Here is a 54,868-nt window from a genome sequence, read left to right as displayed (position 1 = left end):
CTACCCGGCCGAGGGCGCCGATGCGGTCGCGTATCACAAGACGGCGGCCGCGCTGTCGCCGTTCAGCAAGACGGGCCTCACCGACATCGAGGACGTCGTGCCGTTCATCCGCCATCTCGTCACCGACGGCTGGTGGATCACGGGTCAGACGATCCTGATCAACGGCGGCTATACGACCAAGTAACCGACCCGGCAACGGGCCGCGCAGCGCACCGCAATGGCGCGTTTGCGTGGACAATGGACGGGCGCGCGGCCTCGCGGCTGCGCGCCCATTTTTTCTGTACCGCCGGACCTTGCCGCGACGTGCGACGGCCGGCGGCGACGATCGTCCGAACTTACGTTCCCCGCCGATGGACAAGCTGGATCAGGTCAGAATCTTCCTGCAGGTTGCCGAGATGGGCAGCTTCATCAAGGCCGCGCATGCGCTCGACGTGCCGCGCGCGACCGTGTCGGCGGCCGTCCAGCAGCTCGAGACGGGGCTCGGCACGCGCCTCCTGCATCGCACGACGCGCCAGGTGCAGCTGACTGCCGACGGTGCGCTGCTGCTCGAACGCGGCCGGCGCCTGCTCGCGGAGGCCGACGAACTCGACCGCCTGTTCCGCCGCCGCGACCGCGACGTGATCGGCCGGCTGAACGTCGACGTGCCGAGCCGGATTGCGCGCCGCATGGTGGCGCCCGCGCTGCCGTCGCTGTTTCGCCGCTACCCGAAGCTGCAACTGGCGCTCGGCTCGACGGATCGTTCAATCGATCTGGTCCAGGAGGGCGTCGACTGCGCGATCCGCGTCGGGCGGCTCGCGGACAGCAGCCTCGTCGTGCGGCCGCTCGGACAGTTCACGCTGATCAACTGCGCGAGCCCCGACTACCTGCGCGAATGCGGCGTGCCCGAGCATCCGGATGCGCTCGCGCACGGACACTGGGCGATCGGTTATGCGTCGCCGACGACCGGGCGCGAGCTCGACTGGGAATACTGCGCGGATGGCCAGCGGCACACACTCGCGCTGCCGAGCCGCGTGATCGTCAACAACGCCGAAACCTATATCGCCAGCTGCATCGCGGGGATGGGGCTGATCCAGATTCCGCGCTTCGACGTCGCGCATCTGCTCGACAGCGGCGCACTCGTCGACGTGATGCCCGGCCACCGCGCTGCGCCGATGGATGTGTCGGCCGTATATCCGCACCGGCGCCATCGTTCGCGCCGGCTCAATGCGTTCATCGAGTGGTTCGGAGAACTGATGGCGAGCGCGCTGACGAAGGGCGGGGAGGGCGACTGACCGGCGCGGCCGGTTAGCGTCACGCGCCGTCGCACCTGTTTCAGCCGGGCGGCGCCGCGAACTGCCGGCTGCGCCCGGTTTCCCGCACCACGTCGATCAATGCCGCGCCGGCGCCATCCGGTTTCGCCGCGAACGCGTAGAAGCGTGCGGCCGGTAGTGCCGGCAGACCATCCTGCGGCCCGCATTCGCGCAGGCCTTCGCGCAGCTGGCTGCGCGCCAGCGCGGTGACCGCGAAGCCCGCGAGCGCGGCCGACACGCAGCCGGCCATGCTGCTGCTCTCGAACAGCACGCGGAACGGCCGCAGCGCGGCGGCGAGTGCCGCGACGGCGGCTTCCCGATAGACGCACGGCTGCGGAAACAGCGCGAGCGGCACGTCGCCGCCTGCGTCGAGCGTGCAATCCGACGCGAACGCCCACACGAGGGGTTCTTCCCAAAGCAGTTCACCCGGCGTGTCGACCTGCCGGCACTGCTTGCCGAACACGACGTCGAGCCGGCCAAGCGTCTGCTCGCGCAGCAACGATGCGGTGATGCCGACCTTCAGCTCGATCGACGTGCGCGGGTGGCGGTCGCGAAACGTGCGCAGCACATGCGGCAGCCACGCGCCCGCGAAATCTTCGGACGCGCCGACTCGCAGCGGCCCGTGCGCCGGCGCGCCGCGCAGCCTCGCGCGCACTTCGCGCTCCATGTCGACGATGTTGCGCGCGTATGCGTACAGCGTGTCGCCGGCCGGTGTGAGCGCGATGCGGCGGGTCGTGCGCGCGAGCAGCACCGTGCCGGCCGCCTGCTCGAGCCGCTTGATGTGGCCGCTGACCGCGGACGGCGTCAGCGCGAGGCGCTCCGCGGCCGGCGCGAAGCCGCGGCTGTCGACGACTTCGAGGAAGGTGCGCAACAGCGTGATGTCGAGCGAGGTCGACGCGGGATCGGTCAGCGGTTCCATGGATCAATTCAACGTGATACTCGAAGAATAAACGATGATACTCCGTGAATCGTGATGAAAGAACTGCCTACCATCGTGCACTCGGATCGACCCAACGGAGTACACGATGACGACCTATGCGCATGCGACGACCGCGTCGCTCGACATTGCCTATCTCGAATGGAACCCGCACGGCGAACGCGTGGCCGTGCTGCTGCATGGCTGGCCGGACAGCCCGGTCGGCTGGGACGCGGTGGCGGCGGCGCTCGCCGCGCGCGGCTATCGCGTGCTCGCGCCCGCGCTGCGCGGTTTTGCGCCGACCCGCTTTCGCGACGCATCCGTACCGCGCAGCGGCCAGCTCGCGGCGCTCGGACGCGACCTGCTCGACTTCGTCGATGTGCTTGGCATCGAGCGGCCCGTGCTGGTCGGGCACGACTGGGGCGCGCGGGCGGCCGCGAACGCGTGCGGGCTGCGCGACGCCGCCGCATCGCATCTCGTGATGCTGTCGGTCGGGTACGGCACCAACGATCCGGGACAGCCGCTGTCGCTGCAGCAGGCGCGCAACTACTGGTATCACTGGTTCATGGCGACGCCGCGCGGCGAGCAGGCGTTGCGCGACGATCGCCGCGCGTTTGCCCGCTTGATGTGGGACACCTGGTCGCCGCCGGGCTGGTATCTCGACAACGACTTCGACGCGGCCGCCGCTGCATTCGACGGGCCCGACTGGATCGACGTCGTCCTGCATTCGTACCGGCATCGTTGGGGATTCGCACCGGGCACGCCGGTCTATGCCGACGACGATGCGCGTCTGAATCCCGCGCCGGTGCTGGCGGTGCCGACGCTCGTGCTGCATGGCGGCGCGGACACCTGCAATCATCCGGACAGTTCGGCCGGACGCGAGCGATGCTTTGCGGGGCGCTACGCCCGGCAGGTGCTGGACGGCGTCGGCCACTTTCCGCAGCGTGAGGCGCCGGCGGCGGTCGCCGACGCGATCCTCGGGTTCTGCGAGCAAGCTTGATGCGCGCCGGCGTGTCCGGCGCGCCGCGGATCAGCCGGCGACGCGGGCCGCGAGCAGGTCGGCGAGGCCGATGTTCCTGAACATCTCGCGGCGGATGCGGTCGCCGACGCGGAACACTTCCTCCGCGCCATCCTGCGACGGATCGACGAACACGCGGTACGGGCGCTTGCCGGCTGGCGCGGCGACGATGTCGGCAATCGCCGTCGCGACGGTGCCGGCATCGGCGTCCGCCGGTTCGAGCGCGGCGAGGCCCTGCAGTGCCTGCTCGGCGACGCCCGCGTAGGGGCCGTCGACGTAGGCGGCCTGAACGGCTGCGTCGGCTGGCTTGCCTGCGTGGGCGAAGTGATTCGTGCCCTGGGTGAAGGCGCCCGGCACGACGATCGACGTCTCGATACCCCAGCGGGCGAGTTCGGCCGCATAGGACACCGCGAGCGAATCCATCGCGGCCTTCGCGGCGAAGTAGGGGGCGAGGAACGGCGGCGTACCGCCGCGCGCGGACGACGACGACACCCAGACGAGCAGGCCGCGGCCCTGGCGGCGCAGGTGCGGCAGCGCCGCGCGGTTGACGCGCTGGGTCGACACGACGTTGATGTCGTAGAGCTGGGCGATCTGCTCGGGCGTGAACGCTTCGGCCGGGCCGAACACCATGTGGCCGGCATTGTGGACGATGACGTCGAGGCGGCTGGTGTCCGCGATCACACGATCGATGGCGGCACCGACGGACGCGTCGTCACCGACATCGAGCTCGACGGTGCGCAGGTCGACGCCGTGTTCCTGCGCGTAGGCGGCGACGGCGGCGACGCGTGGCGCGTTGCGGCCGGTGCTTTCGCGCATCGACGCGTACACGGTATGGCCGGCGCGGGCGAGTGCCTGGGCGGTCAGCAGGCCGAAGCCGCTGGACGCGCCCGTGACGAGGATGACTTCCTTCATGATCGATCTCCGGTAAGAGGCAGGCGCGGCAGGCGGCCGGTCAGCACATGCCGCCGTTCGCGCGCAGGATCTGGCCGTTGACCCATGCGCCGTCGGGGCCGGCGAGGAACGCGACGACGCTGGCGATGTCCGCGGGCTGGCCGAGCCGCTCCAGCGGGTTCATCTTCGCCATCCGGTCGACGAGTTCGGCGCTCTTGCCGTGCAGGAACAACTCGGTCGCGACCGGCCCCGGCGCGACCGCGTTCACGCTGATGCCGCGGCCGCGCATCTCCTGTGCGAGCACCTGCGTCATGCCCTCGACGGCCGCCTTGGTCGCGATGTACACGCCGTAGGTCGGCAGGCGCATGCCGATCACGCTCGATGTCAGGTTGACGATGCGGCCGCCGTCGCGCACGCGCTTCGCCGCCTCTCGGCTGACGTTGAACGCCCCCTTCAGGTTGATCGCGACGGTCTGGTCGAACGCTGCGTCGTCGAACTCGGCAAGGGGGGCGAGCTTCATCACGCCCGCGCTGTTGACGACCACGTCGATCCGGCCGAATGCCTGCTCGGCCGCGTCGAACAGGGCGGCCACGGCCGCCGGATCGGCGACGTCCGCCTGCACCGCGACGGCCGTGCCGCCACCGGCGACGATCGCGTCGACCACTTCCTGCGCGGGGCCGGCGCCACCGGCGTAGTTCACGACGACCCTGAAACCGTCGTGGGCGAGACGACGGGCGATTTCCGCACCGATGCCGCGCGACGAGCCCGTGACGAGGGCGACCTGTTCCGATGTGCTCATGTCCTGCTCCTTGGTTCGTGAGTGCCGTGCGATCCGGCGACAGGACTAATGTAGGCGCCCTCATTCAATAAAAATAATGAATAATGATCAGATCAAGAATGACTGAAAGTATGTCTCATGGCATTCGACAGCAGACTTTTGAGCGGCATCGGCGTGCTCTCGGCGGTGATCGAGGCCGGCACCTTCGCGCGCGCCGGCGAGGCGATGGGGTTGACGCAGCCGGCGGTGAGCCGCGCCGTTGCCCGGCTGGAAGAGCGCGTCGGCATCCGGATCTTCAACCGCACGGCGCGCGCGATCACGCTGACCGACGAAGGGCGGCGCTTCTATGAGGCGGTCGCGCCGCTGCTGGCCGGCATCGAGGAGGCGGCGATCGACGCCGGCCAGTCGAAGGCGCGTGTCAGGGGGCGGTTGCGCGTCAATGTCGACGCGACTTTCGGCCACTACGTGCTGGCGCCGAAGATGGCGGAGTTTCTCGACCGCTTTCCCGACCTGTCCGTCGAGATCAGCGTGCGCGACCGGATGGGCGACCTCGTCGCCGACGGGTTCGACGTGGCGGTGCGGTTCGGCATTCCGGAACCGTCCTCATACCGTGCGCGGTTGCTGCTGGAAACGCGCGTGCTCACCTGCGCGTCGGCGGCCTATGTCGCGCGTCATGGCGAGCCGCGGCACCCGCGGGATCTCGCGGATGGGCATCGTTGCGTGCTGATCCGCGATCCGGTGACGGGGCGGCCGTTCGAATGGGAATTCCATCGCGGCGAGGAGGTGGTGCCGTTCGATGCGGCCGGCCGGCTGACGGTCAACGATACGGGGATGCTGCTCGGCGCGTGCCTGGGCGGCGCCGGGATCGCGCAGCTGCTGGAACTCTATGCGCGCGACATCCTTGCCGACGGGCGGCTGGTGCTGCTGTTGCCGGCGTGGGCGGACGAGACGTTTCCGCTCTACGCGTATCACCACGCGTCCAATCTCGTTGCGGCGAAGGTGCGCGTGTTTCTCGACTTCGTGCGGGCGTTGATGGCCTGAGAGAGCGAGCGGGCGAGGCGGCGCGCGGCGTCCCGCGCATTTATTCGGTGCGATGCGGAATGCTGTCCGGGAACGGGTAAGGCGCGTGCGGGCCCGGCCAGTCAGGCACCGGTGGCGCGGTCAGTACGTCGCATCCGGCCAGCATGAGCGACAGCGCCACGGCGAGCACGCGGCGGCAGAGCGGAGATGAAATCGTGCGCATGGACATGGCGTGCCTCCGTGTCGCGCATCCTCATGATGCTTGGACTGCTGCGTGGGGGTACGCGTTGCGCGTGCATGCGGCAAAAACAAAAAACCCGCGAAGCGGCGAGCTTGCGCGGGTTTCGGGAGGCGCAGCGCATCGCGCTGCGAGAATGCTGGTGCCCAGGGCCGGAATCGAACCGGCACGCCTTGCGGCGGGGGATTTTGAGTCCCCTGCGTCTACCAATTTCACCACCTGGGCTTGATCCTGGCCGCGCATGCGATTGTGCGCGGCGAAACGCGGATTATGTCCGAAATCCTGCCGCCGGGCAAGCAGCCCGGTTGCCGGCCGCACACGTCACTGGCTCAGGTAGACGAACCAGCCCTGTTTGACGATCCCCATCACGCTCGCGCGCTGATCGAGCCCCACATGATCCTTGTCGCTCGTGTTGACGACGCCGTTCGGCACGACGAGCTCGTGCGCGCGTTCCAGCTCGCGCCGCAGCGCCGCGCGGAACGCGGGCGTGCCGGGCTGCGCGGCCTTCAGCGCGCGGCCGACCGCGTCGGCGAGGCGCGGATAGACGCCCGCCGCGTCGCCCGCGAACTGCGTGACCGTGCCGGCGCCGTACTTCGCCTCGTACGCGTCGACGAACGCGAGCGCGGCCTTGCGGGCCGGATGATCGGCCGGCAGCGTGCGTGCGACGACCACCGGCTGGGTCGGGAACAGCGTCCCGTCGACGTCCTTGCCGCCAAGCTTGATGAATTCCGGCGTCGCGATCCCGTGCGTCTGATAGATCGGGCCCTTGTAGCCGCGTTCGATCAGCGTGCGCTGCGGCAGCACGGCAGGCGTGCCCGAGCCCGCGATCAGGATCGCATCGGGCTTTGCCGCGATCAGCTTCAGCGCCTGGCCCGTGACGCTCGCGTCGGTGCGGTTGAAGCGCTCGGTCGCGATGACGCGGATCTTGCGCAGGTCCGCGAAACGCGTGAACTCGTTCAGCCAGCTGTCGCCATAGCTGTCCGCGAAGCCGATGAAGCCGACCGTCTTCACGCCGTGGTTCGCCATATAGCGCGTCATCACGTCGGCCATCGCGCTGTCGCTCTGCGCCATCTTGAACGCCCAGGTTCGCGCGCCTTCCTGCGGCTCGACGATCGCGCCGGAGCCGACCAGCGTGATCATCGGCGTCTGCCCGGTGGCTACCGCATCGAGCGCGGCGAGCGCGGCCGGGGTGATGTTCGGGCCGACCACGACGTCGACGTGATCCTCGTCCACCAGCTTGCGGATATTGCGCACCGCGGTGCCGGGATCGGACGCGTCGTCGAGCACCGTCACCTGCACGGGCTGCCCGGCGATCGTCTTCGGCCACATCAGGATCGCGTTCTTGCTCGTGATGCCGATCGCGGCGGCCGGGCCGGTCGACGACAGGTCGACGCCGACCTTCAGGTCGGCCTGCGCGGCCACGCAGGCGAGCGCGAGGGCGACGCCGGCGGCGCGGCGCAGCAGAGCGGGAAGTGGTGGCAGGGCGGGACGCGTCATGCGGAATGCTCCGTCGAACAGCAAAAAGGGGCGCGATGTGCGCCCCCGTGTTTATACACGCCGCTCAGAGTTCGTACGATTCGGATTCGCCCTTGAGCGCCTGTTCGATCAGCTTGCGGTTCAGCGTCGGCGACAGCAGTTCGACCAACGTATACACATAGCTGCGCAGGTAGGCGCCCTGCTTGAGCGCGACGCGCGTCACGTTGCTGCCGAACAGGTGGCCGACCGGGATCAGCCGCAGGTTGCGGTCGCGCTCCGGGTTGAACGCGATGTCGGCCATGATGCCGACGCCGAGGCCGAGTTCGACGTAGGTCTTGATCACGTCGGCGTCGATCGCCTCGAGCACGATGTCCGGCGACAGCCCGCGCAGCGCGAACGCATGGTTGATCTTCTTGCGGCCCGCGAATGCGTCGTCGTACGTGATCAGCGGGTACTGCGCGAGATCGTCGAGCGTGACCGGCTTGCGTTCGAGCAGCGGATGGTCGGCCGGCACGACGGCCGCGTGGTGCCACTGGAAGCAGGGCAGCGACACGAGCTCCTTGTAGTCGGAAATCGCCTCGGTCGCGATCGCGAGATCGGCCTGGTCGTGGATCACCATCTCGGCGACCTGCGTCGGGCTGCCCTGCAGGATCGACAGGTGCACCTTCGGGAAGCGCTTCTTGAATTCGGCGATCGCGGCCGGCAGCGAGTAGCGGGCCTGCGTGTGGGTCGCGGCGATGGTCAGGTTGCCCTGATCCTGCGCGGCATAATCTTTCCCGACCCTTTTAAGGCTTTCAACCTCCTGGAGGATCCGCTCGACCGACGCGAGGATGATCCGGCCCGGCTCGGTGAGCGAGCGCACGCGCTTGCCGTGCCGTGTGAAGATCTCCACGCCCAGCTCGTCCTCGAGCTCGATGATCGCCTTCGATACCCCCGGTTGCGACGTGTAGAGCGCCTTCGCGGCCTCGGTGAGGTTGAAATTCTGCCGGACGGCCTCGCGCACGAAGCGAAATTGGTGCAGGTTCATTTATAACCCTTCCGCATATCAACAGAATTTTTTAGTCGTTTGAAATATAAGGCGAGTTTATTACGATTCACCGGAGTTTTTCAAATATGGATATCTGTTTTCGTCATTAGCAATCCACCCGGCAGCGGATGGCGGTGGTGACGGCGGAACGGAGATTCGGGCGCGACGTGGCTAGGACGTCGCGCGGTCACCACGAAAACCCTGGGGTCCCCGAATGTATCAGTACGACCAATACGACCAGACGATCGTCGACGAGCGTGTCGCGCAGTACCGCGATCAGGTGCGCCGCCGGCTGTCGGGCGAGTTGAGCGAAGACGAATTCCGTCCGCTGCGCCTGCAGAACGGCCTGTACATGCAGCGCCACGCGTACATGCACCGCATCGCGATTCCGTACGGCAACCTGCGCAGCGACCAGCTCCGGATGCTGGCGCGCATCGCCCGCGAACACGACCGCGGCTACGGTCACTTCTCGACCCGCTCGAACATCCAGTTCAACTGGGTCGAGCTGGAAGACACGCCCGAAATCCTCGCGAAGCTCGCGTCGGTGCAGATGCACGCGATCCAGACGTCGGGTAACTGCATCCGCAACATCACGGCCGACCAGTTCGCCGGCGTCGCGCAGGACGAGGAGATCGATCCGCGTCCGTGGTCGGAAATCCTGCGCCAGTGGTCGACGTTCCATCCCGAATTCCTGTGGCTGCCGCGCAAGTTCAAGATCGCGGTGTCGGGCTCGAAGGACGACCGCGCGGCCGTGCAGATCCACGACCTCGGCGTGTACCTGAAGAAGAATGCGCAGGGCGAAGTGGTCGCGAGCATCCTCGCGGGCGGCGGCCTCGGCCGGACGCCGATCATCGGCGCGGTGATCAAGGAAGACCTGCCGTGGCAGCACCTGCTGACCTACTGCGAAGCCGTGCTGCGCGTGTACAACCGCTACGGCCGCCGCGACAACCTGTACAAGGCGCGCATCAAGATCCTCGTGAAGGCGCTGTCGCCCGCGAAGTTCGCGCAGCAGGTCGAGGAAGAGTGGCAGCACCTGAAGGACGGCCCGTCGACGCTCACGCAGGCGGAAGTCGATCGCGTGTCGCAGTACTTCCAGCCGCCGGCCTACGAGAAGCTGGCCGACACCGACGCATCGTTCGAACAGCATCTGCTCGAGAACAAGGCGTTCGCGCGCTGGGTCGAGCGTAACGTCGCGCCGCACAAGGTGGCCGGCTACGCGGCCGTCACGCTGTCGCTGAAGGATCATCGCGCGGCGCCGGGCGACGCGACCGACAAGCAGATGGAACAGGTGGCCGACTGGGCCGACGCGTACTCGTTCGGCGAGCTGCGCGTGTCGCACGAGCAGAACCTGATCCTCGCGAACGTGAAGAAGCGCGACCTGTTCGCGGTGTGGGAAAAGGCGAAGGCCGCCGGTTTCGCGACGCCGAACATCGGCCTCCTGACCGACATCATCGCGTGCCCGGGCGGCGACTTCTGCTCGCTCGCGAACGCGAAGTCGATCCCGATCGCGCTGGGGATCCAGCAGCGCTTCGACGATCTCGACTATGTGTACGACCTCGGCGACCTGTCGCTGAACATTTCCGGTTGCATGAACTCGTGCGGTCACCACCATGTCGGCAACATCGGCATCCTCGGCGTCGACAAGGACGGCGCCGAGTGGTACCAGGTGTCGCTCGGCGGCGAGCAGGGCACGGGCCAGAACGGCGCGCGCCTCGGCCGCGTGATCGGGCCGTCGTTCTCGGCGGAAGAAGTGCCCGACGTGATCGCGAAGCTGATCGACACGTTCGTCGAATCGCGCATCGACGGCGAGCGCTTCGTCGACACGTACGACCGTATCGGCATCGCGCCGTTCAAGGAGCGCGTGTATGCGGCGCGCCAGGCAGTGAACGCGTAACCAACCGGGTAGAAGGAACTAGCAGATGGCTTCGATTATCAAGAACCGCGCAGTGATCGACGATGCATGGCAGGTCGTGCGCGCGGCGGAAGACGGTGCACTGCCCGCGGTCGACGCATTGCCGGCCGGCAAGGTGCTGGTGCCGTTCGCGTTGTGGCAGGCCGAGCGCGCGGCGCTCGTCGCCGCGAAGACGAAGGACGAGCTCGGCGTGTGGCTCGCACCGGACAGCGAGCCGGCCGATCTCGTGGCCGATTTCGGCGCGATTTCGCTGGTCGCGGTCGATTTCCCGCGCTTCGCGGACGGCCGCGGCTACAGCATCGCGCGCCTGCTGCGCGAGCGCCACGGCTGGACGGGCGAGCTGCGCGCGATCGGCGACGTGCTGCGCGACCAGCTGCTGTACATGTCGCGTTGCGGCTTCGACGCATACGCGGTGCGCGCCGACAAGGACATCCACGACGCGCTGAATGCGTTCACGGAATTCACGCAGCGTTACCAGGGTGCGTTCGACCAGCCCGAACCGCTGTTCCGCCGCCGCGCCGCGGCGGCTGACGTAGCGGCGCGCGAAGCGAAGGTGAGCGCATGAGCACCGCTACCGCGCTGACGCCGGAACTCGCCGCGAAGGTCGAGCGCCTCGACGCGCTGCTCGCGCAGATCGGTGCCCGTCACGAGAAGGTGAAGTTCGCGAGCAGCCTCGCGGCGGAAGATATGCTGCTCACGCATGCGATCCTGTCGAAGGGCGTGTCGATCGGCATCTTTTCGCTGAATACGGGCCGCCTGCACGCGGAAACGCTCGGTATGATCGACCGTGTGCGCGAGCGCTACGGCTACGAGATCGAGCAGTTCCATCCGCAGCAGGACGCGGTCGACCAGTACGTTGCCGAGCACGGCCTGAACGCGTTCTACGAGAGCGTCGAGCTGCGCAAGTCGTGCTGCCACATCCGCAAGGTCGAGCCGCTGAACCGCGCGCTGTCGGACGTCGGTGCGTGGGTCACGGGCCAGCGCCGCGAGCAGTCGGTCACGCGCGCGGAGCTGCACGAGGAAGAGCAGGACGATGCACGCGGGATCGCGAAGTACAACCCGCTCGCCGACTGGACGGAAGCCGACGTGTGGGCGTACCTCAAGGCGTTTGACGTGCCGGTGAATCCGCTGCATGCGCGCGGCTACCCGAGCATCGGCTGCGAGCCGTGTACGCGGGCGATCCGTCCCGGCGAGGACAGCCGCGCGGGCCGCTGGTGGTGGGAGTCGCGCGATACGAAGGAATGCGGGCTGCACATCACGACGATCACGCCGATTCCCGCGGAAGCCGTTACCGGCGCCACGCACTGAAAGCCTGACAAGAAACTGAATATTGCGCCGCCCGCGACAGCGGGCGGCACGAACCCAGAAGAGAAGGACTGAAATCATGAGCACGACGCTCGAGCAATCCGCCTTTGCCCCGCCCACCGGTGCCGACAACCGCATGGGCCACCTCGACTGGCTCGAAGCCGAGTCGATCCACATCCTGCGCGAACTGGTCGCCGAATGCAGCAAGCCGGCGCTGTTGTTCTCGGGCGGCAAGGATTCGGTCGTCGTGCTGCATCTGGCGCTGAAAGCATTCGGCCTCGGCGCGAACCGCAAGACGACGCTGCCGTTCCCGCTCGTGCACATCGACACGGGCCACAACTACGAAGAAGTGATCGACTTCCGCGATCGCCGCGCGCAGGAGCTGGGCGCCGAGCTGGTCGTCGGGCACGTCGAGGATTCGATCAAGCGCGGCACGGTCGTGCTGCGCCGCGAAACCGATTCGCGCAATGCCGCGCAGGCCGTCACGCTGCTCGAGACGATCGAGCAGCACGGCTACACGGCGCTGATCGGCGGCGCGCGCCGCGACGAAGAGAAGGCGCGGGCGAAGGAACGCATCTTCTCGTTCCGCGACGAATTCGGCCAGTGGGATCCGAAGGCGCAGCGCCCGGAGCTGTGGAGCCTGTACAACGCCCGTCTGCACAAGGGCGAGCACCTGCGCGTGTTCCCGATCTCGAACTGGACCGAGCTCGACGTGTGGCAGTACATCGCACGCGAGAACCTCGAACTGCCGTCGATCTATTACGCGCACCCGCGCGAGATCGTGCGCCGCAACGGGCTGCTCGTGCCCGTCACGCCGCTCACGCCGATGCGTGACGGCGAGACGAGCGAGCTTGCGCAGGTGCGTTTCCGCACGGTCGGCGACATTTCCTGCACGTGCCCGGTCGAGAGCGACGCGGACGACGTCGAGAAGATCATCGCCGAGACGGCGGTGACCGAGATCACCGAGCGCGGCGCGACCCGGATGGACGACCAGGCATCCGAAGCAGCGATGGAACAGCGCAAGAAGCAAGGTTATTTCTGAAGCACACGAGGACATTCACATCATGAGCATCATCGAGAACAACGAAGACCTCGGCGTGCTGCGCTTCATCACCGCAGGCAGCGTCGACGACGGCAAGAGCACGCTGATCGGCCGCCTGCTGTACGACAGCAAGGCCGTGCTGTCCGACCAGCTGTCCGCGCTGTCGCGTGCGAAGAACAAGCGCACGGTCGGCGACGAGCTCGACCTCGCGCTGCTGACCGACGGTCTGGAAGCCGAGCGCGAGCAGGGCATCACGATCGACGTCGCGTACCGCTACTTCGCGACCGCGAAGCGCAAGTTCATCATCGCCGACACGCCGGGCCACGAGCAGTACACGCGCAACATGGTGACGGGCGCGTCGACCGCGCACGCGGCGATCATCCTGATCGACGCGACGCGCGTGACGATCGAGAACGGTGTGGCTGACCTGCTGCCGCAGACCAAGCGCCACAGCGCGATCGTCAAGCTGCTCGCGCTGCAGCACGTGATCGTCGCGATCAACAAGATGGACCTCGTCGACTACAGCGAAGCGCGCTTCAACGAGATCCGCGACGCCTACGTCACGCTGGCGAAGCAACTCGGCCTGAGCGACGTGCGCTTCGTGCCGGTGTCGGCGCTGAAGGGCGACAACATCGTCGGCGCGAGCGAGCGCATGCCGTGGTACGCGGGCGAACCGCTGCTCGACGTGCTCGAATCGCTGCCGGTCGAGACGCAGGCGCATGACGCGCTGCGCTTCCCGGTGCAGTGGGTCGCGCGCCAGGACGGCAGCTCGGCCGACGATTTCCGCGGCTATATGGGTCGTCTCGAGTCGGGCGAAGTGAAGGTCGGCGACGAGATCGTCGTGCTGCCGTCGAACCGCACGGCCACGATCGCCGAGATCGTCGCGCCGGTGCCGGGCGGCACCGCGTCCGTCCCGCACGCGTTCGCGGGCCAGACCGTGACGATCCGCCTCGCGGAAGACGTCGACGTGTCGCGCGGCGACATGTTCGTCACGTCCGGCGAGCCGGTCGAACCGGCGAAGAAGCTCGAAGCCGATCTGTGCTGGTTCGACGAGACGCCGCTGTCGCCGCAGCGCAAGTACCTGCTGAAGCAGACCACCAGCACGGTGTTCGCGAAGATTGGCGGCGTCAAGCAGGTGCTCGACGTGCACACGCTGTCGCACGCGACCGACCGTCACGAGCTGAAGATGAACGACATCGGCCGCGTCGCGCTGACGCTGCAGAAGCCGATCGTTTGCGACACGTACGACGCGCACCCGGGTACCGGTGCGTTCGTGCTGATCGACGAGGCGACGCACCACACGGTCGCCGCAGGCATGATCCGGGCATTCTCGGCATAACCGGCGAGCCGCGCCGCCTCATGGCGGCGCGGGCCGGACGCCGTCGTCCGCAGGGACCAAGCGAAGCGACAAATATGGGCAAGGTGTATCTGATCGGAGCAGGGCCGGGCGCAGCCGACCTCATCACGGTGCGTGGCGCGCGGCTGCTCGCGCAGGCGGACGTCGTGCTGCACGACGCGCTCGTCGAGCCCGCGATGCTCGACTACGCGCCGAACGCGCGCCGCATTGCGGTCGGCAAGCGCTGTGGGCAGCGCTCGACCGCGCAGCACTTCATCAACAAGCAGATCGTCGATGCGGCACGCGAGCACGCGTGCGTCGTGCGGCTGAAGGGCGGCGACCCGATGCTGTTCGGTCGCGCGGAAGAGGAAATGCGCGCGCTGGAAGCAGCCGGTATCGACTACGAGGTCGTGCCGGGCATCACCGCGGCGCTGGCCGGCGCGGCGACGCTGAAGCGTTCGCTGACGTTGCGCGGCGTGTCGCGCAGCGTGGCATTCGCGACGCACAGCCGCGCACCGGGCAGCGACGAGATTCGCGAAGCCGCACGCGCCGATTCGATCGTCTACTACATGGGCCGCGACAGCGCGCCCGGCATCGCGCAGGAGCTGATCGACGCCGGCCGTGCGCCGGCGACGCCGGTGGCGATCGTGGAGGCGTGCAGCACCGCGCGCGAGCGCACGTTGACGCTGACGCTCGCGCAGATGGCGGCGGGCGACGCGCAGGCGTGGCTCGATCCGGCCGAACCGAGCCTGCTGATGATCGGCGATGCGTTCGCGGAGCGCGCCGCGCAGGCAAAAGAGGGTAGCGCGTTGCGCGATGCCGCCTGAGCGGGAACGGCGCGTGGCGATGCCTCGCACGCCGCCGTTCCGGTGACTGACGCAGTCCGAAAAAAAGCGCTGGCTTCTGCCAGCGCTTTTTTCATTTGAGGCCGCCGATGCTTCGTTCAGGCGTCGTCGCCGACCTGGTCGATGCAGTAGCGCGCGATCGCGTCGAGCACACCGTCGTCTTCGCCGACGGCCGTCGCGCAGCGGATCTCGACGCCGGGGTGCGCGGCGCGGCAGGCGTCGACGAGCTGTGGCAGGTCGCGGCGGACATGGCCGCCCTGGCCGAAGAACACGGGCACCACGGTGATGTGCGTGCAGCCGGCCGCGACCTGCGCGGCGACCGCGTCACCGAGCGACGGCGTCATCAGTTCGAGGAACGCGAGCGACACGTGCGCAGTGGGGGAGGGGGCGCCGCGCAGCCGCGCGGCGAGCCGCTCGAACGGCTCGGCCCAGCGCGGGTCGCGGGCGCCGTGGCCGAACAGGACGATGCCGTGCGAACTCATGTCGAAGCCTCCGTCGCGACGCGGCACTCAGTGCCGGTCGACCCACTTGAGCGAGAACAGCCCGAGCGCGAGATAGATGAGGCCTGGCGTGGCGGCCGTCAGTGGCGCGGGCCAGGTGTTCAGCGTGCCGATGTGCGAGAACAGCGTATTGAGGAGCTGGAAGCTCATGCCGAGCATGATGCCGCCGAACACCTTCACGCCGACCACACCCGCGCGCGTGTGCAGGTACGCGAACGGCAGCGACAGCACGAGCATCACGAACACCGCGAACGGATACAGCAGCTTGCGCCACAGTGCGATGTCGTAGCGCTGCGTGTCCTGCTGGTTCTCGCGCAAGTGCTGGATGTAGCGGAACAGGTTGATGAGCGACATGCGTTCCGGCGACACGAGCAGCACCGACAGGATTTGCGGCGTCAGGTCCGAACGCAGCCGGTATTCGGGCAGCGACACCTGCTGCGACCGGTACACGGGGTTCAGCGCGTCGGTCGGCTGGCCGCTGATCGGCTTGATCGGCGTGAGTTCCGTTTCCGTGACGCCCTTCAGCAGCCAGTGGCCGGGCGGCTCGTAGCGGCCCGTTTGCGCGATCCGCACGTTCCGCAGCTGGAATTTCGAATCGAATTCGTAGATGCGCACGTTGCTGATCGTCGAGTCGGGCGACAGGCTGCCGACGTTGACGAAGCGCGTGACCTGCTCGCCGTTCTCGCGGGCCGCGAGCGTGTCCTTCACCCACACGCCCGACTGGAAGTTCGACGACACCGACGCGCCGAGCGCCTGCAGCCGCACGCGTTCGGACAGCTGGTCGGCGTACGGGCCGACGAATTCGCCGATCAGGTAGGTGAGGATCACGAGCGGGATGCCGATCTTCAGCAGCGAGCGCAACGCCTGATTGGTCGCGAGGCCCGACACGCGGAAGATCGTGAATTCCGAGTTCGCGGCCATCTGCGCGAACACGTAGATCGCGCTGATCAGCGCGGCGACCGGGATGATCTCGTAGAAGCGCGACGGCGTCTGCAGCGCGACGCGCAGCACCGCGTAGCCGAACTTGTAGTTGCCGTGCCCGACCGAATTCAGTTCGCTGATCAGGTCGAAGAAGAAGAACAGGCCCGAGAACGCGAACAGGATGAAGACGAACGTGATGTAGATCTGTCGCGCGAAGTACTTTTCATAGAGCCGCATCGATCATGCTCCCGAGCGGCCGAACAGCGCGCGTGTAAACAGCGGACGATTGCGCACGCGCAACCAGAAGATGAACGCGACGATCACCGCGACGACCAGATGCAGGCCGACCAGGCCGACGCCGAACGACATCTTGCCCTGCTCGATCTGCGCCTGCACGACGTTCAGCAAGTTCGAGTACGTGAGGTAGATCAGCACCGCCATCACGAGGTTGATCGTGCGGCTGCGGCGCGGGTTCTGGTACGACAGCGGAATGCCGAGCACCATCAGGTTGATCGCGATCAGCGGAAGCCCCGCGCGCCACGCGAATTCCGCGAGGTTGTCGTTCGTCGGGTTGCGCAGCAGGTCCGGCGTCGGCGTGCTGTTGGTGCTCGGCACGTTGGTGACCGGGGTGCTCGTGATCTTCACGCCGTAGCGCTCGAACTCCATGATCTTGAAGTTCGGCTGGCCGGGCGTGCCGTCGTAGCGGCGGCCGTCTTCCAGGACGACGAAGCGGCTGCCGTCGCGCGTTTCCGTGTGCCCCGTCTGCGACACGACCACGTTGACCTTGCCGTTCTCGGTCGAGGTCACGAACACGTTCTGCACCTTGCTCTGGTCGGGCGTCATCTTCTCGATGAAGAACACGCGGTGGTTCGCGGCCGACTCGCGGAACTGGCCCGGCGCGAGCAGCGAGATCTCGTCGCGCTGCTGGAAGCGCGCCTTGATCATCTTGCTCTGCTGGTTCGACCACGGCCAGCCGACGAACGCGAAGAAGGCGATCAGCAGCACGATCGGCGTGGCGAACACGCCGATCGGCTTGATGAGGCGCGTGAGGCTCACGCCCGACGCGAGCCACACGACCATTTCGGAGTCCCGGTACCACCGGGTCAGCACGAACAGGATCGACACGAACAGTGTGACGACGAGCATCACGGCGAGGTAGCCGATCACGGTGAGGCCGATCAGCACGAGGACGTCCCGCGGATCGATTTCACCGGACGCGGCGTAGCCGACGATGCGGATCATCATCGTCGTGAGCATGATCGTGAGCAGCACCATGAACACGGCGCCAGCCGTATACGCAAGCTCGCGCTGGAGGGAGCGTTCGAAGATCATTCTTGATGAGAAGAGGGCGGGAGGCTGCGCACGCGTGGTGCGGCGCTCGCGCCGCCACGGGAAAAATAGCGGATAATTGCGGCTTTCATCCTTAGCCCAGATTTTATCCGAGGACAAGCGCGATGGACTTTAGCATAAAAGGCTGTGATTGGAGCAAAGGCGAGGCCAAGGGGTTCCTGACCGGGAAGTCCGACTGCATCGTGCTCGGCATCTTCGAGGCGCAGACCCTTTCGGGCGCGGCGCTCGACATCGACACGGCCACCAAGGGGCTGATTTCGCGCGTGGTGAAGGCCGGCGACATGGACGGCAAGCGCGGCAAGACGCTGTTCCTGCACGAAGTGTCGGGCATCGGCGCGTCGCGCGTGCTGCTCGTCGGCCTCGGCAAGCAGGATGCTTTCAATCAGAAAGCCTATAACGATGCCGTGACGGCCGCATGGCGCGCGCTGCTGGCGACCAAGGTCGTCCAGGTCACGTTCACGCTCGCGCAACTGCCGGTCGACGAGCGCAGCTCCGACTGGGGCGTGCGCGCGGCGATTCTCGCGCTGCGCAACGAGACCTACCGCTTCACGCAGATGAAGAGCAAGCCGGAACCGGCGCCGCACACGCTCAAGCGCGTCGTGTTCAGCGTCGATCCGTCCGACGAAAAGGCTGCGAAGGTCGCGGTCAAGCAGGCCGTCGCGCTCGCGAACGGGATGGATCTCACCCGCGACCTGGGCAACCTGCCGGGCAACGTCTGCACGCCGACCTACCTCGGCAACACCGCGAAGAAGATCGCGAAGGATTGGGGCCTGAAGGCGGAAGTGCTCGGGCTCAAGCAGATCCAGGCGCTGAAGATGGGCTCGTTCCTGTCGGTCGCGCGCGCGTCGGTCGAGCCGCCGCAGTTCATCGTCCTGCACTACCAGGGCGCCGCCGCGAAGGCCGCGCCGGTCGTGCTGGTCGGCAAGGGCATCACGTTCGACACGGGCGGCATCTCGCTGAAGCCGGGCGAGGGCATGGACGAGATGAAGTACGACATGTGCGGTGCGGGCTCCGTGCTCGGCACGATGCGCGCGGTCGCCGAGATGGGCCTGAAGATCAACGTCGTCGCGATCGTGCCGACCTGCGAGAACATGCCGGGCGGCAACGCGACGAAGCCGGGCGACATCGTCACCAGCATGAAGGGCCTGACGATCGAGGTGCTGAACACCGACGCCGAAGGCCGTCTGATCTTGTGCGACGCGCTCACGTACGCCGAGCGCTTCAAGCCGGCTGCGGTGATCGACGTTGCCACGCTGACGGGCGCATGCGTAATCGCGCTGGGCGGCCACAACAGCGGCCTGTTCTCGACCGACGACGCGCTTGCGGGCGAACTGCTCGACGCATCGCGCGAGGCAAACGATCCGGCGTGGCGCATGCCGCTCGACGACGAGTACCAGGATCAGCTGAAGTCGAACTTCGCGGATCTCGCGAACATCGGCGGGCGCCCGGCCGGCGCCGTGACGGCCGCGTGCTTCCTGTCGCGCTTCACCGACAGCTATCCGTGGGCCCACCTCGACATCGCGGGTACCGCCTGGAAGGGTGGTGCAGCGAAGGGCGCGACGGGCCGTCCGGTGCCGCTGCTCGCGCAGTTCCTGATCGACCGCGCCGGCCAGTGATGGCGGTGTTGACGACGCTGCGGGTACGCGGGCAATGACGCGGATCGATTTCCACTCGAACGTCGGCGATTCGCTCGCGTACGCGTGCCGGCTGCTGCGCAAGGCCTACCTGGCCGGGCAGCCGGTCGTCGTGCTCGCCGAGCCCGCGCGCTTGCGCGCGCTCGACGAGCGGCTCTGGACGTTTTCGCCGCTCGATTTCATCCCGCATTGCGGTGTCGACAGCGAGCACGCAGCCGGCACGCCGATCGTGCTGGCCGCGGATCTCGACCGCGCACCGCATCATCACGTGCTGCTGAACCTCGGCGCGGCCGTGCCCGCGCAGTTCGCACGCTTCGAGCGCCTGCTCGAAGTGGTCGGCAATGCGCCGGACGAGCTCGCCGCGGGCCGCGACCGCTACCGGTTCTACCGCGATCGCGGCTACGCGCTGAACAACTACAAGCAGGGCGGCTAGCCGCAACCGTCGACGGAGTGTTCCCGTGACAGAAGCCGATTCATCCTCGATCCCGACGCTGACCGACGTGTTGGTGCCGGGCAAGCCGGTGCCGGCGCGCTCGCCCGCGCTCGACCCATCTCAGCCGCATGCCGGTGCGGCGATGCCGGTGCTCACCGACGTGGTCGCACCGCACACCGCGGGTGCGGCGCCGGCCGATTCCATGCAAAGTGCACTTGACCCCGATTCCGTCGTGGTCGAACCCGTGCCGACGCCGCACGTGCCGGCGGTCGAACTGCCGGGCGGCGTGGCGATGGCTGCTGCGGCGGCGATGGGCGAGACCGATGCGCCGGCCGAACCTGGCGCCGCGGAGCACGTGGTCGCCGAAGACTCGGCGGCAATGAGTGCGCCGCTGCGCTCGTCGCTGGCCGACGATGCGCCGCAACACGCGTTCGCCGCGGTGGCGCACGACGCGATCGGGCACGCGCGTGAAGCGCACCTGCCGGAGGCCGTCGTACCGGCCGCCGCGCCGCAGCCCGACGCGCAGGCAGCCGCCGGGCTGACGGCGGAAGATGCGCAGCACATCGCCGAGCGCCTGCGCAATCGCCTGACGAACTATCTGACCGGGGAAGGGCGCGATGCCATCGAAGCCCGCTGTCGCGACGCGCTGCATGAGCATTCGGCCTGGCTGGTCGGCCAGATCACGCGCGAAGTGGCGTTGGCGCTGGAAAGCGAGGTGATGGACTGGGTTCGTGACGCTGTCGACGAAGAGATCGCGCGCCGTCGTACCGGCCATGCCGGTTGAGCGCGCGGCCATTCCGGCCAAAAACGGAGTGCGGTTCCAGTAAGAGCCGGTAACGCTGCCGGCGAGACGCCGGTCAGCCAGGGCAGGCCCGCCTGTCGGCGGAACCCGGCGCAGCGGCTATTCCCGCCCGGGGCGTCCGGTTCAGTGTACCGACAGCACCCATTGCGCGAGCGTGTGGGCTTCGGTGTTCGTCAGTTGCGTATTGGCGGGCATCGGCACGCTGCCCCATACGCCGACGCTGCCTTTCACGATCGATTGGGCAAGGTAGTCGACGGCGTCGCTGCGCGCCGCATACTTGCTGGCGATGTCGCGGAACGAGGGGCCCATCAGCGGCTTGCCGATCGCGTGGCAGGCCATGCAGTTCTTGCGCTGGGCAAGCGCAAGCCCGTCGGCCTGGTCGGCGCGCGCCGCCGCCGCACTGCCGATCAGCAGCAGGGCAAGCAGGACGCGCAATATCGAGTGTTTCATGCGGTTCTCCGCCGGCGGGGACGGCCGGCTACATGGTCCGCGCATTATAAAAGCAAAGGGAAAGCGCGTTTTGCGCGTTCCCCCGGCGGCCGATGTTTATCGGGGTCGCATGTTTTGATGCGCTCGCGTCAACCCGTGACGGCGCCCTGGTTCGCCGGGCGCGCCAGCGCAGCGAATTTCGCGAGCACGCCGCGCGTGTAGCGCGGCGCCGGCTGTTGCCATGCGGCGCGGCGGCGCGCGAGTTCCGCGTCGTCGACGTTCAACTGCAGCAGCAACCGGTGCGCGTCGATCGTGATCGAGTCGCCTTCCTGCGCGAGCGCGATCGTGCCGCCGACGAACGCTTCGGGCGCGACGTGGCCGACCACCATCCCCCAGGTCCCGCCCGAGAAGCGGCCGTCCGTGATGAAGCCGACCGACTCGCCGAGCCCCTTGCCGATGATCGCCGAGGTCGGCGCGAGCATTTCCGGCATGCCGGGGCCGCCCTTCGGGCCGAGGTAGCGCAGCACGAGGATGTCGCCTGCGCGGATCCGGTCGCCGAGAATCGCATCCATCGCGCTCTGCTCGTCATCGAACACGCGTGCCGGGCCCGTGATCACCGGGTTCTTCAGGCCGGTGATCTTCGCGACCGCGCCGTCTTCCGCGAGATTGCCCTTCAGGATCGCAAGGTGGCCTTCCTTGTACAGCGCCCGGTCGATCGGGAAGATCACGTCCTGGTCCGCGCGCGGCACGCTCGGCACGTCCTTCAGTTCGTCGGCGAGCGTGCGGCCGGTGATCGTCATGCAGTCGCCGTGCAGCAGCCCCGCGTCGAGCAGGATCTTCATCACCTGCGGAATCCCGCCGGCGCGATGCAGGTCGGTCGCGACGTACTTCCCGGACGGCTTCAGGTCGCAGATCACGGGTACGCGCTTGCGGATGCGCTCGAAGTCGTCGATCGTCCAGTCGACCTCGGCCGCGTGCGCGATCGCCAGATAGTGCAGCACCGCGTTGGTCGAGCCGCCCGTCGCCATGATCACCGACACCGCGTTCTCGATCGATGCCTTGGTGATGATGTCGCGCGGCTTCAGGTCGCGCTTCACCGCCTCGACCAGCACGCGCGCCGATTCGGCGGCCGAATCGACCTTCTCCTGGTCGGGGTTCGCCATCGTCGACGAGTACAGCAGCGACATCCCGAGCGCCTCGAACGACGAACTCATCGTGTTCGCGGTGTACATCCCGCCGCACGAACCCGACGTCGGGCACGCGTTCTGCTCGACGCCTTCGAAATCCTCCTGCGACATCCGGCCCGCGGTGAATTCGCCGACGGCCTCGAATGACGACACGATCGTCAGGTCCCGGCCTTTCCAGTTGCCGGGGCGGATCGTGCCGCCGTACACGTAGATGCCCGGCACGTTCAGGCGCGCGAGCGCGATCATCCCACCCGGCATGTTCTTGTCGCAGCCGCCGACGACGACCACGCCGTCCATCCATTGACCCTGCACGCAGGTCTCGATGCAGTCGGCGATCACTTCGCGCGACACGAGCGAGTACTTCATGCCTTCGGTACCCATCGACATGCCGTCCGAAATCGTCGGCGTGCCGAAGATCTGCGGGTTCGCGTCGGCCGCCTTCACGGCCGCGACGGCTGCGTCGGACAGCCGCTGCAGGCCGGAATTGCACGGCGTGATCGTCGAATGGCCGTTCGCGATACCGATCATCGGCTTGTCGAAATCTTCCTTCCGGTAGCCGAGTGCGTAATACATCGAGCGGTTCGGCGATCGGGCCACGCCTTGCGTGATGTGCTTCGAGCGACGGTTGTAAGCCATGGGGGACTCCATCGTTGTCTGGGCAATGCCGGTGAACGGCGTGCCGGTTCGGATCAGTCAAGAATGGAGTTTCCGGATTGGGATGTCCAATATATTATTTGTCGCTTATTAAGTCGTTTCACGAATGAGAGAGGCATGGCCGATCCGACTCCCGACTTGCGCCAGTGGCGCTATTTCGTGACCGTCGCCGACGAGCGTCATTTCGGCCGCGCGGCCGAACGCCTGTCGATGACGCAGCCGCCGCTGTCACAGGCGATCCGTGCGCTCGAGGATGCGCTCGGCGTCGCGCTGTTCGCGCGCACCAAGCGTTCGGTGGCGCTGACGGCGGTCGGGGCGGCGCTGTTGCCCGACGTGCGCCGGCTGCTGGCATCGGCCGATGCGTTGCCGCCGCTGGCGCGACGGCTCGCGCGCGGCGAGGCCGGCTCGTTGTCGCTTGCGTTCGTATCGACCGCCGATTACGGGCTGCTGCCTGCGCTGCTGCGCGCGTTCGGCGCGCGCTTTCCGCAGGTGCACCTGCAACTCGCGGAGGCGACGAGCGACGTGCAGATCGACGAACTCGTCGCCGGCCGCATCGACGCGGGGCTCGTCATTCCGCCCGTGCCGCCGCGCCACGCGGCCGGGCTGTCGTACCTGCCCGTCGTGCGCGAGCCGCTGGTGGTGGCGATGCCGGCCGCGGCGAGCAACGCGCCGGAAGACGAGCCCGTCCATCTCGCGGAAGTCGCCGCGATGCCGCTCGTGATCTTTCCGCGTCGTTTGGCACCCGGCTTTTATGACATCATTACGGGCTGCTACGGCGCGGCGGGGGAAATCCCGCGCATCGGCCAGGAGGCGATCCAGATGCAGACGATCGTCAGCCTCGTGTCGGCCGGCATGGGCGTCGCACTGGTGCCGCAATCGCTGCGTAACCTGCGGCGCACCGGCGTGGTCTACCGGCCGCTTGCCGGTCACGCGCCGGTCGTCGAGACAGGCCTCGTGTGGCGCACCGGCGACGTGAGCCCGGTGCTGGCCGGCTTCATCGACGTCGTGCGCGCGCAGGGCCTCGCCACGTGACGTGATGTGAACGATGACGCGCCGGTGCCGTCCAAAGCGCGGTGCTGCGCGTTTGCGACGGCCGTACCGCATTCGAAAACTTCTTCGCTAACCCATGATCATTCACCCGAATTTCGACCCCGTTGCGATCCATCTCGGGCCGCTGGCCGTGCGCTGGTACGGGCTCATGTATCTCGTCGGCTTCATCGCGGCGATCGTCGTCGGCCGGATCCGCCTGAAGCTGCCGCATGTCGCGGCGCAGGGCTGGACCGCGAAGGACATCGACGACATGATGTTCTACGGCGTGCTCGGCACCGTGCTCGGCGGCCGGCTTGGCTATGTGCTGTTCTACAAGGCCGATTTCTACTTCTCGCATCCGCTCGACGTGTTCAAGGTGTGGGAGGGCGGCATGTCGTTTCACGGCGGCTTCCTCGGCGTGACGCTCGCGATGATGCTGTTCGCGTGGCAGCGCAAGCGGCACTGGCTGCAGGTCACCGATTTCGTCGCGCCGATGGTGCCGACGGGGCTTGCGGCCGGGCGGCTCGGCAACTTCATCAACGGTGAACTGTGGGGCCGCGTGACCGATCCGTCGGCACCGTGGGCGATGCTGTTCCCGGGCGCGATGCGCGACGATGCGGCATGGTTGCCGAAGCATCCGGAGCTCGTCGAGAAGTGGCATCTCGCCGACGTGTTCATGCAATACCAGATGCTGCCGCGCCATCCTTCGCAGCTCTATGAAATCGCGCTCGAAGGTATCGTGCTGTTCTTCGCGCTGTTCTTCTTCTCGCGCAAGTCGCGGCCGATGGGCGCAATCTCCGCGCTGTTCCTGATCGGCTACGGCCTCGCACGCTTCACGGTCGAGTTCGCGCGCGAGCCCGACGACTTCCTCGGCCTGCTCGCGCTCGGCCTGTCGATGGGGCAGTGGCTGTCGCTGCCGATGATCCTCGCGGGCGTCGCGCTGATGGTCTGGGCATATCGCCGTCGCGCGGCGACTGCCGCTGCGTGATGCGATGCCGATGCACGTGCGAGCGGCACGTGCATCGACGCTTGCATCGACCACATGCAGGACAATGAAAAACGCCGGCCCTCGGGCCGGCGTTTTTCATTTCGGACTGCCGCGCGCTGCGCGTTACTTCATCTGCACCGAGCCGTTGACGGTGACCGACACGGTGGCCTTGCCGCCTTCGACCGCGATCGGTGCGCTCATCTTGGCGCTGTCCATCGGTGCTGCGGCCATCGCCATCATGCGCGGGTACGGCTGCACGTTGCGGCCGCCGCCGACGTTCACGTCGCGGATCGTGTAGCTGCTGTAACCGAAGGCCTTCGCGGCTTCGTCCGCGCGGGCGCGGAACGACTTGATCGCCTCGGTCGTCAGCTTCTGCTCGGCTGCGCGCTGCGCTTCCGGCGACAGCGAGAACTCGACGTTCGCGACCTGCATCAGGTTCGACAACTGGCCTGCAAGCTTCGACGCTGCCGCGAAATCGCGCGATTCGAGCGCGACTTCGGTGCGGCCGCGCCATGCGGAGATCTTGCCATCGCGATCGGTGCTCGGATAGACGGAGAATGCGCCCGTGTGCGCAGTGACGCCCGATACGCCCTTCGCTTGCGACAGCGCTGCGTCGGCGCGCTGGTTCAGCTGCGCGGTGAGGCTGCCCGGATCCTTGGCCTGCTGCTCGTAGAACAGCGTGATGTGGATGATGTCCTGCGGCACGTCGGTGCTGGCCTGCGACGACAGCGACAACACGCCCGCCGGCTCCGGAAAGTGCGGGTTCGCGGTTTGCGCGTGCGCGGTGGACGACGCGAGCGTCAACGCGACGGGAACGGCGGCGGCAAGGGCGAGCGACAGCGCGAGTGCGGATTTCTTGGTCATTGTTGGACTCCTTGTGCGAGGGCGTGCACGCGGATCGCGCGTGCACGACGCGGGCGTACCGCGCGACGAAAAAAACGACAACCGGCCCGATCGGCCGACAGCGGTTGCTTAGGCTGCGGGAAAGTGCCGCGAGTTCCGCGGCGGCGGTGCGTACTGACCAGATTTGACCTTTGGCGCGTGCCTACTTCATCAGCTTTTCGGTGATGAAGCGCCATTCGGCGCGCGTGACGGGCGTGATCGACAGCCGGTTGCCGCGTGCGAGCACACGCATGTCGGCGAGTTCGTCGTGTTCGCGCAGCGCGGCGAGTGGCACGAGCGGCGATTTTTTCACGTAATGCACGTCGACGAGCAGCCAGCGCGGCGCTTCCTGAGTCGACTTCGGGTCGTAATAGGGGCTTTTCGGATCGAATTGCGTGGGATCGGGGTAGGGCGTCGACGACACTTCGGCGAGGCCCGCGATGCCCGGCTCGGGGCAGCTCGAGTGATAGAACAGCACGCCGTCGCCGATCTTCATCGTGTCGCGCATGAAATTGCGCGCCTGATAATTGCGCACGCCCGTCCACGGCAGCGAGCGCTGCGGTGCGTTGGCGAGATCGTCGATGCTTGCTTCGTCCGGTTCGGACTTCATCAGCCAGTATTGCATGGATCGTGATCGACGCAGAAAGAGGCTGCTACAAAAGAAAACGGCACCGGGCTTCGCCCGATGCCGTTGGATAGGCCCCCGCCTTGGCCGCTAGGCCGGCATCCTGAACCTGAGGTTCAGAATTGGTCGCAGTTAGCAGCACTTCGGGTACATCAGACAGAGTGACGCGCGCGCCCGTGCTACAAATTTCCGCAACCGTGCACATGGCATTGGTTCAAGGAATATATGACCTTGGCGAACCAGGCAGGGAAGCTGACTGAACTGTGATTCGATGCGCCAATTTGACCACTGTTGATCTCTGAGATCAAGGGGAATCGACGCATCGATTGAAACGTTACTGCGTCTCGTGCTGTGCGAGCACCGCACCGAGCTGTTCATTCATCTGGTGCATTGTACGACGGATTTCCTCCGCCGGAAATGCTTCACCGTGCCGCACGCTCGTTTGCAGTCGCAGCAATTCGGACGCGAGCGACAGCGCTGCCATCACGGCGATGCGATCGGTGCCGCGTACCGAGCTGTTCGAGCGTATTTTCGACATTTCGGCGTCGACGCGCGCGACCGCTTCGAGCAGCGCCGCTTCGGTCTCGGCCGAGCAGGCGAGCCGATAGGCCTGACCGAGAATCGAGACTTCGATCTGCTTGGTGCTCATGCATGTTCTCCGTGGCTGGCCGCGTCATCGCCATCCGCACGCGCCTGTGCATCCAGCAGGTCGAGCTGGTTGTCGGCTTGCTCCGCGCTTTTCGAGCGCGGCAGCTTTTCGAGAATCGCGTTCAGTTTCACCTGGGCGTCGTCGATCTTTGCCGATAGCGTGTCACGCTCGGCCGCAAGTGCATTGCGTTCGTCGCGCAGTTGCGCGAGTTCCGCGCGGACCGTGTCCGCATCCGCGCGCAATTGCGCGACCTGCTCCTCGAGCGCGAGCCGTTCCGAGTGATAGCGCTTGTTCAGCGAAATCAGACGGCCAATATTTTGAGATAGGGTTTCGAGTTCGTTGAGCATTTGCTGCGTCCTCTAAAGACCCAGCATTTTAGCGCGGAATAACGCGCAATCCGACATCTGTAACGTTTCCAGTCGTAACACCCCTGCTTCTCGCCGTGAATCGGCGCGTCCCGTGCGTGTCCGGACGCTTCCTTGACGCTCGCGCGACCCGCTCCTAAACTGGCGCCGCCTCGGTGCTCGCGCGTGGAACGCGCGGTTAAACGGGAAGCAGGGCGCGGGTGCCGGAAGCCCGCCAACCTGCGCTGCCCCCGCAACGGTAAGCGGCCGCGTCCGGTGACGCAGGCCGGCTCGGGCGCGTTTCACGTGCAGGTGTTGCATGCGGACGCGGGCCACTGCGCGTCATCGCGCGGGAAGGCGAGCCGGACCGCCGCCAGCCCGGATACCGGCCGAGACGGGGAGCCCGCACGGGCTTCGTGACGCGCGGCCTGCGGGGAAGCGGGGCGCGCAATGCTTCACGGAATCTTCTTCGATGCTGACCCCAATCGTCCGCGCGGCGCTTCAGTCACGACCGGCCGGCCTCCGCAAGCGGGGGCGCCGCACGTCGTGTGCGGCGCCGTGCGCGGCATGAGCGCCGCGCGCGCCACTGCGATCTGGGCCGCGCTCGCCGCGGCGGTCGCGTTGCTGTTCGTTGCGTCGCTGTCAATCGGCAGCGTGCCGATGTCGCCATGGCAGGCGCTTGCGTCGCTCGTGCCGCATGGCGGCGACGCGCTGTTTGCCGACATCGTCCGCACGCTGCGCCTGCCCCGCGCGCTCGCGGGCTTCGCATGCGGCGCGCTGCTTGCGCTCGCCGGTGCGCTGTTGCAGGTGCTGTTGCGCAATCCACTCGCGGAGCCGTACGTGCTCGGCGTATCGGGCGGCGCGGCCGGCTTCGCGCTCGTCGCGATGATCGCGGGCGGCGCGTGGTGGCTCGTCGACGCATCGGCGTTCGCCGGCTCGCTCGTATCGGTCGCGCTCGTGCTCGGTCTCGCGCGCCGCGAGCTGTGGCGCGGCGAGTCGCGCGACGCGTCGCCGCGGCTGCTGCTCACGGGCGTCGTGATCGCGGCGGGGTGGGGCGCGCTCGTCACGTTGCTGCTGTCGCTTGCACCCGATGCACGATTGCGCGGGATCATCTTCTGGCTGACCGGCGACCTGAACGGCGTGACCGCGCCGTGGTTCGCGTGGGGCGCGCTGTTGCTGGCCGCCTGCGTCGCGCTGCCGGCCGCGCCGCAACTGAACGTGCTGCTGCGCGGCGATGCGACCGCGCTCGCGCTCGGCGTGCCCGTTGCGCGCCTGCGCGTGCGGATTTATCTCGTCGCGTCGCTGGCGGCCGCGGCCGCGGTGACGACGGCCGGCACGATCGGCTTCGTCGGCCTCGTCGTGCCGCATGCACTGCGGCTCGCCTTCGGCAACGACCAGCGGATGCTGCTGCCGGCCGCGATGCTCGCGGGCGGCGGCGGCGTGATGGCGGCCGACCTGCTCGCCCGCACCGCGATCGCGCCCGCGCAATTGCCGGTCGGCGTGATGACCGCGTTGATCGGCGTGCCGGTGTTCCTGTGGATGTTGTTGAGGAGGCCGATGCGATGACGGGGGCCGCACTGCACGCCACGGCCGGCGACATGAACTACGCGGCCGTCGACCTGACGCTGAAGGCCGGCGCACGCACGCTGCTCGACGGCTTCACCCGGGCGTTCCGCCCCGGCGAGATCTGGTGCGTCGCCGGGCCGAACGGCGCGGGCAAGACGACGCTGCTTGCGACCCTCGCCGGGCTGCAGCCGCCAGCCGGCGGACAGGTCGAGATCGACGGCCGGCCGCTTGCCGCATGGCCGCCCGAGCAGCTCGCGCAGCGCCGCGCGCTGATGCCGCAGCAACTGCACGACGTATTCAGCGCGACCGTGTTCGACACGGTGCTGCTCAACCGCTTTCCGTATCTCGGCGGCTGGGGCTGGGAGCGCGACGGCGATCGCGCAGCCGCGCGCGACGCGCTGGCGACGTTCGACCTCACCGCGCTCGCGTCGCGCGACGTGCTGTCGCTGTCGGGCGGCGAGCGGCAGCGCGTCGCGCTGGCCGCGACGCTGTGCCAGGACGCGCCGTTGATGCTCCTCGACGAACCGCTCGCGCATCTCGACCTGCATCACCAGATCGATTGCCTGACCGCGCTGGCCGCATGGCTCGACGCGGGCCCGCGCACGGTGCTGTTCTCGTGCCATGATCTGAATCTCGCGCGGCGTTTCGCGACGCACGCGCTGTTGCTCGACGGCCGCGGCCACGCGTGGGCCGGCCCCGTACACGACGTGCTGACGCCCGAGCGCGCGAGCGACGCGTTCGGTTATCCGCTGGTGCTGATCCGCGAGAACGGCCGCGATGCGCTGCTGCCGGCGTGGCCCGAGCGACAATGACCTTTCCTTTTCCGATGCGCGGCGCATACCGCGCCAACGACACGGCTTTTCGATGACGACCCCGACCCACTTCCCGCCCGCGATTGCGCCGCTCGACGACGCGCTGCGCAAGCGCCTGCAGCACGTGATCGACCACAAGACCAAGCCGCCCGGCAGCCTCGGCCAGCTCGAGGCGATCGCGCTGCAGATCGGCCTGATCCAGCACACCGAGCGGCCGGTCATACAGCGTCCCGTGATGATCGTGTTTGCCGGCGATCACGGGATTGCCGCCGAGGGCGTGAGTCCTTATCCGCAAGCGGTGACCGCCCAGATGGTCGCGAATTTCCTCGCCGGCGGCGCGGCAATCAACGCGTTCTCGGGCGCCGCGCAGAGCGGGCTCGAGATCGTCGATGCGGGCGTCGCGTCGCCGCTGCCGCTGTCCGACCGGCTGGTGTCGCTGCCGGTCGCGCGCGGCACACGCAACTTCGCGGCGGAGCCGGCGATGACGCGCGACGAGGCGATGACGGCGATTACGGCCGGCGCGGCGCGCGTGCGCCTGCATGCGTCGCTCGGCACGAACGTGATCGGCTTCGGCGAGATGGGGATCGCGAACACGTCGTCGGCCGCATGCCTGATGAGCCGCCTGCTCAGCGTGCCGATCGATGCCTGCGTCGGGCGCGGCACGGGCCTCGACGACCAGGGCCTCGCGCACAAGCGCGCGGTGCTCGGCCGTGCGCTCGTCAAGCACTCGCACGCGATTGCGCCGCTCGACGTGCTCGCGACGTTCGGCGGCTTCGAGATCGCGATGATGACGGGCGCGTATCTCGCGGCCGCGAGCGAGCGGATGACGATCCTCGTCGACGGCTTCATCGCGACGGCTGCGCTGCTCGTCGCCGAGCGCATCGTGCCCGGCGTGCGCGATTACTGCGTGTTTTCGCATACGTCGCACGAGGCCGGGCACCGGCGCATGCTCGAGCATTTCGGCGCGAAGCCGCTGCTCGCGCTCGACCTGCGGCTCGGCGAAGGCACCGGCGCGGCGCTCGCGCTGCCGCTCGTGCGTGCGGCGGCTGCGTTCCTCACCGAAATGGCGAGCTTCGAATCCGCCGGCGTCGACAATCGTGACGCCTGATCGCGCGCGTGGCGTGCGGGCCGAACTGCGCTACTTCTTCGTCGCGCTCGGCTATTTCACGCGCGTGCCCGTGCCGCGCTCGATCGGTTATGCGGCCGGCGATCTCGATCAGGCCGCGCGTTATTTTCCGCTCGTCGGCGCATGTGTCGGCGCGTGGGGCGCGCTCGTCTATCTCGTCGCGCTGCGTGTGCTGCCCCCGTCGATCGCGGTCGGGCTGTCGATGGCCGCGACGCTGCTCGCAACGGGCGCCTTTCACGAGGATGGCCTGGCCGACAGCTGCGATGCGTTCGGCGGCGGCTATACGCGCGACGACGTGCTGCGCATCATGCACGACTCGCGGATCGGCACGTTCGGCGCGGTCGCGCTCGTGATCTCGCTCGGCCTGAAATGGCAGGCGCTTGCATCGATGCTGCCGTTGCGTGCCGCATGGACGATGATCGCGGCGCACGCGGCGAGCCGCGCGGCGGCCGTGAGCTTGCTGATGACGCTCGACTACGTGCGGCCCGAAGGCAAGGCGAAACCGGTCGCGCAACGGATGGGCGCACGCGCGGCGTGCGTCGCGGCGCTATTCGGCTTGCCCTGGCTGTTCTGGCCCGACTGGCGCATGGGTGTCGTCGCATGCGTCGTGCTCATGCTCGTGCGCGCGTGGGCCGCCCGCTATTTCGTGAATCGGATCGGCGGCTATACGGGCGACTGTCTCGGCTTCGCGCAGCAACTGTGCGAACTGGCGATCTATCTCGTGGTGCTCGGATGGACGTCGTCCTGATCCGTCATCCGGCCGTCGGCGTCGAGCCGGGCATCTGCTACGGACGCAGCGACGTGCCGCTCGCCGTACCGGCCGACGTCGGCGCGCAGGCCGTGCGCGCGCATCTGTCGGCACTCTGCGCGCCGTTTCCCGAACAGGTCTGGACGAGTCCGCTGACGCGCTGCGCGTCGGTTGCCGAATGGCTCGCACAGGCATGCGACGTGCCGCTGCGGTGCGATGCGGACTGGCAGGAAATGGATTTCGGCGCGTGGGAAATGCGGCGCTGGGACGATATCGATCGCGCGGCGCTCGACGCGTGGGCGGCCGACCTGATGCATGCGTGTGCGCATGGCGGCGAAAGCGTTGCGCAGTTCGCCGCGCGCGTGGCACGGCGGGCCGATGCGGTTGCGCAGTGCGATGGCCCGCAATGGGTGGTGACGCATGCGGGCGTGATCCGCGCATTCGCGTCGCATGTGCTGTGCGTGCCGCTCGACACGCTGTTGTCGCGGCCAGTGCCGACCGGGGGTGTCGTCTGGCTGCGCGCGGATGCCGCCGCGCGAACGTGGGAAGTGGTGCACTGGGACGAATAGGCGCGCGGGCGTCTGCGTGTGAACGACACGGCGCGCGATCAATCGGTCTCCTCAGATAGCGGTCACATCGGGCGCAGGTGCGCGATGAGCGCGCAAGTCACCGGAAATCAGCGTGCCGGCCGCCGCGCACGCGCGGCATCGAGATCCTCGCACAGCGCGGCCGCACCCTGCGCGATCCGCGGTGACGGCCGCGTCAGCAGATCGCCGTCGATCGCAAACAGGTTGTTGCGCGCGACGGCCGTCAGTGCGGGCCATGCGCGCCAGCGCGCCAGGCTCGGCAACGGTTCGTCGGAGCGCGTCATGCCCGCGCTGGTCGTCACGATCGCCTCCGGATTCGCCGCGAGCACGGCCTCGTCGGTGACGGTCGGCACGAGCGGCTTGAGTGATGCGAACACGTTGCGCCCGCCGCACAGCTCGATCACGTCGTTGATCAGGTGCGTGCCGTTGAGCGTCATCAGCGGCCGGTCCCAGACCTGGAAGAACATCGTGACGGGCGCGCGCGCAGCGTAACGCGTGCGCAGCGCCGCGATGTCGCGCGTATAGGCGGCCGCGGCTGCATCGGCAACCGGCTGCGTGCCGAGCAGCGTGCCGAGCCGGCGCAGCGACGTCGATACGTCGTCGAGATGCTTCGGCTCACTGAGGAACAGCGGGATGTGCAGCGCGCGCAGCGCGTCGGTCTGCCGCTCGGCATTGCCGTGCCGCCAGACGACGATCAGGTCGGGCTTCAGCGCGGCGATCCGCTCGAGGTCGAGCGCCTTGTTGTCGCCGACGCGCGGTATCGCTTGCGCGGCGGGCGGATAGTCGCTGTACGTGACGGTGCCGACGAGCTTTGCGCCGCCGCCGGCCGCGTAGACCAGCTCGGTCGCGTGCGGCGCGAGGCTGATCACGCGCTGCGCGGGCGCCGGCAGCATGACGGTATTGCCAGCGTCGTCGCGCGTCGTGACATCGGCGTGGGCGAACGACGCGTAGGTGAGCGCGGACAGCATCGCGACCGGTGTGAGCCGGCGGAACATGCGCGGAGTCATGCGGATTCCCGTTGCAGCAGCGGCACGCAGTGCGCGAGCGCGTCGCCGAGGCGCTGCCATTCCGCTTCGCTGCCCGGCAGGCCGACGCGTACGCTCGACGGTGCCGGGAAGTGTCGCGTCCAGATGCCGCGTGCCGCGAGTGCCGCATGCAGCGCCGCGGCGCGCGGATCATCGGTCCAGCTGAAGAGCGGTGTCGCGCGAACCGCGAAGCCATATGCGCGCAGCAGCGCGGCCAGCCGCTCGCCGTCGGCCGCGAGCCGTTCGCGGGCCGCAGCCTGCCACGCGCGATCGGCGAACGCCGCGGCGACCGCGTGGCGCGCGGGGCCGCCGACCGTCCATGCGCCGAGCATGTCGCGCAGTGCGACGATCTGTTCGGGGCACGCGAGCACGAAGCCGGCGCGGATGCCGGCGAGCCCGTAGAACTTGCCGACCGAACGCAGCACGACGAGGCCTGGGCGATCGACCTGCGGCGCGAGCGACTGCGTCGCGCCCGTATCGGCGAACGCCTCGTCGACGATCAGCGTGCCGCCGCGCGCGGCGAGTTGCGCATGCCAGCCGAGCAGGCGCGCGGCCGGTACGAACTGGGCGGTCGGATTATTCGGATTCCCGACGATGACGTGGCGCAGCGTCGCAGTCAACGTATCCGCGGCGATGTCGAGCGTGACGACGCGATGGCCGTGGCGCGCGAAGGCCGGTGCGTATTCGCCGTACGCGAGCGTGGCGACGCCGGCGTCGCCGGTCGGCAGCAGCGCGGGCAACGCGCGGATCGCGGCCTGGCTGCCGGCGACCGGCAGCACGTGGGCGGGATCGGGGGCGTGGTAGTACTGGGCGGCGCAGGCCGCGAGGCCGTCGCCGTCGTCGGGCAGCCGGCGCCATGCGTCGGCCGGGACGGGCGGTACCGGATAGCCGACCGGATTGATACCGGTCGACAGGTCGAGCCACGCGTCGTACGGAATGCCGTGGCGGCGTGCGGCTTCGTGCAGGTTGCCGCCGTGCGCGATGAGGATGTCAGACATGATGGGTGGCCATGACGAGTGCGCCGCTCGCAACCAGCAGCGCGAGCCACAGGGCAAGCGTGCGCGTGACGAGCGACAGCGCGGCGACGATGTGGATGGCGGTCGCCGTTGCGCCGGTGCCGAGCGCGGGACGATCCTCGATCTCGCCGTGATAGACGGCCGGGCCGCCGAGCTGCACGTTCAGGCTGCCGGCGCCGGCAGCCATCACCGGGCCCGCGTTCGGGCTGTCCCAGTGGCGCGCCTGCGTGCGCCAGCAGCGCCATGCGGAGGCCGTGTCGCCGAGCAGCGCGTAGCTCGCGGCCGTGAGGCGCGCGGGAATCCAGTTCAGTGCGTCGTCGAGGCGCGCGGCGGCCCAGCCGAAGGTCAGGAAGCGCGGCGTGCGGTAGCCCCACATCGCGTCGAGCGTGTTCGCGAGCCGGAACAGCAGTGCACCGGGGCCGCCCGCGATGACGAACCAGAACAGCGCGCCGAAGATCGCGTCGTTGCCGTTCTCCAGCGCCGATTCGACGGCCGCGCGCGACAGCGCGCCTTCGTCCGCATCGCTCGTGTCGCGCGACACGATGCGCGCGGTCAGCGTGCGGGCGGCGCCGAGGTCATGCCGCAGCAACGCAGCAGCGATCGGTGCAACGTGGTCGGCGAGGCTTTTCGCGCCGAGCGCGAACCACAGCAGCGCGATGTGCAGCGCGGCTGCGAGCGGCCACGGCAGCACGGCTGCGAGCCATGCCGCGATGGCGACCGGCGGCACGACCGCCGCGATCCACGCGGCGACGCCGGTCACCCGGCCGCGCCGGCCCGTGTTCAGCGCGCCTTCGATACGTGCGGCGAGGCGGCCGAACGCGACGAGCGGGTGCCAGCCGGCCGGTTCGCCGATCGCGCGGTCGACGATCGCGGCTGCGACGGCGAACATCGCGACGACGGGCAGCGACAGCATCAGCATGACGGCGCTCCCGCCTTGAGGTCGAGCGGCAGCCCGGCGACGAGCAGCGTCACGTGCGTCGCGAGCGCGGCGACGCGCTGGTTCAGGCGCCCGAGTTCGTCGACGTAGCGGCGCGTGACCGACCCGAGCGGCACGACGCCGAGCCCGATCTCGTTGCTGACCACGATTACCTTCGCGCGCGCACCGCGCAATGCGTGCTCGAGCCGGTCGACCTGCGCCGCGTACTGCGTATCGTCGAGCGGTTCGCCGTCGGCCGGGCACAGCAGGTTCGTGAGCCACAGCGTCAGGCAATCGACGAGCAGGCATGCGTGCGGATCGTCGAGCCGCGCGAGCGTGCCGGCGAGGTCGACCGGCGCATCGGCGAACCCCCATTCGGCCGGCCGGCGCGCGCGATGGTGCGCGATGCGCTGCGCGAATTCGGCATCGGCGGCGGTCGCGGTCGCGATGTACGTGACGGGACGGCCGCTGTCGGCGGCGAGCCGCTCGGCGTGCGCGCTCTTGCCCGAGCGTGCGCCGCCGAGGACGAAGGTGAGGTCGTGCGGAATCATCGCGTGATTGTAACGGCGCGGGCATGCCGGTGCGGGCGATAATGCGGCCTTTGCTTCGCGACGAGCTTGACACGATGAATGCACCCGAGCCGCGGCCGCGCGGTACGCTGATGATCCAGGGCACGACTTCCGACGCGGGCAAGAGCACGCTCGTCGCGGGCCTGTGCCGGCTGGCGCGCCGGGCCGGCGCGCGCGTTGCGCCGTTCAAGCCGCAGAACATGGCGCTCAACAGCGCGGTGACGGCCGACGGCGGCGAGATCGGCCGCGCGCAGGCGCTGCAGGCACTGGCCGCGGGCGTCGCGCCGCATACGGATTTCAACCCCGTGCTGCTGAAGCCGACGAGCGATCGCGGCGCGCAGGTGATCATCCACGGCAAGGCGCGCATGAACCTCAATGCGCGCGCGTATCACGACTACAAGCCGGTCGCGTTCGATGCAGTGCTCGAGTCGTACGCGCGGCTGCGCGCCGGCTACGACACGGTGATCGTCGAGGGCGCCGGCAGCCCGGCGGAGATCAACCTGCGCGCCGGCGACATCGCGAACATGGGTTTTGCCGAACGGGTCGACTGCCCGGTCGTGCTCGTCGCCGACATCGACCGTGGCGGCGTGTTCGCGCACCTGGTCGGTACGCTCGCGTGCCTGTCCGGCAGCGAGCGCGCACGCGTGCGCGGCTTCGTGATCAACCGCTTCCGCGGCGATTTCAAGCTGCTCGAACCGGGGCTCGACTGGCTGCGCGCGCAGACGGGCAAGCCCGTGTTCGGCGTGCTGCCGTACCTGCACGGCCTGCTGCTCGACGCCGAGGACATGCTGCCCGCGCAGGCGCGCAGCGCCGCCGCACGGGGTGACGCCGGCGTGCTGCGCGTGGTCGTGCCGGCGCTGCCGCGCATCAGCAACCACACCGATTTCGATCCGCTGCGCGCGCATCCGCAGGTCGAATTCACGTACTGGAAGAGCGGCCCCGTGCCGGATGCCGACCTGCTGATCCTGCCCGGTTCGAAGAGCGTGCAGCGCGATCTCGCATGGTTGCGCGACGCAGGCTGGGACACGCTGATCCGTCGCCATCTGCGCTACGGCGGCAAGGTGATCGGCATCTGCGGCGGGATGCAGATGCTCGGCCGCACGCTCGACGATCCGCTCGGCCTCGAAGGTGCGCCCGGCAGCGTGCCGGGGCTCGGACTGCTCGATTTCGACACGACGCTGCAGTCCGACAAGACGCTGAAGAACGTCACGGGGCATCTCGCGCTGACGGGCGGGGCCGCCGTGCGCGGCTACGAGATCCACATGGGCGACACGCACGGGCCCGCGCTCGCGTCGCCCGCGCTGGCGCTGGCAGCCGATGCCGCGCAGGACGGGGCACGCCCGGACGGCGCGGTTTCCGCCGACGGGCAGATCCTCGCGACCTATGTGCACGGGCTGTTCGACTCGCCCGACGCCTGCACGGCGCTGCTCGCGTGGGCCGGGCTCGACGGCGCGGAACGGATCGACTATCCGGCGCTGCGCGAGGCGTCGCTCGAGCGGCTGGCCGACACGTTCGCCGACCATCTCGACCTCGACGCGCTGTACGCCGAATTTCGTTGACGTGCCGGCTGCCAGCCCTCGCTTTTTCCGCCTGATCGCGTACAACAGAGGAGGGCGGATGTCCGCCTGGAGGAGTGCGCGATGAAGGCTCGATGGTGGTGGAGCGTGCTGCTCGCGGCGTTGCTGGGCGTGTCGGCGGTTGCGCATGCGTGCGATTCGTACGGATCAAGCGGTAGCCAGTCCGGTTCCGGCGACGCCACACAAGGGAAGAGCGGTTACGGTTACTGATGCATGGTGCGGGGCATGATCGGTCATGCCCCTTTTTACGTCCCGATTAACTCCATAAAGGAATCAGTTAAAGCGAATTGGCGCGTTTATCGGTCGAATTGATTCGAATAGAGTGCAATCCATTCACACCACTCACGAAGGAATTCGCCATGAACCCCAATCGCCTCAACGATTTCGCCGCGACCCTGCTGCGCGTCGCGCTCGGCGTGCTGTATCTCGCGCACGTCGCGCAGAAGGTGTTCGTCTTCACGCTGCCCGGCACCGCGCAGTTCTTTGCGTCGATCGGCCTGCCGGGCTGGCTCGCGTACCTGACGACGTTCGTCGAACTGGCCGGCGGCCTGGCGCTGCTCGCGGGCTTCCGGGTGCGCGTCGCCGCGCTCGTGCTGCTGCCGTTCATGCTCGGCGCGACCGCCGCGCATCTGCCGAACGGCTGGAGCTTCGCGTCACCGAACGGCGGTTGGGAATATCCGGCGTTCTGGGCCGTCACGCTCGCCGTGCAGGCGCTGCTGGGCGGCGGCGCGTTCGCGCTCGGCGCACGCGAGGCCGCGGTTCAGCGTGTGTAAGGAGTCGGTAAGCCGGCATGGTGCGGCGCAACCCGTTCCGGTGACACCCCGTTTGCCGATATCATCGCTCCCTGTATCCGCAATCGAGCGGCGCCAGCCATGCGGCTGGGCGCCGCGCGGCTTTTTCGGGGGAATTCATGACGGTGATCGTGGTGGCGAATCCGAAGGGCGGCGTGGGGAAGAGCACGCTGTCCACCAATCTTGCCGGCTATTTCGCGGCGCAGGGCGCATGGGTCGCGCTCGCCGATCTCGACCGGCAGCAGTCCGCACATGCGTGGCTCGACCTGCGGCCGGCCGGATTGCCGGCGATCGAGGCATGGGAGCTCGATCCGGACGCGCCGACGAAGCCTCCGCGCGGCCTCGAATACGCGGTGATCGACACGCCGGCCGGCCTGCACGGCAACCGGCTCAACGTCGCGCTGCAACTGGCTGACAGGGTGATCGTGCCGCTGCAGCCGTCGATGTTCGATATTCTGGCCACGCAACAGTTTCTGGAGCGCCTCGCCGGCGAGAAGGCCGTGCGCAAGGGCAGCGTCGAGGTCGGGATCGTCGGGATGCGGGTCGATGCGCGCACGCGCTCGTCCGACCAGCTTCACCGGTTCGTCGAAGGGCTCGGCCTGCCGGTGCTCGGCTACGTGCGCGACACGCAGAACTACGTGCAGATCGCCGCGCATGGCCTCACGCTGTGGGACGTCGCGAAGAGCCGGGTCGAGAAGGATCTCGAACAGTGGCGGCCGATCGTCGAATGGGCCGAACGCCGGGTGCAGAAGGCGGAGAAGCCGGAGAAGGCCGCCAAGGCGTCCTGATCGCACGGCCGGCAGGCCGGCTTGCGATGAAATGAGAAAGGGCCGGATCCCGTGGTACACGGCATCCGGCCCTTCGACCGCAAGCGGCGCAGCCGCTCCCGCGCACCACGGCGCGCGGGCGGCCGGTCAGGTCAGGTCCAGTTCTGCGTCGGCACGTGATCGCGGTGGCCCTTGATCTTGTTGCCGTCGTCGATGAACACGAGCTTCGGCTTCCAGCCGGCTTGCAGTTCGGCTTCATCGACCATCGCGAAGGCCGCGATGATCACGAGGTCGCCAAGCTGTGCGCGACGGGCGGCCGAGCCGTTCAGCGAGATCATCCCGCTGCCGCGCTCGCCCTTGATCGCGTACGTCGAGAAGCGCTCGCCGTTGTTGATGTTCCAGATGTCGATCCGTTCGTTCTCGATGATGCCCGAGGCTTCGAGCAGGTCTTCGTCGATCGCGCACGAGCCTTCGTAGTGCAGCTCGCAGTGCGTGACGGCCGCGCGGTGGATCTTCGATTTGAGCATATGGCGCTGCATGGTGTCTCCGTGATGCGTCGTGAGAGGCGCGGGCGGGCGCCCGTCAGATTTCCAGGTTATCGATGAGGCGCGTCGCGCCGAGCTTCGCGGCGGCGACGACGACGAGCGGTTCGCCGGCTTCGAGCTCGGCCGCGTTCGGCGCGATCAGGTTCGCGCGGCGGCGGATCGAGAGGTAGTCGGGCGCCCAGCCACGGCCGGACAGATGCGTGCGGGCCATGTCTTCGAGCTTGCCGAGGTCGCGTTCGCCACCGAGCACGCTTTCGCGCATGCGCTGCAGCGTCTTCGCGAGTTCGGGCGCTTCCCTGCGCTCGTCGGCCGACAGGTAGCGATTGCGCGACGACAGCGCGAGGCCGTCCTCGTCGCGCACGGTTTCGGCGGCGATGATGTCGACCGGCAGCGCGAGCTGCTGGCACATGCGGCGCACGATCATCAGCTGCTGGTAGTCCTTCTTGCCGAACACGGCGACGCGCGGCTGCACGCAGGCCATCAGCTTGGCCACGACCGTGCACACGCCGGTGAAGAAGCCGGGCCGGAATTCACCTTCGAGAATCCCGCCGAGATCGTCCGGCGGCAGCACGCGGTATTCCTGCGGTTCCGGGTACATGTCGCGCTCGGTCGGCGCGAACAGCACGTAGACGTTTTCCTTCTGCAGCTTCTCGATATCGTCCTGGAGCGTGCGCGGATACTTGTCGAAATCCTCGTTCGGGCCGAATTGCAGCCGGTTGACGAAGATGCTCGCCACGACCGGGTCGCCGTGCTGGCGCGCGAGGCGCATCAGCGACAGGTGCCCTTCGTGCAGGTTGCCCATCGTCGGCACGAACGCCGTGCGGTTCTGTCCGCGCAGCTGGTCGCGCAGTTCATGGATCGAGCTGATGACTTTCATGATCGGGTAGCGGGTTCCTCGCGCAGGCGCGCGTTGGCGCCGCAGCAGCGGCGTCGGGGTCGAAGCGGAGAACGCCGGCGCGCGGGCGGCGCATCGGGCGTCGGCGGATTGTAGAGGATTTGGCCGCCAAACGCATCGAAAAAAGAACGATCGTTCACTTTTTAACCGGACGTGCCGGCAACGGCCGCGCCGGGCTACGGTGACGCGGCAAGTGTGCCGGGATGAATCGGGAGAACGGGAAGGGCGGGCGTGGGCGTTACGCCGGCAGGTATGCGAGACGCACGTAGATCGGCGCGAACGGCTCGGCCTGTGTGATCTCGAGGAGCGATTCGCGTGCGAGTTCGAGCATCGCGATGAAATTCACGACGACGACCGGTACGCCGCGCGACGTGTCGAACAGCTCGGCGAACTCCATGAAGCGCGCGTTCTGCAGCCGGCGCAGGATCAGGCTCATGTGTTCGCGCACCGACAGCTCCTCGCGCGAGATCTTGTGGTGCTGGACGAGCTTCGCGCGCTTGAGCACGTCGGCCCATGCCGCGCGCAGGTCGTCCGAATTCACGTCGGGGAAGCGCGGCGTGACGCTCTGCTCGATGTAGACCTCGGCGCGCAGGAAGTCGCGGCCGAGCTGCGGCAACTGGTCGAGCCGCTGCGCGGCGAGCTTCATCTGCTCGTACTCGAGCAGGCGGCGCACGAGTTCGGCGCGCGGATCCTCGGCTTCCTCGCCGGTGTCGGCCTTCTTGACCGGCAGCAGCATCCGCGACTTGATCTCGATCAGCATCGCGGCCATCAGCAGGTACTCGGCCGCGAGCTCGAGGTTCGACGTGCGGATCTGGTCGACGTAGCCCAGATATTGCGCGGTGACCTGCGCCATCGGGATGTCGAGCACGTTGAAGTTCTGCTTGCGGATCAGGTAGAGCAGCAGGTCGAGCGGGCCTTCGAAGGTCTCGAGGAAGATCTCGAGCGCATCTGGCGGGATGTAGAGATCCTGCGGCAGCTTGAAGAGCGGCTCGCCGTACAGGCGAGCGAATGCCGCGACACCGTCGACCGTGTCGGGCGTCGAATCGGCGCCCGCGGGCGCGGCGATCGCGTCGTCCTGCCGGGCGGCGCTGGCCTCGTCAGCGGCGCTCACGTCGTCAGAAGTTCTGGTAGTAGACGTACGACGTTTGCTTCACGCGCGATTCCTGCTGCTCGGCGCGCTCTTCGAGGTCGATCGGCTGCTTGTCCCACAGCAGGGAACGGCCCTTGCGCTGCTCTTCCTCGAGCGTCGGCTTCTGTTGCTTGAGCTGGTTCAGGAACTGCGTGACATCGGACTGGTACGGCATGGCTGGGTTTTCCGTTTCGGGCGGCGCACGATGCGCCGGATTCACGATGGCGGGATTTTACCGCATCGCGGGAACGGCCGGCGGCAATCGCGCGTCGAATCCGCGGGCTGGCGCGCAGTCAGCATCCGGAAGCGCGCCGCCAGGCATGACGCCGTGGCCACGCTCGCTTGAGCAGCGGTTTACAAACATTAAGCTTTGACGCCCACGCCCTGTGGTCAAATACAGGGTTTTCCACAAAACCGTGTCAACCGAGGGCGAGGTCATATTTGGCGGGGCAGTCGAACCAGCAAGCACACACGGTACATGACGCGGGCTCGCGCGTGGAATGCAATCGCGCCGCCGCCGCGGCCCGTGCCGCGCGGGTGACCGTCGCGGGTTGCCTCGCCGCGTGCTTCGCGTTGCCGGCCCACGCGAAGTACGACGTCGACATCGACGCGCCGCGCTCGGTTCGCAAGCTGCTCAAGTCGCATCTCGATATCGCGCGCTTCGCGAAGCGCGACGACATCAGCGACGACCAGTTCGACTTCCTCGTCACTGCCACGCCGCAACAGGTGCGCGACCTGACCGCGACGGCCGGCTATTTCTCGCCGGTCGTGCGCACCGACGTGCGCACGCACGACGGCAAGCGCGACGTACGCATCGCGGTCGATCCGGGGAAGCAGACGGTCGTGTCGACCGTCGACCTGACGTTCAAGGGGCCGATCGACACCGAGGATCCGAAGCAGGAAGCCGCGACCCGTTTCGCGTTTTCGCTGAAGCCGGGCGATCCGTTCACGCAGTCCGATTGGGACGGCGCGAAGGGCGCGGCGCTCAAGCAACTGCAGTCGCGCCGCTATCTCGGCGCGAAGATCGCGTCGTCGGAGGCGCGCATCGACCCGCGCACGCAGCGCGCGACACTCGCGGTCACGTTCGACAGCGGCCCGACGTTCACGATCGGCAAAGTTGACGTCGACGGCGTGCGGCGCTATCCGGAAAAGATCGTCACGAACGTCAATCCGTTGTCGGAAGGCGAGATCTACGACGTGCAGCGGATCGCCGAACTGCAGCGGCAGTTGCAGAACACGCCGTACTACGCGAGCGTCGCGATCGACGTCGGCGACGATACGGCGAAGCCCGAGCGCACGCCCGTGCACGTGAAGGTCAGCGAGTTCCCGTACAACAACATCCGTGGCGGCGTCGGCTTTGCCACCGATACCGGGCCGCACGTGCAGGGTTCCTATACGTATCTCGACACGTTCGGCGCCGCGTGGCCGCTCACCGTGTCGGGCCGGCTCGACCAGATCCAGCAATACGGGCAGGTCCAGCTGTCAATGCCGCCGGGCGAGAAGGGCTGGACCAACAGCGTGCTCGCGTCGTACACGAACACCAACGTGTCGGACACGCGCATCTACAGCGCGCGGGTCGGCGCGCAGCGCACGCGCACCGGCCAGTTCATCGACTATTCGTATTCGCTGATGTTCTACCAGGACCGGCTCGACCAGAACGGCGCGGGGCCGACCACGAGCCGCGCGCTGGTGCCGCAATGGGCGTGGACGCGCCGCAACGTCGACGATCCGTTGTTCCCGCGTTCCGGCAACCTGATCCACGCCGAGGCCGGCTTCGCGGTCAAGGGCGTGCTGACCGACCAGTCCTTCGTCCGCGGCTACGCGCGCGGCCAGCAGTACCTGCCGATCGGCAAGCGCGACCTGTTCGTGTTCCGCGCGGAGCTCGGCGGCGTATTCACGAGCGGCAGCTCGACCGGCGTGCCGGCGTCGCTGCTGTTCCGCGCGGGCGGCTCGAACTCGGTGCGCGGCTACGGTTACCAGAGCATCGGCAACAACGTCGACGGCTCCGTGCTGCCGACCAAGTACCTGATGACGGGCACCGCCGAATACCAGCACTGGTTCAACCGCGACTGGGGCGCCGCGACGTTCTTCGACATCGGCACCGCCACCGATGCGTGGGGCGAGCGCGTGTTCTACCCGGGTGTCGGCGTCGGCGCGCGCTGGCGCAGCCCCGTCGGCCCGATCAACGTCGACCTCGCATACGGGTTGCGCAACCATAGCGTGCGCCCGTACCTGACGCTCGGCATCGCTTTCTGACCGTACCGCTTCATCGACAAACCGCATGACGAAGGACCCGAACGACACGCCGCCGCCTCACGATCCGGACTCGCCCGACGGCGCGCCCGACGCGCCGCCGCGCGTGCCGCGCGGCGGGCCCGTTGCGCGCATCGGGCGGTTCGTCGCGTGGACGCTCGCGACGGTCGTGCTGCTCGTCGTGCTGGCGGCCGGGCTCGTGCTGGCCGCGGTGACGACCGAGCACGGCACGCGGCTCGCGTGGCAGGTGGCCGAGCGCGTGCTCGGCGCGCGGCTCGCGGGCACGCTCGACGGCGGCTCGCTCGCGACCGGCGTGCGGTTGCGCGGTTTCGCGTGGACGAGCCCCGACGGCACCGGTACCGAAATCCGCATCGACCGGCTCGACGGCCGCTGGGCCCTGACCCGCGCGCCGTGGCGGCTGTCCATCGCCTATCTTCGCGCCGGCACGATCGACGTGCGGATCGCACCGGGGCCGCCGACACCGAGTGCGACGCCGCAGGACCTGAGCCTGCCGCTGCAGTTGCGGATCGACGACCTGCGCGTCGATCGCCTGGCGATCCACGACGGCGGCTCGACGACCCAGTTCGACCATCTCGCGCTGAACGGCCGCAGCGACGGCCGTCACCATGAACTCGTGCTCGACGGCGTCGATACGCCGTACGGCGCGCTGACCGCGCGCGCGAAGCTCGACGGCGTGAAGCCGTTCGCGCTGACGGGCGAAGCCACGTATGCGGGCAAGCTGTCCGACGAGCCGGTCGATGCGCGTGCGCGGGTGTCGGGCTCGCTCGAGGCGCTCGTCGCCGACGTCGACGCGAGCGGGATGAAGCTGAACGGGCGCGCGCACGTCGAGGCCGCGCCGTTTGGCGCGGTGCCGCTCACGCGCGCGTCGCTCGCGTTCGATCACGTGAACCCGCAGGCGCTCGCGCCCGGCGCACCGGCCGCCGATCTCGCGGTGCGCGCGGAACTCGCGCCCGTGACCGCGCCGGCCGGGTCCGCGCCCGCGAAGGGTTTCGCGGTGACGGGCCCGGTGTCGATCGTCAACGCGAAACCCGGCACGCTCGGCGACCATCTGCTGCCGGTGATCGACGCGCACGCGAACGTGCATCTCGACGCGCACGCGCAGCGGATCGACGCGCTCGCGCTGAAGCTGATCCGCGACGGCAGCGTGACGGGCAACGGCACGCTTGCGGGCGGCAAGGGCCGCTTCGACCTGAAGGTCGCGAACCTCGACCTGAACGCATTCGTCGCCGAGCTGCGGCCGATGCGCCTGGGTGGCCCGCTCGGCGTGACGCTCGCGGGCGACGTGACGACCGTCGACTTCAACCTGAACGACCCGAAGCTCGCACTCGGCGCACGCGCGAAGGTCGCGCTGACGCCGCAGCAGACCGTGCTGACCGACGCACGCGTGACGGCGGGCCAGGGCCGGATCGACCTGACGGGCGTGTTCCGCCACGATGCGCATTCGAGCTACGACGCGAAGGCGACGCTGACCGCATTCGATCCGCTGCTGCTCGCCGCGATGAGCGCGCCGAAGGCGGGGGGCGGCAAGGCGCCCGCCAAGGTCGCGAAGGCGCCGGCCCAGCGCGGCGAGACGCGCGTGTCCGGCACGCTGACGGCGTCGGGCGCGTTCGCGCCGCAGGTATCGACGAAGGCGACCTTCAAGCTCGGCGACAGCCTGTACGACGGCGTGCCGCTGACCGGCGCCGGGGTCGTGCAGCTCGCCGGCTCGCGCATTCTGCCGAGCAACGCGAACCTGTCGATCGCGGGCAACCACGTCGACCTGCGCGGCAGCTTCGGCGCGCCCGGCGACCGGCTGCGCTTCGTCGTCGACGCGCCGCAGCTCGACCGGCTCGGTTTCGGCGTGGAAGGGCTCGTGCAGGCGCAGGGCGACCTGACCGGCAGCTTCGCGCACCCGAACGTGACGGCCGCCTACAAGGCCGAGCACGTCGTCGTCGGCTCGAACCGGATCGGTACCGCGCAGGGGCGTGCGGACATCCGCGACGGCGCGCACGGCGCGCTCGTGTTCACGGCCGACGCGTCCGACATCGCGCTCGGCTCGCTGAAGCTGAAGTCGCTGCGCGCGAACCTCGACGGCACGCGCGCGAAGCACACGCTCGACGCGTCGGCGCTCGGGATGGCCGACGGCCGTGTGATCGACCTGACGCTCGCGGCGAACGGCGGCGTGGTCGAGAACCGCGACGGGATGCGCTGGGACGGCACGGTGACGCGTCTTGCGAACCGCGGCACGCCGGCCATTGCGCTGCAGTCGCCGCTGACCGTATCGGCCGGCGCCGGCCGCGTGACGCTCGGCGCGACGCGGCTCACGCTCGAAGGCGCGGCGATCGATCTGAAGTCGTTCGTGTTCGATCACGGCCAGATGCGCTCGGCGGGCTCCGTGAGCGGCGCGTCAGTCGCGCGTTTCCTCGAGGTCCGCCAGGAGCTGACGGGCCAGCGGCCGCCGGTGCGGACCGACGTCGTGCTCGATGCCGACTGGGATTTCTCGCTCGGCGCGAACGCGACGGGCTACGTGCAGGTGAAGCGTCGCGGCGGCGATGTGACGATCGAGAGCGGGCGCGGCATCGCATCGCTGGGGCTGACCGACCTGTCGGCGCGCGCGAGCTTCACACCGGGTAACCGGCTCAACGTGACGGCGCTCGCGAAGGCGAACCGGATCGGCACGCTCGACGCGAACGTCATCGTGCCGTTCGCGCTGCGCGACGGTATGTTCGGCGTGCTCAACGATGGCCCGCTGTCGGGCCGCATCGACGCCGACATCCCGGCGCTGAAGACGACTGGCAACCTGTTCGGGCCGAGCTACCTGCTCGGCGGGCGCGCGGCGCTGAAGCTGACGGTCGGCGGTACGCCGGTGAAGCCGAACCTGTCGGGGATGCTGACGGGCGACGATTTGTCCGCGACGCTCATCGACCAGGGCGTGCAGTTGAAGGACGGTATCGTGCGCATCAAGCTGTCGGACAACCTCGTCGAATTTCAGCAGGTCGAATTTCACGGCGGCGATGGCACGCTGCGCGCGCTTGGCCGTGTGCGCCTCGACGGCGAGGCGCCCGACCTGACCGCGAGCATCGTCGCCGACAAGCTCGAACTGTTCGCGGCGCCGGACCGCAAGCTGTCGCTGTCGGGCAAGGCAACCGTCGCGAACGACGGGCCACGCGGTGCGCTGTCGATCGACGGCAAGTTCGTCGTCGACCGCGCATTGTTCGACCTGCCCGAGGAATCGGCGCCGCACCTGTCGGACGACGTCGTGATCGTGCAGCCGGGCGGCACGGTGCGCGGCGAGACGCCGACCGGCACCGCGGTCGCGAAGCCGAAGCCGGCCGAGGACAAGCCGGCGCCGTCGCTCGCGCCGCGCGCGAACATCGACATCGGCCTCGGCAACAACTTCCGCTTCAAGGGCCACGGCGCGGATCTCGGGCTGCGAGGCACGATCACGGTGATGAGCGCGCCGGGCGTGCCGCTGCGCGCGGTCGGCAACGTGCGCGTGACCGAAGGATCGACGTACACGTCGTTCGGCCGCAAGCTCGCGATCGAGAACGGCTTTTTCACGTTCAACGGCCCCGTGTCTAACCCGGGCGTCAACATCCTCGCGATGCGGCGCAATCAGGAGGTCGAGGCCGGCGTGCAGGTGACGGGCACGATCCAGTCGCTGACGGTCAAGCTCGTGTCGGAGCCGAACGTCACGGACAACGAAAAGCTGTCGTGGCTGCTGTTCGGGCACGGCACCGACCAGGGCAACAACGTGGGCCAGCAGGGGGCGATGACGGCAGCGCTCGGGCTGCTCGGCAGCGTGACCGGCAAGCGCGTCGCGCAGACCTTCGGTCTCGACGAGGTCTCGGTCGGCCGCAGCGAAGTCGGCCTGACCGATCCGCAGGTCGTGCTGGTGTCGAAGGCGATCAACGAGCGGTTCGTGCTTGGCTTCGAGCAGGGGCTGCAATCGGCGGCCAACGCGTTCAAGGCGACGATCAACCTGACGCGCTTCTGGTCGGTGTCCGCGTACGGCGGCACGTTCCAGGGTGTTGACCTGAACTACACGCGGCGCTTCGATCGCTGGTTCGGCAGTGACGCCGCGCGAGCGCGGCGCGCCGAACAGCCATGAAAAAAGCCCCGCACGGATCGTGTGGGGCTTTTTTTCGCAAGCGGCAGGGCGTGCGGCTTACTTCACGCGCATGCCGGGCTTCGCGCCGCTGTGCGGCTCGAGGATGTAGAGGCCCGGTTCCGCCTTGTCGTCGGTGGCCGACGCGGCAAGCACCATCCCTTCGGACAGGCCGAACTTCATCTTGCGCGGCGCGAGGTTCGCGACCATCACGGTCAGCTTGCCGACGAGCTGCTCGGGCTGGTACGCGGACTTGATGCCCGAGAACACGTTGCGGGTCTTTTCCTCGCCGACGTCGAGCGTGAGCTGCAGCAGCTTGTCCGAGCCCTCGACGGCCTGGCACGCGACGATCTTCGCGATGCGCAGGTCGATCTTCGCGAAATCGTCGATCGAAATCGGTGCGTCGTCCGCGCCGTTCACGACCGCCTGCTTCGCATTCGCCTTCGCGTTGTTCTTCGCATCCTTCGCGGCATTCGCGCTCGCGGCGGCCGCGCCGGTGGCTTCGGCCTGCAGCGAATCGCGGTTCGCGGCGAGCAGCGCTTCGATCTGCTTCGGGTCGACGCGCGTCATCAGGTGCTGGTACGCCTTGATCGGCTGTGCCGACGACAGCGGCTTCGTGGCATCGGCCCAGGCGAGCGGCGCGATCCCGAAGAACGATTCGACGGCTTCGGCCACACGCGGCATCACCGGCTTCAGCGCGAGCGACAGCAGGCGGAAGGACTCGAGGCTCACGCTGCAGGTTTCGTGCAGCGCGACTGCGTTGGCCGGATCCTTCGCGAGATCCCACGGCTTCGCGCCGTCGACGTACGCGTTCACTTCGTCCGCGAGTTCCATCGTGTGGCGTAGCGCGCGGCCGTACTCGCGTGCTTCGTAGTGCGCGGCGATCTGCGGAATCGCATCGCGCAGCTTCGCGACGAGCGGATGGTTCATCGCGCTGTCCTGCACGCGGCCGTCGAAGCGCTTGATCAGGAAGCCTGCCGCGCGGCTCGCGATGTTCACGTACTTGCCGACGAGGTCGCTGTTCACGCGCGCCTGGAAGTCGTCGAGGTTCAGGTCGATGTCTTCCATCGTCGCGTTCAGCTTCGCGGCGAAGTAGTAGCGCAGCCATTCGGGGTTCAGGCCCGTGTCGATGTAGCTCTGCGCGGTGATGAACGTGCCGCGCGACTTCGACATCTTTGCGCCGTCGACCGTCAGGAAGCCGTGCGCGAACACGTTGGTCGGCGTGCGGTGGCCCGAGAACTCGAGCATCGCGGGCCAGAACAGCGTGTGGAAGTACAGGATGTCCTTGCCGATGAAGTGATACTGCTCGGTGGTCGAGCCCGGGCGGACCCACGCATCGAAGTCGATGCCGTTGCGGTCGCACAGGTTCTTGAAGCTCGCGTAGTAGCCGACCGGCGCGTCGAGCCACACGTAGAAATACTTGCCGGGCGCGCCCGGGATCTCGAAGCCGAAGTACGGCGCGTCACGCGAGATGTCCCAGTCGGCGAGCTTGGCTTCGCCAGCGTCGCCGAGCCATTCGCGCATTTTGTTGGTCGCTTCGGGTTGCGCGAGGCCGCTCACCCATTCGCGCAGGAACGTTTCGCAGCGCGGATCGGACAGGCGGAAGAAGTAGTGCTTCGACGTCTTGCGCACCGGCGTCGCGCCCGACACGACCGAATACGGGTTCAGCAGTTCGGTCGGCAGGTAGGTCGAGCCGCACACTTCGCAGTTGTCGCCGTACTGGTCCTTCGCGTGGCACTTCGGGCACTCGCCCTTGATGAAGCGATCCGGCAGGAACATCTCCTTGACGGGATCGTAGGCCTGCTCGATCTCGCGCTCGGCGATGAAGCCGGCTTCCTGCAGCGCGACGTAGATCTTCTCGCTCAGCACGCGGTTCTCGTCCGAATCGGTCGAGTAGAAGTTGTCGAACGACACGCCGAAGCTGTCGAAGTCGCGCTTGTGTTCGGCCCACACGCGATCGATCAGCTGCTTCGGGGTCAGGCCTTCCTTCTCCGCGCGCAGCATGATCGGCGTGCCGTGCGTATCGTCGGCACCGATGTAGTAGACCTCATGGCCATGCATTCGCAGCGTCCGCACCCAGATGTCGGTCTGGATGTACTCGACCATGTGGCCGATGTGGATCTGCCCGTTGGCATAGGGCAGTGCGGACGTAACGAGGATCTGGCGGCCACCTTGCGGCGCCGCAGCCTGCACGGAAGTGAGGTCGGATGCGGACATAGGGTCTGTAGAGGACGGCGGAAAAACGACGGGAAACTGCGATTCTAGCAGGGGCGCGCGTCAGCGACGCGGGCAGGCGCCCTCGAACGGGCGCCGAAACGGGCGGGGCCGCGCAAGCGGCGGGCCCGACGGTGATGTGCTGCGATGCAGCACGAATTCTGCGGGCAAAAAAAACCGGGGCGGATACGGCCCCGGAGCAACAACGACAAGAGGAGAATGGTGACGCGCCGGCAACACCAGCCGCGTACCGTAAATACTGACCACAGCCCGCGACAGAAGTTCGAAAATTTTTTCGATTTGTTACCGGCTCCGCCGGAAGCCTTGCCCGGCGGGGCGGCGCGAGCGGCGGGCCCGCGCCTTCTCCTCGTCGTGCGCTTACTGCGCCTGTGCTGCGCGCAGGTAGATTTCGACGCGGCGGTTCTGTGCGCGGCCGGCTTCGGTCGCGTTGTCCGCGATCGGGTTCGATGCGCCCATGCCTTGCGCCGACAGGCGGCCGCCGTTCACGCCGCGCTGTGCCAGTGCGTTCACGACGCTTTGCGCGCGGTTTTGCGACAGCGTCTGGTTCAGCTGGGCCGAGCCCGTGCTGTCCGTGTAGCCGACGATCGATGCCGTCACTTGCGGGTTCTGGTTCAGCGTCGTCGCCAGGTCGTTCAGCAGCGGCGTGAAGGCCGGCGTGATCGCGTACTGGTTCGTCGCGAACGTCACCGAGCTCGGCACGTTCAGCTTCAGCGAGCCGTCCGGCTGCTCGGTCACTTGCGTGCCCGTTTGCGCTGCCGACGGTGCGAGCTTGTTCTTGATCGCCTGCCAGTTGTAACCCGTCACGCCGCCGACCAGTGCGCCCACACCCGCGCCGATCGCCGCGCCCTTGCCGCCACCTGCCAGCGCGCCGATGCCTGCGCCCAGCGCCGCACCCGTGCCGGTACCGACGGCCGCGTTGTTGCCTTGCTGCGTGGCGCAGCCTGCCAGCAGTGCGCCGGCCAATGCGAAGACGGACAAGCGGGTCGCGATTTTCATGTTCATCTTGGATTCCTCTCTTGGTTGAACGAGTCGACAACGACGACAACAACAGTTACGGCTCCCTGTGCGGGCCGCCCGAAAAAGGAGGGCAGGCCTGCACTCGCGGCAGCCGCCGAGGTGGCCGCATGCCCTGTCCGTCAGCGTGGCTGTTGGGACAGTGCGACGCGTCAGCCTCTACAATATAGGCGGTAAGTGGCCGATTTGGCCCTATAGCATGCCGCACGCGAAGAGTGCGCCGGGTCGCGCGTTCGCGCAATGGCGTGCAACAGATTCTTTCACTTTTCCCGATTTTCGCAGCGTAATTTGATATTTTTTGACGTTTGCGCGCGAGAAAAACGTTTTCACGGAGTTTCGATGAGCATTGACCGGGCACAAGTCGACGCCGCTTTGGCGGCTGTCGTCGACCCCAATACCGGCCGCCCGTATGCGGCGAACAAGGGCGTGCGCAACGTCGCGATCGACGGCGACGTCGTGGCGCTCGACGTGGTGCTCGGTTATCCCGCGCGCAGCCAGCACGACGACGTGCGCGCACGCATCGCCGCAGCGCTGCAGGCCGTGGCCGGCGTGCGCGATGCGCGCATCGCCGTGTCGCAGGAGATCGTCGCACACACGGTGCAGCGTGGCGTGAAACTGCTGCCGAACGTGAAAAACATCGTGGCGGTCGCGTCGGGCAAGGGCGGCGTCGGCAAGAGCACGACGGCCGTCAACCTCGCGCTCGCGCTTGCCGCGGAAGGCGCGTCGGTCGGCATCCTCGACGCCGACATCTACGGTCCGTCGCTGCCGACGATGCTCGGCATCCACGGCCAGCGTCCCGAGTCGCCCGACAACCAGTCGATGAACCCGCTGGTCGGCCACGGGTTGCAGGCAAACTCGATCGGCTTCCTGATCGAGGAAGACAACCCGATGGTGTGGCGCGGCCCGATGGCGACCTCCGCGCTCGAGCAACTGCTGCGCCAGACCAACTGGCGCGAGCTCGACTACCTGATCGTCGACATGCCGCCCGGCACCGGCGACATCCAGCTGACGCTCGCGCAGCGCGTGCCGGTCACGGGCGCGGTGATCGTCACGACGCCGCAGGACATCGCGCTGCTCGACGCGAAGAAGGGCCTGAAAATGTTCGAGAAGGTCGGGATTCCGATCCTCGGCATCGTCGAGAACATGAGCATCCATATCTGCTCGAACTGCGGCCACGAAGAGCACATCTTCGGCGCCGGCGGGGCCGAGCGGATGGCGAAGGACTACGGCGTGAACGTGCTCGGCAGCCTGCCGCTGGACATCGCGATCCGCGAGCGTGCCGACAGCGGCACGCCGACGGTCGTGGCGGATCCGGACGGCGCGCTGGCGCGCCGCTACCGCGAGATCGCGCGCGGGGTCGCGCTGGCAATTGCCGAGCGATCGCGCGACATGACGTCGAAGTTCCCGTCGATCGTTGTTCAAAATACGTAAAACCCTTGCGGGGCGGGGCCTCACGCTGTTTACGGCGCCGCGAGGCGCGGTATCATGGCGACTTTTCCCGGGTCCCTTTACCCGCCCGGCGCGGCCGTCGTGTCAAACGGCCGCCAGCCGGCATGAGGATCGAATGAAACAACGACATCACGGCGTGCGCGCCGGCCGCGTGCGGTGCGCGCTGCTGGCCACCGCCGCGCTGGGCCTGCTGGCCGGCTGCACCTCCTTTTCCTCGTCGCACGAAAAACGGGCCGACGCACAACTGCTGCCGACGGTCGGCTCGCAAGCGCGCGGCGCGGTGACCTTCGTCGAGCGTCCGGACGGCGTGCAGGTTACCTACAACCTGGCCGGCCTGCCACCGAACAGCGATCACGCTTTACAGGTACACGAACGCGGCGACTGCAACGCGGGCGACGGCTCGAGCGCCGGCCAGGTGTTCGCGCCGGCCGCCGACCGGCTGCGCGCGGGTGCCCGCGTCGCCGGCGATCTCGGCAACATCCACGCGGACGCGAATGGCGTCGCGGCCGGCTTCATCGTCGCGCCCGATCTGGCCCTCGATGGCGTGCGCTCGGCGATGAACCGCGCGGCGCTGGTGCACCGCGAAGCGAGCGATCCCGCGTTTCCGCAGCATGGCGCGGGACCCGCGCTCGCTTGCGGCGTGATCCGTTGACGGGCGCCGCGTGCGCCGGTCGATGATCGCGTAAAATGTGCGCCTTTCCTGGCCGCCGCCTCGCGGGTCTGGCCCTCACCGACTGTCACGCAGCGTTTCCAGGCGCCCTGATATGAGCATCAAGTCCGACAAGTGGATTCGGCGCATGGCCGAAGAGCACAAGATGATCGAGCCGTTCGTGCCCGATCAGGTCCGCGCGTCCGAGGACGGTCGCCGGATCGTCAGCTACGGCACGTCGAGCTACGGCTACGACATCCGCTGTGCAGACGAATTCAAGATCTTCACGAACATCAACTCGACGATCGTCGATCCGAAGAACTTCGACGAGGGTTCGTTTGTCGATTTCAAGGGCGACGTGTGCATCATCCCGCCGAACTCGTTCGCGCTGGCCCGCACCGTCGAATATTTCCGCATCCCGCGCACCGTGCTGACGGTCTGCCTCGGCAAGTCGACCTATGCGCGCTGCGGGATCATCGTCAACGTGACGCCGTTCGAACCCGAGTGGGAAGGCTACGTCACGCTGGAATTCTCGAACACCACGCCGCTGCCCGCGAAGATCTACGCGAACGAAGGCGTCGCGCAGGTGCTCTTCTTCGAGAGCGACGAAGTGTGCGACGTGTCGTACGCGGATCGCGGCGGCAAGTATCAGGGGCAGCGCGGTGTCACGCTGCCGAAAACCTGATCTGGTTGCATAACGTCTCACCAGTTTCCGGGTGACCGCTGCGCGTGACGCGCCGCGGTCGTTCTTTTTGGAGAATCGCCCATGAAGTTTCGTTTCCCCGTCGTCATCATCGACGAAGATTTCCGCTCCGAGAACATCTCGGGCTCCGGCATCCGGGCGTTGGCCGAAGCGATCGAGAAGGAGGGTGTCGAAGTCCTCGGTCTCACGAGCTACGGTGATCTGACGTCGTTCGCGCAGCAATCGAGCCGTGCGTCGTGCTTCATCCTGTCGATCGACGACGACGAACTCATGCTCGGCGAGACCGGCCCGGACGGCGAACTGCCAGAGCTCGCGACCGCGATCATCGAGCTGCGCGCGTTCGTCACCGAAGTGCGCCGCCGCAACGCGGACATCCCGATCTTCCTGTACGGCGAGACGCGCACGTCGCGCCACCTGCCGAACGACATCCTGCGCGAGCTGCACGGCTTCATCCACATGTTCGAGGACACGCCGGAGTTCGTCGCGCGCCACATCATCCGCGAGGCGAAGGTCTATCTCGACTCGCTCGCGCCGCCGTTCTTCAAGGAACTCGTCAAGTACGCGGATGAAGGCTCGTACTCGTGGCACTGCCCGGGCCACTCGGGCGGCGTCGCGTTCCTGAAGAACCCGCTCGGCCAGATGTTCCACCAGTTCTTCGGCGAGAACATGCTGCGCGCGGACGTTTGCAACGCGGTGGACGAACTCGGCCAGCTGCTCGACCACACGGGCCCGGTCGCGGCGTCCGAGCGCAACGCGGCGCGCATCTTCAGCGCGGACCACCTGTTCTTCGTGACCAACGGCACGTCGACGTCGAACAAGATCGTCTGGCACGCGACGGTTGCACCGGGCGACATCGTGCTGGTCGACC

At 67.9% G+C, this 54,868-nt stretch carries 55 protein-coding genes, 1 tRNA gene, 1 other RNA gene and 1 riboswitch (2 of these 58 cut by a window edge); of the genes, 30 read left to right on the top strand and 27 right to left on the bottom strand.

Annotation, left to right across the window (positions count from 1 at the left end):
- Both QZM67_RS30330 and QZM67_RS30325 read left to right on the top strand, forming a co-directional pair.
- Positions 1-184: the end of an SDR family oxidoreductase gene (locus QZM67_RS30330; protein ID WP_039368119.1), read on the top strand. Its footprint begins 590 nt before the window's first position; only the last 184 of its 774 coding nucleotides appear in the window; the start codon falls outside the window, past its left edge; the stop codon is at positions 182-184.
- 166 nt (positions 185-350) lie between these two features.
- Positions 351-1,271, top strand: a complete 921-nt coding sequence (locus tag QZM67_RS30325) for a LysR family transcriptional regulator (protein WP_175024821.1) — start codon at positions 351-353, stop codon at positions 1,269-1,271.
- A gap of 40 nt (positions 1,272-1,311) precedes the next feature.
- Here the strand turns inward: QZM67_RS30325 and QZM67_RS30320 are convergent, their stop codons facing one another.
- Positions 1,312-2,208 carry a LysR family transcriptional regulator gene (locus QZM67_RS30320; RefSeq protein WP_301808945.1) on the bottom strand — a complete coding sequence of 299 codons (897 nt, stop codon included), beginning with the start codon at positions 2,206-2,208 and terminating at the stop codon, positions 1,312-1,314.
- Positions 2,209-2,314: 106 nt separating this feature from the next.
- On the opposite strand from QZM67_RS30320, the gene QZM67_RS30315 reads away from it, so the two are divergent.
- A complete protein-coding gene (locus tag QZM67_RS30315) occupies positions 2,315-3,205 on the top strand; it encodes an alpha/beta fold hydrolase (RefSeq protein ID WP_301808943.1) in 891 nt (296 codons plus the stop codon).
- 30 nt (positions 3,206-3,235) lie between these two features.
- Here the strand turns inward: QZM67_RS30315 and QZM67_RS30310 are convergent, their stop codons facing one another.
- Both QZM67_RS30310 and QZM67_RS30305 read right to left on the bottom strand, forming a co-directional pair.
- Complete coding sequence (locus tag QZM67_RS30310) at positions 3,236-4,135, bottom strand: SDR family oxidoreductase (RefSeq protein ID WP_301808940.1); 900 nt, start codon at positions 4,133-4,135, stop codon at positions 3,236-3,238.
- Between the two features lie 40 nt (positions 4,136-4,175).
- Positions 4,176-4,913: an SDR family oxidoreductase gene (locus tag QZM67_RS30305; RefSeq protein WP_301808938.1), complete on the bottom strand. Its 738-nt coding sequence runs from the start codon at positions 4,911-4,913 to the stop codon at positions 4,176-4,178.
- 117 nt (positions 4,914-5,030) lie between these two features.
- On the opposite strand from QZM67_RS30305, the gene QZM67_RS30300 reads away from it, so the two are divergent.
- The gene (locus QZM67_RS30300) at positions 5,031-5,933 is read left to right on the top strand and encodes a LysR family transcriptional regulator (protein ID WP_301808936.1); all 903 of its coding nucleotides are present in this window, start codon (positions 5,031-5,033) and stop codon (positions 5,931-5,933) included.
- 40 nt (positions 5,934-5,973) lie between these two features.
- On the opposite strand, the gene QZM67_RS30295 is transcribed toward QZM67_RS30300, so the two are convergent.
- From QZM67_RS30295 to QZM67_RS30280, 4 genes are all read right to left on the bottom strand, one after another.
- Positions 5,974-6,141, bottom strand: a complete 168-nt coding sequence (locus QZM67_RS30295; RefSeq protein ID WP_175011537.1) for a hypothetical protein — start codon at positions 6,139-6,141, stop codon at positions 5,974-5,976.
- 149 nt (positions 6,142-6,290) lie between these two features.
- Positions 6,291-6,375: transfer RNA gene (locus QZM67_RS30290), tRNA-Leu, on the bottom strand.
- Positions 6,376-6,471: 96 nt separating this feature from the next.
- Positions 6,472-7,647: an ABC transporter substrate-binding protein gene (locus QZM67_RS30285; RefSeq protein WP_301808930.1), complete on the bottom strand. Its 1,176-nt coding sequence runs from the start codon at positions 7,645-7,647 to the stop codon at positions 6,472-6,474.
- 64 nt (positions 7,648-7,711) lie between these two features.
- Positions 7,712-8,653: a CysB family HTH-type transcriptional regulator gene (locus QZM67_RS30280; protein WP_014896306.1), complete on the bottom strand. Its 942-nt coding sequence runs from the start codon at positions 8,651-8,653 to the stop codon at positions 7,712-7,714.
- A gap of 214 nt (positions 8,654-8,867) precedes the next feature.
- Here QZM67_RS30280 and QZM67_RS30275 point away from each other — a divergent pair, with 214 nt between their 5' ends.
- The 6 genes from QZM67_RS30275 to cobA all read left to right on the top strand — a co-directional run bounded on the left by QZM67_RS30275 (position 8,868) and on the right by cobA (position 15,075).
- Positions 8,868-10,547, top strand: a complete 1,680-nt coding sequence (locus QZM67_RS30275; protein WP_043189889.1) for a nitrite/sulfite reductase — start codon at positions 8,868-8,870, stop codon at positions 10,545-10,547.
- Between the two features lie 25 nt (positions 10,548-10,572).
- On the top strand, positions 10,573-11,130 hold the full coding sequence (locus QZM67_RS30270) for a DUF934 domain-containing protein (protein ID WP_301808929.1): 558 nt from the start codon (positions 10,573-10,575) through the stop codon (positions 11,128-11,130).
- Positions 11,127-11,873, top strand: coding sequence for a phosphoadenylyl-sulfate reductase (locus QZM67_RS30265; protein WP_175022493.1), 747 nt, complete (start codon positions 11,127-11,129; stop codon positions 11,871-11,873). Before QZM67_RS30270 ends, QZM67_RS30265 begins: the two co-directional genes overlap by 4 nt.
- A gap of 76 nt (positions 11,874-11,949) precedes the next feature.
- Positions 11,950-12,912: a sulfate adenylyltransferase subunit CysD gene (gene cysD, locus QZM67_RS30260; protein ID WP_175022492.1), complete on the top strand. Its 963-nt coding sequence runs from the start codon at positions 11,950-11,952 to the stop codon at positions 12,910-12,912.
- A 22-nt stretch (positions 12,913-12,934) separates the two neighbouring features.
- Positions 12,935-14,251 (top strand): sulfate adenylyltransferase subunit 1, encoded by a 1,317-nt coding sequence (locus QZM67_RS30255; protein ID WP_174955427.1) that lies wholly within the window; start codon positions 12,935-12,937, stop codon positions 14,249-14,251.
- Positions 14,252-14,325: 74 nt separating this feature from the next.
- Positions 14,326-15,075: a uroporphyrinogen-III C-methyltransferase gene (cobA, locus tag QZM67_RS30250; protein ID WP_089451128.1), complete on the top strand. Its 750-nt coding sequence runs from the start codon at positions 14,326-14,328 to the stop codon at positions 15,073-15,075.
- A 116-nt stretch (positions 15,076-15,191) separates the two neighbouring features.
- Here the strand turns inward: cobA and QZM67_RS30245 are convergent, their stop codons facing one another.
- From QZM67_RS30245 to lptF, 3 genes are read right to left on the bottom strand one after another with little or no spacing between them, the layout of a single operon-like run.
- Entirely contained in the window at positions 15,192-15,575 is a 384-nt protein-coding gene (locus tag QZM67_RS30245; protein ID WP_175022491.1) for a sirohydrochlorin chelatase, read from the bottom strand.
- A 27-nt stretch (positions 15,576-15,602) separates the two neighbouring features.
- Positions 15,603-16,751, bottom strand: a complete 1,149-nt coding sequence (gene lptG / locus QZM67_RS30240; protein ID WP_301808921.1) for an LPS export ABC transporter permease LptG — start codon at positions 16,749-16,751, stop codon at positions 15,603-15,605.
- 3 nt (positions 16,752-16,754) lie between these two features.
- A complete protein-coding gene (gene lptF / locus QZM67_RS30235; protein WP_043189868.1) occupies positions 16,755-17,846 on the bottom strand; it encodes an LPS export ABC transporter permease LptF in 1,092 nt (363 codons plus the stop codon).
- A gap of 122 nt (positions 17,847-17,968) precedes the next feature.
- On the opposite strand from lptF, the gene QZM67_RS30230 reads away from it, so the two are divergent.
- From QZM67_RS30230 to QZM67_RS30220, 3 genes are read left to right on the top strand one after another with little or no spacing between them, the layout of a single operon-like run.
- Positions 17,969-19,480, top strand: coding sequence for a leucyl aminopeptidase (locus QZM67_RS30230; RefSeq protein ID WP_175022489.1), 1,512 nt, complete (start codon positions 17,969-17,971; stop codon positions 19,478-19,480).
- Between the two features lie 34 nt (positions 19,481-19,514).
- Positions 19,515-19,931 (top strand): DNA polymerase III subunit chi, encoded by a 417-nt coding sequence (locus QZM67_RS30225; protein ID WP_043189863.1) that lies wholly within the window; start codon positions 19,515-19,517, stop codon positions 19,929-19,931.
- 25 nt (positions 19,932-19,956) lie between these two features.
- Positions 19,957-20,715: a DUF2486 family protein gene (locus QZM67_RS30220; RefSeq protein ID WP_301808918.1), complete on the top strand. Its 759-nt coding sequence runs from the start codon at positions 19,957-19,959 to the stop codon at positions 20,713-20,715.
- 141 nt (positions 20,716-20,856) lie between these two features.
- Here the strand turns inward: QZM67_RS30220 and QZM67_RS30215 are convergent, their stop codons facing one another.
- Together QZM67_RS30215 and ilvD are read right to left on the bottom strand one after the other, a co-directional pair.
- Complete coding sequence (locus QZM67_RS30215) at positions 20,857-21,183, bottom strand: c-type cytochrome (protein WP_175022487.1); 327 nt, start codon at positions 21,181-21,183, stop codon at positions 20,857-20,859.
- A 128-nt stretch (positions 21,184-21,311) separates the two neighbouring features.
- Complete coding sequence (gene ilvD, locus QZM67_RS30210; protein ID WP_301808915.1) at positions 21,312-22,985, bottom strand: dihydroxy-acid dehydratase; 1,674 nt, start codon at positions 22,983-22,985, stop codon at positions 21,312-21,314.
- 135 nt (positions 22,986-23,120) lie between these two features.
- Between ilvD and QZM67_RS30205 the strand changes: the two genes are divergently transcribed.
- Both QZM67_RS30205 and lgt read left to right on the top strand, forming a co-directional pair.
- Entirely contained in the window at positions 23,121-24,035 is a 915-nt protein-coding gene (locus QZM67_RS30205; RefSeq protein ID WP_301808913.1) for a LysR substrate-binding domain-containing protein, read from the top strand.
- A 94-nt stretch (positions 24,036-24,129) separates the two neighbouring features.
- Positions 24,130-25,020 carry a prolipoprotein diacylglyceryl transferase gene (lgt, locus tag QZM67_RS30200; RefSeq protein WP_043189852.1) on the top strand — a complete coding sequence of 297 codons (891 nt, stop codon included), beginning with the start codon at positions 24,130-24,132 and terminating at the stop codon, positions 25,018-25,020.
- A gap of 123 nt (positions 25,021-25,143) precedes the next feature.
- On the opposite strand, the gene QZM67_RS30195 is transcribed toward lgt, so the two are convergent.
- From QZM67_RS30195 to QZM67_RS30175, 5 genes are all read right to left on the bottom strand, one after another.
- Positions 25,144-25,884: an SIMPL domain-containing protein gene (locus tag QZM67_RS30195; RefSeq protein WP_122946044.1), complete on the bottom strand. Its 741-nt coding sequence runs from the start codon at positions 25,882-25,884 to the stop codon at positions 25,144-25,146.
- Between the two features lie 181 nt (positions 25,885-26,065).
- Positions 26,066-26,527, bottom strand: a complete 462-nt coding sequence (locus tag QZM67_RS30190) for an EVE domain-containing protein (RefSeq protein WP_043189848.1) — start codon at positions 26,525-26,527, stop codon at positions 26,066-26,068.
- A 71-nt stretch (positions 26,528-26,598) separates the two neighbouring features.
- Positions 26,599-26,780, bottom strand: a non-coding RNA gene (ssrS, locus tag QZM67_RS30185) — 6S RNA.
- A gap of 81 nt (positions 26,781-26,861) precedes the next feature.
- Positions 26,862-27,176 carry a cell division protein ZapA gene (locus QZM67_RS30180; RefSeq protein ID WP_011352906.1) on the bottom strand — a complete coding sequence of 105 codons (315 nt, stop codon included), beginning with the start codon at positions 27,174-27,176 and terminating at the stop codon, positions 26,862-26,864.
- Positions 27,173-27,523: an ATPase gene (locus QZM67_RS30175; protein WP_043189846.1), complete on the bottom strand. Its 351-nt coding sequence runs from the start codon at positions 27,521-27,523 to the stop codon at positions 27,173-27,175. The genes QZM67_RS30180 and QZM67_RS30175 overlap by 4 nt, the downstream gene beginning before the upstream one ends.
- 154 nt (positions 27,524-27,677) lie before the next feature.
- Positions 27,678-27,929, top strand: a riboswitch (cobalamin riboswitch).
- A 41-nt stretch (positions 27,930-27,970) separates the two neighbouring features.
- Here QZM67_RS30175 and QZM67_RS30170 point away from each other — a divergent pair.
- Genes QZM67_RS30170 through cobC form a run of 5 tightly spaced genes read left to right on the top strand, consistent with a single transcriptional unit; the run spans position 27,971 to position 32,341 of the window.
- Complete coding sequence (locus QZM67_RS30170; RefSeq protein WP_043189845.1) at positions 27,971-29,086, top strand: iron ABC transporter permease; 1,116 nt, start codon at positions 27,971-27,973, stop codon at positions 29,084-29,086.
- Positions 29,083-29,898, top strand: coding sequence for an ABC transporter ATP-binding protein (locus tag QZM67_RS30165; protein ID WP_301808911.1), 816 nt, complete (start codon positions 29,083-29,085; stop codon positions 29,896-29,898). The genes QZM67_RS30170 and QZM67_RS30165 overlap by 4 nt, the downstream gene beginning before the upstream one ends.
- A gap of 52 nt (positions 29,899-29,950) precedes the next feature.
- Positions 29,951-31,006: a nicotinate-nucleotide--dimethylbenzimidazole phosphoribosyltransferase gene (gene cobT, locus QZM67_RS30160; protein WP_301808909.1), complete on the top strand. Its 1,056-nt coding sequence runs from the start codon at positions 29,951-29,953 to the stop codon at positions 31,004-31,006.
- Entirely contained in the window at positions 30,996-31,772 is a 777-nt protein-coding gene (locus QZM67_RS30155; protein ID WP_175022483.1) for an adenosylcobinamide-GDP ribazoletransferase, read from the top strand. The genes cobT and QZM67_RS30155 overlap by 11 nt, the downstream gene beginning before the upstream one ends.
- Positions 31,757-32,341 carry an alpha-ribazole phosphatase gene (gene cobC / locus QZM67_RS30150; RefSeq protein WP_301808907.1) on the top strand — a complete coding sequence of 195 codons (585 nt, stop codon included), beginning with the start codon at positions 31,757-31,759 and terminating at the stop codon, positions 32,339-32,341. Before QZM67_RS30155 ends, cobC begins: the two co-directional genes overlap by 16 nt.
- Before the next feature lie 107 nt (positions 32,342-32,448).
- Here cobC and QZM67_RS30145 read toward each other — a convergent pair whose 3' ends face one another.
- The 4 genes from QZM67_RS30145 to cobU are packed head-to-tail and all read right to left on the bottom strand — an operon-like array spanning position 32,449 to position 35,867.
- Positions 32,449-33,366, bottom strand: coding sequence for a cobalamin-binding protein (locus tag QZM67_RS30145; protein ID WP_301808904.1), 918 nt, complete (start codon positions 33,364-33,366; stop codon positions 32,449-32,451).
- Positions 33,363-34,382, bottom strand: coding sequence for a threonine-phosphate decarboxylase CobD (gene cobD, locus QZM67_RS30140; RefSeq protein WP_301808902.1), 1,020 nt, complete (start codon positions 34,380-34,382; stop codon positions 33,363-33,365). Before cobD ends, QZM67_RS30145 begins: the two co-directional genes overlap by 4 nt.
- Positions 34,375-35,319, bottom strand: coding sequence for an adenosylcobinamide-phosphate synthase CbiB (gene cbiB, locus QZM67_RS30135; protein ID WP_301808900.1), 945 nt, complete (start codon positions 35,317-35,319; stop codon positions 34,375-34,377). Before cbiB ends, cobD begins: the two co-directional genes overlap by 8 nt.
- Positions 35,313-35,867, bottom strand: a complete 555-nt coding sequence (cobU, locus tag QZM67_RS30130) for a bifunctional adenosylcobinamide kinase/adenosylcobinamide-phosphate guanylyltransferase (RefSeq protein ID WP_175022478.1) — start codon at positions 35,865-35,867, stop codon at positions 35,313-35,315. Before cobU ends, cbiB begins: the two co-directional genes overlap by 7 nt.
- A gap of 74 nt (positions 35,868-35,941) precedes the next feature.
- Here cobU and QZM67_RS30125 point away from each other — a divergent pair, with 74 nt between their 5' ends.
- The 4 genes from QZM67_RS30125 (at position 35,942) to QZM67_RS30110 (ending at position 39,041) form a co-directional block, all read left to right on the top strand.
- The gene (locus QZM67_RS30125) at positions 35,942-37,444 is read left to right on the top strand and encodes a cobyric acid synthase (RefSeq protein WP_301808898.1); all 1,503 of its coding nucleotides are present in this window, start codon (positions 35,942-35,944) and stop codon (positions 37,442-37,444) included.
- Positions 37,445-37,525: 81 nt separating this feature from the next.
- Complete coding sequence (locus tag QZM67_RS30120) at positions 37,526-37,672, top strand: hypothetical protein (RefSeq protein ID WP_175022476.1); 147 nt, start codon at positions 37,526-37,528, stop codon at positions 37,670-37,672.
- A gap of 149 nt (positions 37,673-37,821) precedes the next feature.
- Positions 37,822-38,235 (top strand): DoxX family protein, encoded by a 414-nt coding sequence (locus QZM67_RS30115; protein ID WP_089451113.1) that lies wholly within the window; start codon positions 37,822-37,824, stop codon positions 38,233-38,235.
- Positions 38,236-38,372: 137 nt separating this feature from the next.
- Positions 38,373-39,041, top strand: coding sequence for a ParA family protein (locus QZM67_RS30110; protein ID WP_043189822.1), 669 nt, complete (start codon positions 38,373-38,375; stop codon positions 39,039-39,041).
- 131 nt (positions 39,042-39,172) lie between these two features.
- On the opposite strand, the gene panD is transcribed toward QZM67_RS30110, so the two are convergent.
- The 4 genes from panD to QZM67_RS30090 all read right to left on the bottom strand — a co-directional run bounded on the left by panD (position 39,173) and on the right by QZM67_RS30090 (position 41,764).
- Complete coding sequence (panD, locus tag QZM67_RS30105) at positions 39,173-39,559, bottom strand: aspartate 1-decarboxylase (protein WP_039368025.1); 387 nt, start codon at positions 39,557-39,559, stop codon at positions 39,173-39,175.
- A gap of 43 nt (positions 39,560-39,602) precedes the next feature.
- Positions 39,603-40,442, bottom strand: a complete 840-nt coding sequence (gene panC, locus QZM67_RS30100; protein WP_175022475.1) for a pantoate--beta-alanine ligase — start codon at positions 40,440-40,442, stop codon at positions 39,603-39,605.
- Between the two features lie 256 nt (positions 40,443-40,698).
- Positions 40,699-41,571: a ScpA family protein gene (locus tag QZM67_RS30095; RefSeq protein ID WP_011352890.1), complete on the bottom strand. Its 873-nt coding sequence runs from the start codon at positions 41,569-41,571 to the stop codon at positions 40,699-40,701.
- 4 nt (positions 41,572-41,575) lie between these two features.
- Positions 41,576-41,764, bottom strand: a complete 189-nt coding sequence (locus QZM67_RS30090) for a DUF3460 family protein (RefSeq protein WP_006478107.1) — start codon at positions 41,762-41,764, stop codon at positions 41,576-41,578.
- Between the two features lie 320 nt (positions 41,765-42,084).
- On the opposite strand from QZM67_RS30090, the gene QZM67_RS30085 reads away from it, so the two are divergent.
- Positions 42,085-43,845, top strand: coding sequence for an autotransporter assembly complex family protein (locus QZM67_RS30085; protein WP_301808895.1), 1,761 nt, complete (start codon positions 42,085-42,087; stop codon positions 43,843-43,845).
- 25 nt (positions 43,846-43,870) lie between these two features.
- Entirely contained in the window at positions 43,871-47,953 is a 4,083-nt protein-coding gene (locus QZM67_RS30080; protein ID WP_301808892.1) for a translocation/assembly module TamB domain-containing protein, read from the top strand.
- Positions 47,954-48,010: 57 nt separating this feature from the next.
- On the opposite strand, the gene metG is transcribed toward QZM67_RS30080, so the two are convergent.
- Both metG and QZM67_RS30070 read right to left on the bottom strand, forming a co-directional pair.
- Positions 48,011-50,167, bottom strand: coding sequence for a methionine--tRNA ligase (metG, locus tag QZM67_RS30075; protein WP_301808891.1), 2,157 nt, complete (start codon positions 50,165-50,167; stop codon positions 48,011-48,013).
- A 375-nt stretch (positions 50,168-50,542) separates the two neighbouring features.
- Positions 50,543-51,187, bottom strand: a complete 645-nt coding sequence (locus QZM67_RS30070; RefSeq protein WP_043189806.1) for an OmpA family protein — start codon at positions 51,185-51,187, stop codon at positions 50,543-50,545.
- A 351-nt stretch (positions 51,188-51,538) separates the two neighbouring features.
- Between QZM67_RS30070 and apbC the strand changes: the two genes are divergently transcribed.
- The 4 genes from apbC to QZM67_RS30050 form a co-directional block, all read left to right on the top strand.
- The gene (gene apbC, locus QZM67_RS30065; protein ID WP_301808890.1) at positions 51,539-52,630 is read left to right on the top strand and encodes an iron-sulfur cluster carrier protein ApbC; all 1,092 of its coding nucleotides are present in this window, start codon (positions 51,539-51,541) and stop codon (positions 52,628-52,630) included.
- Positions 52,631-52,763: 133 nt separating this feature from the next.
- Positions 52,764-53,300: a superoxide dismutase [Cu-Zn] gene (sodC, locus tag QZM67_RS30060; RefSeq protein ID WP_175022470.1), complete on the top strand. Its 537-nt coding sequence runs from the start codon at positions 52,764-52,766 to the stop codon at positions 53,298-53,300.
- 112 nt (positions 53,301-53,412) lie between these two features.
- Positions 53,413-53,982: a dCTP deaminase gene (gene dcd / locus QZM67_RS30055; RefSeq protein ID WP_006398615.1), complete on the top strand. Its 570-nt coding sequence runs from the start codon at positions 53,413-53,415 to the stop codon at positions 53,980-53,982.
- Between the two features lie 81 nt (positions 53,983-54,063).
- A protein-coding gene (locus tag QZM67_RS30050) for an arginine/lysine/ornithine decarboxylase (RefSeq protein ID WP_043189799.1) crosses the window boundary here: on the top strand, positions 54,064-54,868 show its beginning. The gene runs 1,475 nt beyond the window's last position; 805 of the gene's 2,280 nt are visible here — the first part of the coding sequence; it begins with the start codon at positions 54,064-54,066; its stop codon lies beyond the right edge, outside the window.

Origin of the sequence: Burkholderia sp. AU45251, assembly GCF_030482905.1 — a bacterium.
In the GTDB taxonomy this organism is placed as follows: Bacteria; Pseudomonadota; Gammaproteobacteria; order Burkholderiales; family Burkholderiaceae; genus Burkholderia; species Burkholderia aenigmatica.
Note: the sequence above shows the minus strand (reverse complement) of the source record. Positions and strands in the feature narration are given on the sequence as shown.

What these genes read in the sequence shown, in the direction of transcription:
- ilvD (WP_301808915.1), bottom strand. Translation starts at nt 22,985, where the DNA reads ATGGCTTACAACCGTCGCTCGAAGCACATCACGCAAGGCGTGGCCCGA.
- cbiB (WP_301808900.1), bottom strand. Translation starts at nt 35,319, where the DNA reads ATGCTGATGCTGTCGCTGCCCGTCGTCGCGATGTTCGCCGTCGCAGCC.
- QZM67_RS30175 (WP_043189846.1), bottom strand. Translation starts at nt 27,523, where the DNA reads ATGCTCAACGAACTCGAAACCCTATCTCAAAATATTGGCCGTCTGATT.
- QZM67_RS30205 (WP_301808913.1), top strand. Translation starts at nt 23,121, where the DNA reads ATGGCCGATCCGACTCCCGACTTGCGCCAGTGGCGCTATTTCGTGACC.
- QZM67_RS30110 (WP_043189822.1), top strand. Translation starts at nt 38,373, where the DNA reads ATGACGGTGATCGTGGTGGCGAATCCGAAGGGCGGCGTGGGGAAGAGC.
- QZM67_RS30080 (WP_301808892.1), top strand. Translation starts at nt 43,871, where the DNA reads ATGACGAAGGACCCGAACGACACGCCGCCGCCTCACGATCCGGACTCG.
- cobT (WP_301808909.1), top strand. Translation starts at nt 29,951, where the DNA reads ATGACGACCCCGACCCACTTCCCGCCCGCGATTGCGCCGCTCGACGAC.
- QZM67_RS30070 (WP_043189806.1), bottom strand. Translation starts at nt 51,187, where the DNA reads ATGAACATGAAAATCGCGACCCGCTTGTCCGTCTTCGCATTGGCCGGC.
- QZM67_RS30305 (WP_301808938.1), bottom strand. Translation starts at nt 4,913, where the DNA reads ATGAGCACATCGGAACAGGTCGCCCTCGTCACGGGCTCGTCGCGCGGC.
- cobU (WP_175022478.1), bottom strand. Translation starts at nt 35,867, where the DNA reads ATGATTCCGCACGACCTCACCTTCGTCCTCGGCGGCGCACGCTCGGGC.
- QZM67_RS30195 (WP_122946044.1), bottom strand. Translation starts at nt 25,884, where the DNA reads ATGACCAAGAAATCCGCACTCGCGCTGTCGCTCGCCCTTGCCGCCGCC.
- lptF (WP_043189868.1), bottom strand. Translation starts at nt 17,846, where the DNA reads ATGATCTTCGAACGCTCCCTCCAGCGCGAGCTTGCGTATACGGCTGGC.
- QZM67_RS30165 (WP_301808911.1), top strand. Translation starts at nt 29,083, where the DNA reads ATGACGGGGGCCGCACTGCACGCCACGGCCGGCGACATGAACTACGCG.
- QZM67_RS30255 (WP_174955427.1), top strand. Translation starts at nt 12,935, where the DNA reads ATGAGCATCATCGAGAACAACGAAGACCTCGGCGTGCTGCGCTTCATC.
- QZM67_RS30285 (WP_301808930.1), bottom strand. Translation starts at nt 7,647, where the DNA reads ATGACGCGTCCCGCCCTGCCACCACTTCCCGCTCTGCTGCGCCGCGCC.
- cobC (WP_301808907.1), top strand. Translation starts at nt 31,757, where the DNA reads ATGGACGTCGTCCTGATCCGTCATCCGGCCGTCGGCGTCGAGCCGGGC.
- lptG (WP_301808921.1), bottom strand. Translation starts at nt 16,751, where the DNA reads ATGCGGCTCTATGAAAAGTACTTCGCGCGACAGATCTACATCACGTTC.
- QZM67_RS30320 (WP_301808945.1), bottom strand. Translation starts at nt 2,208, where the DNA reads ATGGAACCGCTGACCGATCCCGCGTCGACCTCGCTCGACATCACGCTG.
- QZM67_RS30280 (WP_014896306.1), bottom strand. Translation starts at nt 8,653, where the DNA reads ATGAACCTGCACCAATTTCGCTTCGTGCGCGAGGCCGTCCGGCAGAAT.
- QZM67_RS30265 (WP_175022493.1), top strand. Translation starts at nt 11,127, where the DNA reads ATGAGCACCGCTACCGCGCTGACGCCGGAACTCGCCGCGAAGGTCGAG.
- metG (WP_301808891.1), bottom strand. Translation starts at nt 50,167, where the DNA reads ATGTCCGCATCCGACCTCACTTCCGTGCAGGCTGCGGCGCCGCAAGGT.
- QZM67_RS30180 (WP_011352906.1), bottom strand. Translation starts at nt 27,176, where the DNA reads ATGAGCACCAAGCAGATCGAAGTCTCGATTCTCGGTCAGGCCTATCGG.
- QZM67_RS30270 (WP_301808929.1), top strand. Translation starts at nt 10,573, where the DNA reads ATGGCTTCGATTATCAAGAACCGCGCAGTGATCGACGATGCATGGCAG.
- QZM67_RS30215 (WP_175022487.1), bottom strand. Translation starts at nt 21,183, where the DNA reads ATGAAACACTCGATATTGCGCGTCCTGCTTGCCCTGCTGCTGATCGGC.
- QZM67_RS30190 (WP_043189848.1), bottom strand. Translation starts at nt 26,527, where the DNA reads ATGCAATACTGGCTGATGAAGTCCGAACCGGACGAAGCAAGCATCGAC.
- QZM67_RS30300 (WP_301808936.1), top strand. Translation starts at nt 5,031, where the DNA reads ATGGCATTCGACAGCAGACTTTTGAGCGGCATCGGCGTGCTCTCGGCG.
- QZM67_RS30275 (WP_043189889.1), top strand. Translation starts at nt 8,868, where the DNA reads ATGTATCAGTACGACCAATACGACCAGACGATCGTCGACGAGCGTGTC.
- QZM67_RS30090 (WP_006478107.1), bottom strand. Translation starts at nt 41,764, where the DNA reads ATGCCGTACCAGTCCGATGTCACGCAGTTCCTGAACCAGCTCAAGCAA.
- apbC (WP_301808890.1), top strand. Translation starts at nt 51,539, where the DNA reads ATGAGCATTGACCGGGCACAAGTCGACGCCGCTTTGGCGGCTGTCGTC.
- sodC (WP_175022470.1), top strand. Translation starts at nt 52,764, where the DNA reads ATGAAACAACGACATCACGGCGTGCGCGCCGGCCGCGTGCGGTGCGCG.
- QZM67_RS30315 (WP_301808943.1), top strand. Translation starts at nt 2,315, where the DNA reads ATGACGACCTATGCGCATGCGACGACCGCGTCGCTCGACATTGCCTAT.
- cysD (WP_175022492.1), top strand. Translation starts at nt 11,950, where the DNA reads ATGAGCACGACGCTCGAGCAATCCGCCTTTGCCCCGCCCACCGGTGCC.
- QZM67_RS30230 (WP_175022489.1), top strand. Translation starts at nt 17,969, where the DNA reads ATGGACTTTAGCATAAAAGGCTGTGATTGGAGCAAAGGCGAGGCCAAG.
- QZM67_RS30245 (WP_175022491.1), bottom strand. Translation starts at nt 15,575, where the DNA reads ATGAGTTCGCACGGCATCGTCCTGTTCGGCCACGGCGCCCGCGACCCG.
- cobD (WP_301808902.1), bottom strand. Translation starts at nt 34,382, where the DNA reads ATGTCTGACATCCTCATCGCGCACGGCGGCAACCTGCACGAAGCCGCA.
- QZM67_RS30325 (WP_175024821.1), top strand. Translation starts at nt 351, where the DNA reads ATGGACAAGCTGGATCAGGTCAGAATCTTCCTGCAGGTTGCCGAGATG.
- QZM67_RS30145 (WP_301808904.1), bottom strand. Translation starts at nt 33,366, where the DNA reads ATGACTCCGCGCATGTTCCGCCGGCTCACACCGGTCGCGATGCTGTCC.
- QZM67_RS30170 (WP_043189845.1), top strand. Translation starts at nt 27,971, where the DNA reads ATGCTTCACGGAATCTTCTTCGATGCTGACCCCAATCGTCCGCGCGGC.
- cobA (WP_089451128.1), top strand. Translation starts at nt 14,326, where the DNA reads ATGGGCAAGGTGTATCTGATCGGAGCAGGGCCGGGCGCAGCCGACCTC.
- QZM67_RS30225 (WP_043189863.1), top strand. Translation starts at nt 19,515, where the DNA reads ATGACGCGGATCGATTTCCACTCGAACGTCGGCGATTCGCTCGCGTAC.
- dcd (WP_006398615.1), top strand. Translation starts at nt 53,413, where the DNA reads ATGAGCATCAAGTCCGACAAGTGGATTCGGCGCATGGCCGAAGAGCAC.
- panD (WP_039368025.1), bottom strand. Translation starts at nt 39,559, where the DNA reads ATGCAGCGCCATATGCTCAAATCGAAGATCCACCGCGCGGCCGTCACG.
- QZM67_RS30115 (WP_089451113.1), top strand. Translation starts at nt 37,822, where the DNA reads ATGAACCCCAATCGCCTCAACGATTTCGCCGCGACCCTGCTGCGCGTC.
- QZM67_RS30125 (WP_301808898.1), top strand. Translation starts at nt 35,942, where the DNA reads ATGAATGCACCCGAGCCGCGGCCGCGCGGTACGCTGATGATCCAGGGC.
- QZM67_RS30120 (WP_175022476.1), top strand. Translation starts at nt 37,526, where the DNA reads ATGAAGGCTCGATGGTGGTGGAGCGTGCTGCTCGCGGCGTTGCTGGGC.
- lgt (WP_043189852.1), top strand. Translation starts at nt 24,130, where the DNA reads ATGATCATTCACCCGAATTTCGACCCCGTTGCGATCCATCTCGGGCCG.
- QZM67_RS30295 (WP_175011537.1), bottom strand. Translation starts at nt 6,141, where the DNA reads ATGTCCATGCGCACGATTTCATCTCCGCTCTGCCGCCGCGTGCTCGCC.
- panC (WP_175022475.1), bottom strand. Translation starts at nt 40,442, where the DNA reads ATGAAAGTCATCAGCTCGATCCATGAACTGCGCGACCAGCTGCGCGGA.
- QZM67_RS30310 (WP_301808940.1), bottom strand. Translation starts at nt 4,135, where the DNA reads ATGAAGGAAGTCATCCTCGTCACGGGCGCGTCCAGCGGCTTCGGCCTG.